The following is a 57,671-nucleotide window of genomic DNA, read 5'->3' as shown; positions in this document are numbered from 1 at the left end:
TGACTAGACAACATGTAATACACAATCATTGGGCCACCAATAGAAGCACTTGCTGTACCTGCACCCGCTGCCACACCAAAGCCGATTTTACTGCTGTTCTTCTCGGCATTAAAAGGCCTAAAATTAGAAAAAAGTAATACCGCTAATCCAAGGATGGCTAAACAGATAAGCAGTTTTAAGATTTCTGCTGGAATGAATAATAAAAAGCAATAGCCTATCGGTAGGCCTAAGATGGCACCGATAATAAGTTTTCGGAGAGTAGGGAAGTCTGCTTGTTTAACCGCTTGTTTCCATAGGTTAATACTACATAGCACATCCAGAGATAGTACAATTGCGACACTCTGTTGTGGTTCAAAAAGAAATTTAAACCGACCACTGCAATCACGGCAAAGCCAAAACCACTATAGCCTCGGACAATCGCAGCAAATATCACAATAGGCATTACATACCAAATCTGTTCCACTTATCTTCCTTAATATTAATTATTTTCGAGGCTACTATCCTTGTATTCGAAGCGTAAGAGTAGGGCCAGAAATGATTAATTGTAGAGCCATGTTTTTGGTTAAATTAGTCAATGCCTAAGGTAAAAATCTGGCACTATCGAAAAGCTTAGTTGGTGCTAAGGAAAGACTTTCATTCTGAGTTAATGTGAAATGGACGATATTTATACGGATTACCTTATCAAGTAGAGGGGTATGACATACTATTTCAAGGAGAAGGGTAGATGGAAGCACAAACACGCACATTAATCGAACGAGACCGTAACCATGTATGGCATCATTTAAGTCAACATAGCGTATTAAAAAACCAAGATCCATTGGTCATGGTAAAAGGCGAAGGATCTCGCGTTTGGGATGCTAAGGGAAACAGTTATCTTGATGCTTCTTCTGGTGGTGTATGGTGTGTAAACGTTGGCTACGGACGTACCGAAATCGCAGATGCGGTACGTGACCAAATTGCTAAACTTAATTTCTTTGCGAGTACTGCTGGAACTGAACCAGCGGCTGAATTTTCTGAAAAATTATTAGAAAAAATGCCTGGTTTAAGTCGTGTTTATTATGCAAGCTCAGGCTCTGAAGCGAATGAAAAAGCGTTTAAAATTGTACGTCAAATCTCTCAACAAAAATACGGTGGCAAGAAACATAAAATATTATATCGCGAACGTGATTATCATGGGTCGACGATTGGTGCCTTAAGTGCTACTGGACAAGAAGAGCGTCGCCAACATTATGGCCCATTTGCATCTGGGTTTGTTGAATTTCCGCACTGCTGCGAATACCGCAGTCAATTTGGTGACGTCGCTGATTATGGTGTTTTAGCGGCAAAAGAATTAGAAAAAGTGATTTTAAGAGAAGGGCCAGATACGGTTGGCGCTGTTATTTTTGAACCCATCACTGCGGGTGGAGGTGTGATCACACCTCCTGAGGGGTACTGGCCTGCAGTGATGGAAATTTGTAAAAAATATAACGTGTTAGTGCATATCGATGAAGTGGTATGTGGGATGGGTAGGACCGGTGAATGGTTTGGTTATCAGCACTACGGTATTAAACCTGACATAGTGACGTTAGCAAAAGGTGTAGCATCGAGTTATGCGGCTATTTCATGTCTAGTGACCACTGAAGCTATTTTTGAAGAGTTTTTATCTGATGGGCCAGACCGTGAAATGTACTTTCGAGATGTTAGTACTTATGCTGGTTGTACTGCTGGTCCAGCAGCAGCTTTAGCAAATTTAGAAATTTTAGAAAGAGAAAACCTCGTTGAAAATTGTGCAGTAATGGGCGACTACTTACTGGAAAAGTTTCATGGTTTAGCGGAAAAACATGCCATTATTGGTGATGTTCGCGGTAAAGGTTTGTTATTAGGTCTTGAATTAGTCAGTGATAGAGAACTTAAAACTCCTGTAGCAGAAGCGGTAACAGTTAAAATTGCAGGGGCATGCATGCAAAAGGATTAATTATTGGGCGCACTAACCGTTCATTTAAATACCTAAATAATACCCTGTGTTTTTGCCCGGTATTAACCTTAACGCATGAAGAAGCTGATTTTATTGTAGATACTTTAGATGCTGTATTTGCAGAGTTTACAGACCTTTAATTTTATTAATAACCCTATCTAGGCGGGATTAATAACAGTAAGGTAAAAGTTGTTATTTAACTTTGTCTTACTGGTCTCTATTATAGGTGTTCAGGTTTTATATTAAGCAACCGAACACCTTCTCATTTGTATTTTTAAGGAATTTCATATGACTGCATCACAACGTCCTGTAGTACTTATTACTGGCGCAACTGCTGGCTTTGGTTTAGCAACAGCGAAAAAATTTGCCCAGCAGGGTTATCCTCTTGTTATCACTGGCCGAAGAGAAGAGCGTCTAAAGGCATTAAGTGAAGAGTTATCACCTTTAACTAGTGTTTATTATGCGGTATTAGATGTACGTAGCAGTGAAGCGGTTGCTGAGTTTACTAACAACCTACCTGAAGCGTTCAAACAAGTGGCTATTTTAGTAAATAATGCTGGCCTTGCATTAGGTGCTGAGCCAGCTGACCAAGCAAAACTTTCTGATTGGCATACTATGATCGATACCAATGTCACTGGTTTAGTGAATGTAACTCATAGCTTCTTATCAACATTAAAAGCACAGCCTTCTTCGACAATTATTAATTTGGCAAGTATTGCAGGTAATTGGGCGTACCCCGGAAGCCATGTATACGGTGCAAGTAAAGCTTTTGTTGCACAGTTCTCGCGTAATTTACGTAGTGATTTTGCAGGCACAGGTATTCGTGTAACAAGCTTGGAGCCAGGTATGGCGGAAAGTGAGTTTAGTCTTGTTCGATTTAATGGTGACCAAGATAAATATGATCAAATCTATCAAGGTGCCAACGCGATTCAGCCAGAAGATATTGCAGATATTATTTTATGGATAGCGGAGCAGCCTGCGCACCTTAACATCAACAGTTTAGAAGTGATGCCAACATCACAGGCGTGGGATAACTTTAAAATTGTGAAAAAATAAAGACACCAAATGATTGATAGACCTTAATGGTTGAGGTCTATCAACTTAGTGCTGATCACTCCATTAATTGGGAATATTGATGGTAGTGAGGTATTTTACTTCTTCCATGACGACATAGGTTTTAGAGCTTTTAATATTAGGCAGTGATAATAATGTTTCGCTGAGTACCTTTCGATAAGCTGACATATCTGCAACTCGAGTTTTCAGGAGATAATCAAAATCCCCAGAAACAAGGTGGCATTCTAAAATTGAATCGAGTTGTTTTGCCGCTTCATTAAAGCGTTCAAATACATCAGGGCTAGAGCGTTTTAAAGTTAACTCGATGTAAACTAATAAAGAGGCGCCTAAATGCTCTGGGTCCAATAAGGCAGTATAGGACTGAATCACCTTTTGCTTTTCTAAACGTTTAACTCGCTCTAAACAAGGCGTTGGGCTTAACCCTACTTTTTGAGATAACTCTACATTCGAAATTCGGCCATTTTTTTGCAATTCTCGTAATATATTTCTGTCTATCCTATCTAGTGACATAAACTGCATCCTTTCAATATTGTAAAATTATTAACTGCCATAAAAACGATAAGTAACATTATAAACTATAGGGATATAAAAAAACAAAAAATAGAGTGAATAAAACTATTTATTAAACTTTATACTATCGATAACGCTTATTTATTAAACAATCAGTAATTATCATTCTAAGGAGCAGTAAATGATTATCGGTGTACCTAAAGAGATTAAAATTCACGAGTACCGTGTTGGTATGACACCCGCTAGTGTTAAAGAAGTTACATCAGCAGGGCATACGGTTTATATTCAACAATCAGCAGGTCAGGGTATTGCCTGTAGTGACCAAGAATATATTGATGCAGGTGCACAAATACTCGCAACGGCTGAAGAGGTCTTTGCTCAATCAGAGATGATTGTAAAAGTAAAAGAACCATTAGCTGTTGAGCGCGCTATGTTACGCCCTGATCAATTATTATTCACCTACCTACATTTAGCGCCTGATCCGACACAAACTCAAGATCTCATTGACAGTAAAGCCGTGTGTATCGCTTATGAAACGGTAACCAGTGATAACGGCAGTTTACCTTTATTAGCTCCAATGTCGGAAGTAGCTGGACGTATGTCTATTCAAGCTGGTGCCGCCTGTTTAGAAAAATCACATGGTGGTGTCGGTTTATTATTAGGTGGTGTGGCAGGTGTTGCACCTGCTAAAGTTGTAATTATTGGTGGTGGAGTTGTTGGTTGCAACGCGGCACAAATGGCTATCGGGTTAGGGGCTGATACCACTATCGTTGATAACAATATTGATACCTTACGTAAAGTAAATGCACAGTTTGGCTCAACTATTAAAACGGCTTATTCCAATAAATATAACCTTGAATCATTAGTGTTAGATGCTGATTTAGTGATTGGTGGAGTATTAATTCGGGTGCAGCAGCGCCTAAATTAGTCAGCGCAGAAATGATTAAAAAAATGCGTGCTGGCTCAGCAGTGGTGGATGTTGCCATTGACCAAGGTGGATGTTTTGCTACTTCTAAAGCAACTACGCATAGTGAGCCAACTTATATTGTTGACGAGGTTGTGCATTACTGCGTCGCCAATATGCCAGGAGCTGTTGCTCGAACCTCTGCATTTGCGCTTAATAATGCAACATTGCCGTATATATTGCGCTTTGCTAAGTTAGGTTATAAAGAGGCTTTATTAGCTGATAAACACTTAAAAAATGGTTTAAACGTGATGCATGGTAAAGTCACTAACCTGAGTGTATCTGAAAGCTTAAATATTCCTTATGTATCACCAGATGATGCACTCGCGACACCTTTTTCTGCTTAAAAAATATGCCCACGTAAAGTGGGCATATTTATCTTTTCTTATTAGTTTTAACGCTAGCCTGCGATATTCACAACCACACGTCCGCGAACTTTACCTTGAATAAGTTGTTCAGCAGTATCAATGGTCTCTTCTAAAGTGATCTCTTTAGCAATATAATCAAATACTGATGTATCTAATATATTTGCTAATCGTTCCCAAGCTTCAACTCTGTCTGCTGTTGGACGCATTACACTATCAATACCAGCTAAAGTAATACCTCGTAGAATAAATGGCATCACAGTGGTTGGTAAATCCATCCCCTGTGCTAAACCACAAGCGGCAACGACACCCCCATATTTAAGGCTTGCACAAACATTAGCAAGTGTATGGCTACCAGCTGCATCGATAGCTGCAGCCCAACGCTCTTTGGCTAGTGGGCGACCAGGCTCGCTTAATAATGCACGGTCAATCACTTCTGATGCACCTAGTTTAGTAAGGTACTCAGCTTGATCCATACGCCCCGTTGAAGCGACGACTTGATAACCTAATTTTGCTAAAATACTAATGGCAAAACTACCCACACCACCATTTGCACCTGTTACTAAAATCTCTCCGCTATCGGGGGTAATACCGTGTTTTTCTAATGCAATTACACATAACATCGCTGTGTAGCCAGCAGTACCAATAGACATAGCCTGACGAGCAGAAAATGCCTTAGGTAAAGGAATTAGCCAATCGCTTTTTAATCGCGCTTTTTCAGCTAAGCCACCGCAATGTACTTCGCCGACACCATAGCCGTTGAGTAGTACCTGATCACCCACTTTAAATTGTTCACTCTCGGTCTCTTCTACTGTACCAACCAGATCGATGCCAGGTACCATAGGGAAGTTGCGAACAACCGGCCCTTTACCGGTAATGGCCAATGCATCTTTATAGTTTAGCGTGCTATAAGCGACTTTGATGGTCACATCACCCTCTGGTAACACACTCTCTTCAATTTGTTGTAAAGCAGAACGGTATCCTTGTTCATCTTTTTCAATTAAAACGCCTTTGAACATATATTGCTCCTATTAGACCGATCGTCTATTAAGGTTGAAAATAAATTTTAGCGAGGTAGTCCCGCCATAAAATGATGAAAATAGTTATCTATTGGTGTTGCATCTTGTGTTAAACGTGTTCGGCTTACAGCACCTTCCCAACCAATCCAGAAGTATTCTGCTAGCTTTTGTGTGTCTGCACTTTGCGATAGATCATGGTTTGCTTTAGCAAGCTCTAAACACTCTGCTATGCGGTTTTGCCATGCCTGAAAAACATCACTTAAGACTGGTCTGAAGCTTTCAGGTAATAAATCAACTTCTTGTCCTAAATTACCAATCAAGCAACCGCGTTTAAACTGATGATGCGCTAACCCTGATTTAGCGTTCTCAACAAAGTTAGCGATACGAGTGAATGCTGGATAATTCTCGTCTAATAAGTACGTGTCTAACTTGTGAGCAAAGTAGTTTGCATAGCTTTCAATTACCGCTAAACCAAAGGCTTCTTTACTGGTGAAGTAATGGTAAAAAGATCCTTTAGGCACACCAACTTTCTTTAAAATAGGGTCAATCCCTGAGGCGGAAAATCCACTTTCAGTGAGTTGTTCGAGGCCACTACGTATTAATTCTGCACGTGTATCTCGGTTATCCGCTTGATTTTTTGGTGGTCTACCACGACGTGGTTTAGTGATTGATGTTGTCATAATTAATATAATAGACCGATCGTCTAGTTAATTCAAAATATTTATTAAAAATATTGATAATGAAAGGAGGGTACCCTCGGAAGAGGGATTAAGGCTCTAGTCGGTAGTTTTCTGTGTAGTCTAAAAACTTTTGACCGGGCATCGGTTTACTGAAGTAATAGCCTTGTACATAGTCACAGCCTAACTCATTTAAAATATTGAGTTGTTCACTGATCTCTACACCTTCGGCAACCACTTTTAAACCTAGGCTATGGGCAATGGCAATACTTGCTTTAACCAAGTCTCGGTCTTCTTTATTGATGGTAATACCGTTCACAAAGCTTCTATCAACTTTGAGTACATCAAAGTGATATTGGCGCAAATAACTGAGTGAAGAGTAACCAGTACCAAAGTCATCCATCGATAATTTCACACCTAGCTCTTGTAACCCTACTAACGCATCCGTGATATAGGACTGGCCAGTCATTAAGACACCTTCAGTGATTTCTAACTCTAAATTTTCAGGGTTAAGATTAGCGTTTTCTAAGGCGTCATTAATCACTTTAAGCAAGTTTTTATCTCGAAATTGACGAGGAGATAAGTTGACGGCCATTACAAAGTCACTTTTTTGTTGTGTTTGCCATCTATTTAAAAAGTTAAGTGACTCATTAATAACATATTGGCCAATGGGAACAATTAAGCCAGTTTGCTCTGCAATTGGAATAAACTCATCAGGAAATACATTACCTAAAGCAGAGTTATGCCAACGTAATAAGGCTTCTGCACCAATAACTTTTTGTGTTTTTGAGTCAAACTGAGGCTGGTAAAATACTTCGAATTCGTTGCGCTCAAGTGCATTACGCATCTGCTCTTCTACTTCAAACCTACGTATCATGGCGGTATTCATCTCTTTTGTGAAAAAAGAGTATGCATTTCGCCCTAAGGTTTTAGCTTGGTACATAGCGGTATCTGCATTACGTAATAGGTCTGAAACAGTTGTTCCATTATCAGGGGCAACGGCGACCCCTAGGCTTAAGGTAATGATTAATTCACGACCATCAATATGAAAGGGGGCTCGGAAGACTTCTAATAAACTTTGAGCGATTGTTTTAATGCTATTGTCATCGTGTAACGCTGAAGATAATAGAATAAATTCATCACCGCCTAATCGTCCCACCGTATCTGTTTTTCGTATCGCGTTGGTTAAGCGAGTGGCGGCTTCAATAAGTAACTTATCGCCCACTTCATGCCCTAAAGAGTCATTTACTTTTTTAAAATCATCTAGATCCAAAAAGAACACTGCGACTTTTTCTTCATTTCGCTCTGCATCGTGAAGCATCTGCGATAACCTATCTAGAGATAGAAAACGGTTTGGTAAGGAGGTCAGAGTGTCATAATAAGCATGTTGTTTAATCGCTTGTGAGGTTTGATGTTGTCTCTGTGATATCTCGCACTATGATCAATATTTGCTCGTAATCAGGCAAATAGTTAATACGTGCTTCAAAATAGGTTAAACCATGATCCAATATCAATTCATATTCAAAAGTCACAGAAGTAGATTCTTTGAGGACTTTATTAATGTGTATTTTAAATTTTTTGGCTACGTCTGCAGGTAATACATCTTTAATTTCAAGACCAATAAATTTCGCAGGTGGCTTGTATAAGTTTTTTCACTACCAGCGTAATAATCTATAATTTTGGTACTTTTTTCTACTAAGAAAAATAGATCTGGTGTGGCGTCGAAGATGGTTTGCAGCATATGTTCTTTAAAAGAAACTTGTGCCTGTGCATCCTTAGTTTCTGCCATATCAATATCAACGCAATACATTTGTTTTTTATCATGTTGATTTGTAAACATAACATGGCTAGAAAACACCTCTACATCAGCGCCATCTTTGTCATGAAGAGTTATTTCTGCTGCAGGAATTTCTATGCCTTTTTGGACCCAATCACGATGTGCGTTAATCACAAACTCACTCATATCCTTGGGGATAATTAGGTCTTCAATTTTTTGTCCGATCGCTTCTTCTTCGGTGTAACCATAAATTATTTCACTACCTCTATTCCAATAAATAACTCGACGATCTTCGTTATAACCCTGAACAGAAATAGCATCCACTGCATCGAATAACTGATGTAATGGATCATTCAGAATTGCTTTTTCTAGAAGTTCGTATTTATTGATTGATTTCATAGTTCTCGTAATAAAACTTAGAGCATAATAACACTATAGTTAATTGGTTATTATTTTTCAGATAAAAGTGAAAATTTATGAGCCAGGTTGCTATTACCAGACCCAAAATATGAAATTTTGATGATACTTACTTTTGGGTATAAGTAAACTAACCTTCTAATATTCTGATTGAAATCGCAGCAGCAGATGTTCGATTATCAACGCCTAATTTCTTATATATTTGTTCTAAATGCTTATTTACGGTGCGTGGGCTCATGGTTAATATTTGTGATATCTCCCAACTGGTCTTACCATAGGAAACCCAATACAAAACTTCTGACTCTCGTTTTGTAATAGGTAATTGTTGTTGTAAGTCGGTCGCTGATTTTTGTGTTTTATTTTGCACAATACGTAACAGGTGCATCTGTTGTTGTTGGCGTTCGTAGGCAATACTGATTTTGTTAGCAAAACAATTAACGATTAATTCAGTCTTTGTATCATTGCTTAGCCATTTTTCTATTAACGGGGCAAGTGTCGCCCAAGGGCTGGCATCATCTTTCGATACTTGATCAATTAATTCATGAACATGAGGTGTTGCCCAAGATAAACGTCCTACAGGGCTAACACAGAATACTGTCTTACCTGCATGATCTAATGCATCCTGTGCACTGAGTGCTAGTTTTGCCGTTTCAATATGGCGTTTGATACGAACGATAACTTCATCGGGAGAGATAGGTTTAGTCACATAGTCAACCCCGCCCGCTTCAATACCTTTCACAATATCTTCTACATCAGTTAAGCCAGTCATAAAAATAATCGGAGTATTGGGGAGTAACTCTTTTAAGCGGCGACATGTTTCAAAGCCATCCATTTCTGGCATCATTGCATCTAATAATACCACGTCAGGCGGTACTTTCTCTGCGATTGCTAATGCTTGTTGACCACTTAATGCAACTAGTGCCGTGTAGCCTTGGCTATTTAAAGCAACATTAAGCATACCTAATGACTCTGGTGAATCATCAACCACCAGCACCACATCACTACTATTATGATCCATCATTTAACTCATTTAAATATTCAATTATTTTCGGGAAATTACACACTTCAACATATTCAATAATTTGTGATTCGCTTCCAGCTGGATAACAATACTCATCTTTTATTTCATCAAACTTATGTTTAAATCCGGATAAATAACCAATTTCTGCCATTGCTATTAAGGCTTCATATTGCTCAGTCCCTAGATTAGGTTTGTGGTCTTGAGTTTGTTTATCTTCAAGTTGATTATCGGTTCGCTTGTATTGCCATTGTAAGTCTAACAATTGTGCTATTTTTCCTAATAATGCATCTAAATTAAGTGGTTTGGCAATATATCCATCATGGTAACCTTCTGCTTGTTGATTATATTCTGCATCTCGTGCATTAGCTGACAACATTAGTATTGGCATATGGAAATGCTGCTCACGTAGTGTTTTAACCATTTGCCAGCCATTGATATTAGGCATTTGTACATCCATTAAAATCAGGTCAACTTTTTGCTGCTGTAGTTGTTGGTATCCTTGCTCTGCATCTTCTGCTAATAATATGTTGAATCCAATCGGTGATAAAAGATCTGCCATTAATTCTCGTTGATTTAAGTTGTCATCAACAACCAGAATCGATTGTATTGGGCCATCATAGCCAATCGCTTCTGATTTGGTTAATTCAGGCTCTTTGGGATCTTTATGCAGTTTGAATAACATTAAACGGAAATTAAAGGTACTGCCTTTTCCGAGTTGACTATTAAGGGTTATCTCACCGCCCATTAATTCAGCCAGAGAACGTGAAATGGTTAGGCCTAACCCTGTTCCACCAGTTGATTGAGATTGTGAATGGCGAATTTGCTCAAAGGGCTTGAAAATAATCTCTTGATCATCAAGTGCAATTCCAGCACCAGTATCAATCACACTAAAACTTGCCACTTCACTGCGATAGGTGACTTTAAAGGTCACAGAACCCTGCTCGGTAAATTTAATTGCATTGGAGATTAAGTTAATGAGGATTTGTCTAAAGCGTTGTTTATCCGTTGCTACATAATCAGGTAAGTTTGGGCTACTGATATAGTTGAATTTAATGCCTTTTTTACTGGCTTGCATCTGAAACATATCTACTAATTGCTGCAAGATAGCTTTTAAATTAAATTCATCGCGCTGTAATGTAACGCGACCTGCTTCAATCTTAGATATCTCTAATAAGCTCTCAATTAAATCAGCTAAGTGTTGCCCATTACGACGAATAATGGCGATGGTTTCTTGTTGCTTTGGTGGAAGGGCTTGGTCACGTAACAGGAGTTGTGCATAACCTAGCAGTACATTTAAAGGGGTACGAAGTTCATGGCTTAATGCTGCTAAATAACGACTTTTAGCTTGGTTGGCTGATTCGGCAATCTCTTTTGCATTTTGCAGTGCAGATGAAGTCGTTTCATGCGCATCAACCTCTTTAGCCAGTGCCTTAGTTTGTGACCGAAGTTCTTTTAGCGCATTTTGATTACCGTCACGAGCCAGAATAAATAACCAACTAATAATGCCGATAATAATGATTAACAGAAAAAATGTTTTAATCAGGGTGTTAGCAAACACCTGTTTTACTTGCTCATCTTCAAGCGGAACTTGCAGGTACACCAGAAATAAAATAGTGGCACTGATCAAGCTTAATACTAAGGTTAACGCAATAAACTGGGTTAACGGTGTGGTTAGCATTTTTAAGACCTTTTCACTGACAAATCGAGTAAAGAAATCGTGTGCCTGTTGTGAAATCGTTGCATGAGGGCGACACTGGTCTGCACAACGTACGTCTAGGCTGCAACATAAAGAGCAGATAGCTTTACCGTAAGCAGGGCAGAAGGTCATATCTTCTTGGTCAAAGCTATTTTCACAGATATGGCATTCACAAAATTGTGTTATCTCTAACTCTTGATTATCAGTTAAATAGTACTTCCCTGCGTTAACCAGCCAATTAAGGGCACGGTAATAAAAGGCAAAAAACAGGCAATAAAAGAAGCTAATGCTTCTGCTGTTTCACCATATAAGCCCATATGTGCAGTGAAACCAGCAATCGACGCCAGCAACATAGAGCCAACACCCACTGGGTTAATATCAAATAGGTGAGAGCGTTTAAATTCAATATGTTTAGGGCTGATCCCTAAGGGTTTATTAATAATTAAATCAGCGACCACAGAGCTTAACCAAGCTAATACTAAAACCGAGTAAACCGATAACATGCTAGCAATGGTTTGGTAGATGCCTAACTCCATTAATAACAGAGCAATGGCCACATTAAACACCATCCATACTACTCGCCCTGGGTGGTTATGCGTGACACGAGAGAAAAAGTTAGACCAAGCTAATGAGCCGGCATAAGCATTGGCAACGTTAATCTTTAACTGCGATAAAATGACAAAACCGCAAGCTACCACTGCGATAACAGTGGTGTTATCAAAAACATAACTATAAGCCAGTTGATACATATGTGCTGGATCACTGGCTAAGTGAGCTGGCACACCTTGTTGTAATGCAAAATAAGCGAGAAAAGATCCTAAAAATAGCTTCAATGCACCAAATAACATCCAGCCTGGGCCACCTACCAATAACGCCATCCACCAGCGGCCAGAGCTTTTCGTTGGTTTTTCAGGTAAAAATCGTAAAAAATCGACCTGTTCGCCAATTTGTGCCACTAACGCTAATAACACTGCAGCTGCACCGCCAAAGAGTAATAGGTTAAACTCACTACCATTTTCGCCCGCATTACCGGTAAAGCTTACCCACTCATTGAATTGGCTATCGCTATGGGTAAAAACAAAAAACAAGGGTAATAGTTGCAAAGCCACCCAAATCGGGGATGTCCATACTTGAAAGCGGCTGATATAGGTAATGCCGTGAGTAACGAGGGGAATGATAATGATGGTGCTGAGGATATAACCAATGGGTAAGGGCACTGCAAAGAGAATTTTTAAGGCCATCGCCATGATCGCGGCTTCAAGGGCAAAAAAGATAAACGTGAAGGAGGCATAAATAAGCGAAGCGATACTGGAGCCAATATAACCAAAGCCAGCACCACGGCTGAGTAAATCAATATCAACACCATATTTAGCGGCGTAATAACTGATTGGAAGGCCGGTTAAAAAGACCACTAGGGTGACCGCAAGAATAGCCCAAGCCGCATTGGTAAAACCAAACTCTAAAGTTATTGCGCCACCAATCGCTTCTAATACTAAAAATGACACAATGCCCAAGGCAGTCATAGACACACGGTTCAAAGACCATTTTCTTGCGCGTTTAGAAGTAAAGCGCAAGGCAAAGTCTTCCATCATCTCATTAGCGACGAGTTTGTTATAGGTACGACGGGCTTTTAGTATTTTTTGGTTTGATTCCATAGTGATTGATTATTCCTTTAACCATCCTAGTGCCATCCTAACGCATCTTAACCTCTTTGCCACTCTTGTTATCAAGCCTTGTTACTAGCCTAAGCTCGCGCGTATTATATTTGACCTTAAATTATTTCTATATGCGCATAATTACGTAGTCTATTGCGCGCTTCTGCGCATTCTTTCCTTGCCTTAATTCCTAGATACTTACCTCACTTGGAAAAGGGCGTGATTGATACATTTGCCAAGTACAAACACTAATCACTAGAGACTAAAAAGGAAAGGAACTACCTATGAAACTGAAGAAGCTAATAGTTGCAAGTTCGATTGTTGCAACAGGTTTAATGACTAACTTTGCGTATGCAGCAGACACGATTAAAGTCGGTGTTTTACACTCTTTATCAGGCACCATGGCAATCAGTGAAACAACGCTGAAAGATACGGTACTGATGATGATTGAAGATCAAAATGCGAATGGTGGTCTATTGGGTAAGCAGATTGAACCTGTGGTGGTTGATCCAGCTTCAAACTGGCCATTATTTGCTGAAAAAGGCCGAGAGTTACTAGCAAAAGATAAGGTCGATGTTATCTTTGGTAGCTGGACTTCAGTTTCTCGTAAATCTGTATTACCGGTATTAGAAGAGCTAAATGGCTTAATGTTTTATCCGGTACAGTATGAAGGTGAAGAGTCATCTAAAAACGTATTTTATACTGGCGCTGCGCCTAACCAACAGGCCATTCCTGCGGTTGACTACTTAATGAATGATATTGGTGCGGAACGTTTTGTATTACTTGGAACTGACTATGTTTACCCTCGAACTACGAATAAAATCCTAGAAGCTTATTTAATGGCAAATGGCGTTAAAGCTGAGGACATTATGATTAACTACACGCCATTTGGTCATTCAGATTGGCAAAGCATTGTTTCTGATGTGAAGCGTTTTGGATCTGAAGGCAAACAAACTGCAGTAATCTCTACCGTCAACGGTGACGCTAATATCCCATTCTACAAAGAGTTAGGTAATCAAGGTATCTCAGCGGAAGATATTCCAGTTATCGCATTCTCTGTGGGTGAAGAAGAGTTATCGGGTTTTGATACTAAACCGCTTGTGGGTCACTTAGCGGCATGGAACTACTTCCAAAGCGTTGATACTGAAGAAAATGCTGAATTTATCGCAAAATGGAAAAAATACATTGGTGATGATAAGCGTGTAACAAATGACCCAATGGAAGCAACTTACATTGGCTTTAAAATGTGGGTTAAAGCTGTTGAGAAAGCCGGTACAACTGACGTTGATGCGGTAGAGCAAGCAATGATCGGTATCGCTGTTCCTAACTTAACCGGTGGTACGGCTGTTATGAACTCTAATCATCATCTATCTAAGCCTGTATTAATTGGTGAAATTCAAGAAGATGGCCAATTTGAAGTGGTTTGGGAAACGCCTGATACAGTGATTGGTGATGCATGGTCAGACTTTCTACCAAGCTCTAAAAACTTAGTTGCTGATTGGACTTCACCAATCAAGTGCGGCAACTTTGATATCACTACTGCAAAATGTTCTGGTCAACAATTCTAAATATAACCTTGTAATAGCAAAGAGAATTAACGTTTAAGCGTTGTTCCTTTGCTAATCATTAAGCACCCAATGGGAGACCTTCCTCCCATTTAATGAACTGAATATATTATTCTAAGGAACAGTCCATGTTGCGCCTATTCCCCTTTCTCTTTTTCTTTGTTTTATCGCTTCCTGTATTTTCTGCAGAGAACGACGCGCAAGGTGAATCTGAACTAACAACTTTAGTTGGGCAGTTGCCTTCGACTAAATTAAATAAAATGTCGACGCTCATTGAAAAGATTGCCGATACTTCAGCACCACAGGTGCGTGCTATTTTAGAGCCGTTAATAGCTGGTGATTTATACTACTTAAAAAGCAATAAACAAGTGGTGTCAGTGTTTAAAAATAGTGACAACCAATACCAATTAACCGATGTGTTGAATGCCCAAGCATTACCTGCTGTGAGCAAGTCAGCTATCAAAAAAGTAAGAACCAATAATCGCCTACGTGGCCAGATTCGCGACCTATTAGCGAATTTAGATTTAAGCAGTGAACAAGCTGAAGTACGTATTTCAGCGTTAAAATTACTGTTAGATAAACCTAATCAAGCCGGTATTACAGCGGTCAATAAACTTATTAAAACCGAGCAAGATAGTGAAGCTAGAGACTTAATGTCTGCAATTATGTTGGTAGAGCAATTAGAAAACGGAAACGATGCTGAAAAACTTTCAGCAGCTAAACAACTTTCAAGCCGTTTAGAGCCAAGTGTTAAAAATGCGTTAGTAAGTGAGTTACAAAAAATACCAGCATCACAGCAAGGTGGTCCGTTAAAAACAGAATTAACCAATGCTGTTGAAGATATTGAGCAACAAATCAGTGTGTTTAAGCTAGCAGAAAATCTGTTCTTTGGATTAAGCCTTGGCTCAGTTTTGTTATTAGCGGCGATAGGTTTAGCTATCACCTTTGGAGTGATGGGCGTTATTAATATGGCGCACGGTGAAATGATGATGTTAGGCGCTTATACCACCTATGTGATCCAACAAACTTTCCCGAGTTTAATTGAGTATTCATTATTAATGGCGGTACCTGCAGCATTTTTAGTATCTGGTTTTGTGGGCATCTTAATTGAACGCGGTGTTATTCGCTTTCTTAAAGGCCGTCCATTGGAGACTTTACTAGCGACCTTTGGTATTAGCCTTATATTACAACAGCTTGTTAGAACGGTTTTCTCACCATTAAATCGTCAGGTAGAAGCGCCTTTATGGATGAGTGGCTCTTTAGAGATCAACCCAGTGTTATCACTAACCTATAATCGCTTATACATTATTATTTTTTCGCTCATGGTGTTCTTTTCATTATTGATGATTTTAAAACGCTCTTCATTAGGTTTACACGTTCGTGCCGTTTCACAAAACCGAGATATGGCTAGAGCATTAAGTGTTAAAAGCTCATGGGTTGATGCAATTACCTTTGGTTTAGGCTCTGGGATTGCTGGTGTGGCAGGTGTAGCGCTAAGTCAGTTAACTAACGTTGGTCCAAATTTAGGGCAAGCTTATATTATCGATTCTTTCCTAGTTGTTGTATTTGGTGGAGTAGGTAATTTATGGGGCACCCTAGTGGCAGCGATGACAATGGGGACCTTTAATAAAGTGTTGGAACCGTCAATGGGACCAGTATTAGCCAATATTATTGTGTTAGTCAGTCTAGTCTTGTTTATTCAAAAACGACCTAAAGGACTGTTTCCACAAAAAGGGAGAGCGGCAGAATAATGGATACTTTACTTAAATCACCAATGATAAAAAAATGAGCAGTTTGCACTTTGTGATTGCAATACTGTTTATCTCAACCCTTTATGTGACTGTGTGTAATCTCTTTTTTGCTGAAGGCTCAGCCATGCATGTGAGTAATTATACGGTCAGTTTATTAGGTAAATACTTATGTTACGCCCTATTAGCTTTAGCGGTTGATTTGGTCTGGGGATACTGCGGCATATTAAGTTTAGGGCACGGCGCTTTCTTTGCACTAGGTGGTTATGCCATGGGCATGTACCTGATGCGTCAAATCGGCGATCGCGGTGTCTATGGTAACCCTGAATTACCTGATTTTATGGTGTTTTTAAACTGGACTGAACTGCCATGGTATTGGTCAGGGTCAGACAATGCATTAGTGATGATATTACTGGTGTTTGCTGGACCGGGTCTATTAGCTTATATCTTCGGTACGTTAGCCTTTCGTTCTCGAGTGAGTGGTGTGTATTTATCGATTATGACGCAGGCCATGACCTATGCTTTATTATTGTCATTCTTCCGTAACGAGATGGGGTTTGGTGGTAATAACGGACTAACTGACTTTAAAGAGTTATTTGGATTCTCACTACAATCGCCAACCACAAAACTTGCCTTATTTGTAGCAACCGCGGTTGTATTAGCAATAGGTTATGGCATTAGTCATTTTATTGTTAACTCTAAAATGGGGCGGGTAGTAACGGCAATTCGAGATGCAGAAAGCAGAGTTCGCTTTGTGGGCTACAAACCTGAACATTATAAGGTTTGGATCTTTGTTGTCTCAGCTATGTTAGCCGGTGTCGCTGGTGCCTTGTATGTGCCACAAGTAGGCATTATTAATCCTGGTGAGTTTTCCCCCTTAACTCCATTGAAATAGTTATCTGGGTAGCAATTGGTGGACGTGGCACTTTGTACGGTGCATTAGTTGGGGCAATCGTGGTGAGTTATGCCAAAACACGTTTTACAGCGATTATGCCAGAAGCTTGGTTATTTGGATTGGGTGGTTTGTTTGTGCTGGTTACCTTGTTATTACCAAAAGGGTTAGCAGGTTTAGTGACTAATTTAATGGATAAACTAGACCCTCCTAGCAAAAATAAACAGAGTGAGTCTGACGCTTCAGTGAAAAACCCAGTTGCGGAGAATAAATAATGATAGTTGATAAACATGGTTCACCGCTGCACTCCACGGATAACCTTAATCCCGACACACGCCATGGCATGATTTTATATGTCGAAGATGTCAGTGTGAGTTTTGATGGCTTTAAAGCACTTAATGACCTTAATCTATATATAGGCGATGGAGAATTACGTTGTTTAATTGGTGCAAATGGGGCTGGTAAAACAACCTTGATGGATGTGATCACCGGAAAAACACGACCTGATACGGGTAAGGTGAGTTTTGGTCAGCAAATTGACCTGCTGGAATTAGATGAATCTGAAATTGCCCGCGCAGGCATTGGTCGTAAATTCCAAAAGCCAACGGTATTTGAAGCCTTAACAGTCTTTGAAAACTTAGAGCTAAGTTTATCGGGTGATAAAGGTATTTTAACCTCTCTATTTCATAAGCTCAGTGGCGAGCAAAAAGACAAAATCGATGAAGTGTTACAAACTATTGGTTTAACTGCAGAACAATATTACCCAGCAGGGCGTTTATCCCATGGTCAAAAGCAATGGTTAGAAATAGGCATGTTATTAGCCGCTGAACCAAGGTTGTTATTGGTGGATGAGCCTGTAACCGGTATGACTACACAAGAAACTGAACGTACTGCGGAGCTATTAACCTCATTAGCAGGTAAACACTCTGTGGTCGTAGTAGAGCATGATATGGCCTTTGTACGTTCCATTGCGCGTAAGGTAACGGTATTACATCAAGGCACTGTATTAGCGGAAGGTTCAATGGACGAAGTACAAGCTAATAAACAAGTGAGAGAAGTGTACCTAGGTGAGGAGCAAGATTAAGATGATTGAATTAACTTCAGTAAATCAAAAGTATGGCGGTACACAAATCCTCTGGGATCTGGATCTTAAAATAAAGAAAGGATCTCGTACCTGTATTATGGGACGTAATGGCGTAGGTAAAACCACTTTATTAAAAACCATCATGGGGTTATTACCTATCTCTTCAGGGAGTTTGATTATTAATGATCAGGACATGAGTAAAAGCAGTGTCGAAAAGCGTCCGGAAATCGGCGTAGGTTATGTACCGCAAGGGCGTCATATTTTTCCACAATTGACAGTTGAAGAAAATTTAAAAATCAGCTTAAATTGTAGCCGTCAGGAAAGTAAAACCATTCCAAATCATATATATAAGCTTTTTCCTGTATTAAAAGAGATGCTACATCGCCGTGGCGGTGATTTATCGGGGGGCAACAACAGCAATTAGCGATAGGCCGTGCTTTGGTGTTAAACCCAGATATATTGATTCTTGATGAGCCCAATGAAGGTATTCAGCCGAATATCGTACAGCTGATTCGAGATGTATTATTAAAGCTTAACAAAGAACAAGGAATGACCATTATTTTGGTCGAGCAGAAGTTACCTTTTGCCCGCGCCGTTGGAGAGAATTTCCATATCATGGAAAAAGGTCAAGTGATTGCCTCTGGGGAAATGAGCGCGTTGGATGACCAACTGGTCAGCCAGTACTTAGCGGTATAGACTGACCCAACTATCAATTAAAGGATTTAATAGATAATAATGACCGACACAGTTGTTGATGTAATCAAACCGACTATTAGCAAGCCATTGAAAAATCAGTGGCTTGCTCATTTATCTTTGCAGTTTAGCCATACTTCAATTGGTACGCAATTAACTGCGACACAACGTAAAGGGCCATTATCAGTACAAAAAGCGTTTTATCCAGAAGGGCGTGATTGTGCGCATATCTACTTATTACACCCACCTGCAGGTATCGTTTCTGGTGATGAACTGCGTATTAATGTCTCCATTCAACAACAAGCTCATCTTTTATTTACGACGCCTGGAGCAGGGCGCTTTTATCGCGCGCGTACTAATTTAGAGATTGGAGATACCAAGCAAGCACAGTTAACAAAATTTACCATTGAAGCCGATGCTAAGTGTGAAAACTTCCCACAAGAAACCATTGTTTACGAAGGTGCTGATGGCTTTAATACCGTGGATATTGAATTAACGAGCAGCAGCGCTTATTTAGGGTGGGATATTACTTGCCTTGGATTGCCTGATTCGGACCAGCCATTTATTGAAGGTAAATACTGTCAGCTCAACCGCTTATTTTGCGATGGCAAGTTGATTTATCATGATCGTATTGCGCTGTCACCCGCTAATCAATTATTAACTCACCCTGCTGGTTTAGCTAGCCATAGTGTATTTGCGACTTTTCTCGCTTATGCGCCAACTCAATTAATCAATAAGCAACAACGTAGTGAGTTAGTTGATAAGTTACGCTTGAAAATGATTCAGGAAAACGCGCAAAGCATGATCAGTATTACTGATATTGAAGGGTTATTGGTGATTCGATATCTCGGGTCTCACGCACAACAATGTAAACAGCTTTTTATCCATTTATGGGCAATCTTACGTCCTGTATTAATAGATAAAGCGGCAACTCAACCAAGAGTTTGGCATACCTAAAAAGAGATTATTATGGATTTATTACCAAGAGAAAAAGATAAGTTATTGCTTTTTACTGCTGCGTTATTAGCAGAGCGTCGTTTAAAGCGAGGTGTAAAACTTAATTATCCAGAAGCAATGGCCTATATCTCGATGGAGATCATGGAAGGTGCTCGTGATGGTAAAACGGTGGCTGAAATGATGGATTACGGCCGTACGTTATTAACGCGAGAGCAAGTGATGGATGGCATTGCAGAGATGATTCCTGAAGTGCAAGTAGAAGCAACTTTCCCCGATGGTACCAAGCTGGTGACGGTACACAACCCAATTATTTAATGGAGTAATAGCATGATTCCAGGTGAAATTATAACGGATAGTGGTGAACGTGAGTTAAATGTTGGTTGTGAAAAAATTACCGTGAGCGTTGCAAATTCTGGGGACCGTCCGATCCAAGTTGGCTCTCATTATCATTTTTACGAAGTTAATAAAGCTTTAGTTTTCGAGCGTGAAATAACTAAAGGCTATCGTTTAGATATTACGTCCAGTACCGCAGTTCGTTTTGAGCCAGGTCAGAAAAGACAGGTCACACTGATTGCATATCGTGGTAAACGACGCGTCTTTGGGTTTAGAGGTGATGTTCAGGGTCGTGTAGAGGGAGATAAATAATCATGGCAACGATTGATAAACATGCTTATGCGCATATGTTTGGTCCTACGGTCGGTGACCGTGTTCGTCTAGCTGATACAGACTTATGGATTGAAGTCGAAAAGGATTTTACTGAGTATGGTGAAGAGGTCACCTTTGGTGGCGGTAAAGTAATTCGAGATGGCATGGGACAAAGCCAAGCATCTTGCGCTGAAACCGTTGACCTTGTCATTACTAATGCCCTCATTTTAGATCATTGGGGCATAGTAAAAGCCGATGTGGGTGTGAAAGATGGACGCATTGCTATTATCGGTAAAGCGGGTAACCCAGATATTCAAGACAATATTGATATCGAAATAGGAGCGGGTACTGAAGTTATTGCTGGAGAAGGTCAAATTCTTACGGCTGGTGGAATCGATGCACATATTCACTTTATTTGCCCGCAACAGATTGAAGAAGCACAAATGTCAGGTGTGACCACCATGATTGGTGGTGGCACTGGACCTGCAACAGGTACTAAAGCAACAACCTGTACGCCAGGACCTTGGAATATCCATAAAATGCTACAAGCAACCAATGACTTTGCAATGAATTTTGGTTTTCTAGGTAAAGGAAACGTCAGTTTACCAAAAGCCATCGAAGAACAAATTGAAGCAGGTGTATGTGGTTTAAAACTACATGAGGATTGGGGCACAACACCTGCAGCTATTGATAATTGTTTATCAGTTGCTGAAAAATACGACGTACAAGTCGCTATTCATACTGATACCTTGAATGAGTCAGGTTTTTTAGAAGATACACTGGGGGCATTTAAAGGTCGTACTATTCACACTTACCATACAGAAGGGGCTGGTGGCGGTCATTCGCCAGACATTATCCGCGCTTGTGGTGAGCCTAATGTATTACCTTCGTCAACCAATCCAACAAGACCTTATACGGTGAATACCATTGATGAGCATTTAGATATGTTGATGGTTTGTCATCACTTAAACCCTTCTATTCCAGAAGATATTGCTTTTGCTGATTCTCGTATTCGTAAAGAAAGTATCGCAGCAGAAGATATCATGCATGATTTAGGGGCGATTAGTATGATCTCCTCTGACTCTCAAGCGATGGGACGTGTGGGTGAGATGATTACGCGGACCTGGCAAACTGCGCATAAAATGAAGCAACAACGTGGTCCATTAGCCCTGGATACAGAACGAAATGATAACTTTCGTGCTAAACGATACATCGCTAAATACACGATTAATCCAGCTATTAGTCATGGTGTTAGCCATGAAGTTGGGTCAATTGAAGTAGGTAAAATGGCTGATTTAGTATTGTGGAAGCCAGCATTCTTTGGGATTAAGCCTTCAATGATCATCAAGTCAGGTTTTATTGCTGCCGCGCCAATGGGCGATGCAAACGCTTCAATTCCAACACCTCAGCCGGTTTATTACCGTCCAATGTTTGGGTCATTTGGTAGCGCAGCAGCTAAAACATCAATGACTTTTTTATCGCAAGCAGCCGTTGACAAGAATGTTCCGGAGGCCGCGGGTATGACGCGTTTAGTGGGTGTATGTAAAAATACGAGAAATGTTGGCAAAAAAGACATGATCCATAATGATTGGATGCCGCATATCGAAGTTGACTCGCAAACTTATGAAGTACGAGCAAACGGAGAGTTATTAACCTGTGAGCCTGCGACTGAGTTGCCATTAGCACAGCGTTACACTCTGTTCTAATTTGTGCTGCTTAGATGAACTTTATACGGCATTGTCTGCACTTTTATTTTGAATCACATATGGGACATATGCTCATCAAATAAAAGTTTGACGGCTTTGTCTAAAGCCCATCTACTTTGCACAAATAATGGGTTATTTGAAAGGCTAGTGAGTTTCATGAGATAGATGAACTTTATACGGCATTGTCTGCACTTTTATTTTAAATCACATATGGGACATATGCTCATCAAATAAAAGTTTGACGGCTTTGCCTAAAGCTCTCCTACTGTGTAAATAGAGTAAGCAGAATAAAAGTTATTTCATTGGTTTTAGCGAAATAGAAAAAGAGATACATAATGTTACAAGTATTTGAAAGATTGGATCATACTCATGATCCAATAAATGATTCGATTACATTGGATCATGACACGCGTAAAAAGTCGCGCATTAAAGGGGTCACAGATAAAGGCGCTGATATCGGTATTTTTGTAGAGCGTGGTCATCCTTTGTTAGTCGGTGAAATTTTAAAAACAGAGTGTGGTTTATTGATTGAAGTAAAAGGGCAAGCAGAGGCCGTTTCAACTGCTATTGCTAAAGATTGGTTAACCTTTAGTAAAGTCTGTTATCACTTGGGCAATCGCCATACTACCTTGCAAGTTGGAGAGTTGTGGGTACGTTTTAAACCAGATCACGTATTAGAGGAGCTTGCTGAACAATATGGTCTAAGTATAGATAAAGCACCTGCTGTTTTTTCTCCTGAAAATGGTGCTTATGGTAAGCGAAGTGGTCATACGCATAGCCATTCTCATGAACATGCTGGGCATCATCATGAACATTAATATGGCAAACCCGATTAAACTGAATCGATTATTACAATTATGCAGTGCTAATTTACCTGTGGGAGGCTTTTCATTTTCACAAGGGTTGGAATACGCTATTGAGATGCAATGGGTAAACAATCAAAAAACGACTTTTGAATGGATTGAGTTAAACCTCAATGAATCTATTGCTCGTACTGATCTCGCGCTGTTTAAACGACTTTACCAAGCCTTAGCAAACAATGATTTTGTCAGCTTTGAGCGATATAACCAACACTTAATTGCTTGTCGTGAAAGCAGTGAGTTACGCCTAGCCGATCTGGCAATGGGTAAAGCATTGATACGTTTATTAAAGCAACTTGATACTGTTGATAGTGAACCTTACAACCCACTATTCAAGCAATCAGAGCATAGTTTTGTGAGCGTATTTGCGATTGCGGCTTATCTTTTCCAGCTAGATTTAATTTCTGCGCAAAGTGGCTATTGTTGGACATACCTAGATAATCAAGTCGCTGCAGCGACTAAATTAGTGCCTTTAGGACAGACTCAAGCACAAAATTTACTGTTTGAATTAAGCGATAAAGTGGCAGGGGCTATCAGTATCGCCAATCAAATTGATGAGGCCGATATTGGTGCAAGTTTGCCACGATTAGCGATGGCCAGTGCGTGGCATGAAACGCAATATACACGCTTATTTCGTTCCTAACATCAGATAACAATTTAAGTTTATACACATTATTTTCAAAAATATGAGAGACATAGAATGAGAAAAAAACAGTTATTACGTATCGGTGTGGGCGGCCCAGTTGGCTCAGGGAAAACGGCTTTATTGAGCCAATTATGTTTAGCACTGCGTGATAAATATGAAATGGCCGTCGTGACAAACGATATTTATACTCATGAAGATGCACAATTTTTAACGCGAAATGATGCGCTAACGGCAGATCGTATCATGGGAGTTGAAACGGGTGGTTGTCCGCATACAGCTATTCGAGAAGATGCTTCGATGAATCTCGCGGCCATTGATGAACTTCATGCGCGTCATCCTGATTTAGACTTTGTCTTAGTAGAAAGCGGTGGCGATAATTTGAGTGCCACTTTTAGCCCTGAGTTATCAGACTTAACCTTATACGTTATTGATGTGTCTGCGGGTGATAAAATTCCACGTAAAGGTGGCCCAGGTATTACTAAGTCGGATCTATTAATTATTAATAAAATAGATGTAGCAGAGTTAGTAGGTGCTTCATTGGAAGTGATGGATCGCGATGCGAAGAAAATGCGCGGTGATAAGCCTTTTATTTTTAGTAATATGAAAACACAGCAAGGTTTAAATGATATTATCGACTTTATTGAAACACAGGGCATGCTGAAATAGCCTGCTTTTTAAATCTAACAAGGAAAAAACATGAAATTTTTAACGTTTATCTTCAGCTTATTACTGACTTCTCAAGCCTTTGCACACGCAGATCATGCGTTAGGTGATGGGGCATTACATATGCTTTACCATGCTGTTTTTTGGTTATTATTTGCTGTTGTTATCGTGAAAGCGATAAGCTACTTTAAGAACAAAAAAAGCAAAACGATAAAATTTAAGAGAAAAAATAGTGACTGTTAGCGTTAAGCTAGCAGTTTCACTGTTTCTGCTACTTCTTCATCGATTATGGATGTTTTTAACGTAATTAAACTAATCATTTGTTGACTTAACGCAGGGTTCAGATACTATGAAGGTCAGCAGAAATAAAGCCTATTGTTTACATTCTCCATTTCGTTGTTTTAGTTATAATACCTCGTTTGCAGTTTTTAAGTTCCAGCCTAATTTACGCTACGCAAGCCTATTAAAGGCAGTTTTCAAATATACAAACAGGATAATTATTATGTCTAAAGTTCAAGGTACAGTTAAATGGTTCAACGAATCTAAAGGTTTTGGTTTCATCGAGCAAGCTGCTGGTCCAGACGTATTCGCACACTTCAGTGCAATCGTAAGCGAAGGTTTCAAAACTTTAGCTGAAGGCCAAAAAGTAGAATTCACAGTAAGCCAAGGTCCTAAAGGTCCTCAAGCTGAAGGTATCGTAGCACTTTAAGTTGCTGAGATATTTTAGCCGCTAAAATTAGCTGCTAACTGTTATAAAAAAAATGGTAAATCCGCAAGGGTTTACCATTTTTTTTGCCTTTTAAAAAAGGCAGCACAAGGTGAATCACTGTCGGTGCGACGAAATTAGTTTATGCGCGTGTTTATGGATGATAATAAAACGTGTACATAAGTTATACCAATCATAGTAAGTAACTGATCTATTTTACTTGTTAAAACAACTTATTTTTTCGTTGTAAGTTTCGTATAGGGAACAACCATTTACATCAACTTACGCCTCAAACTAAGCCATTTTTCCGGCGCAAAATTTAGATCAGTTATTTAATACAATTGGTATTAGATAGCGCTTTTCATAGAAACTAGATAATAGATGTGGTGTGTTTTAACAATAAAGTTGTTTACGTTATGAAGCGGTGTTTTTAACTTTTTAAGGGAGGTCTTATTGTGCTACTTCAGATAAAAGCAGCACATTAATTTTTGCACCTTATGAGTGGTGCGAGTCTTATTAAGTAATAACTTGATAAGTGCTTTTGAGAAAGCTGATAAGGTTAGAGGCACCTTATACTATTTGCATGTTTAAACTATTGCTTCAACTGATATTCTTTAATCAGTTTGATGTTAACCGAGCGGGGCTAATCTGCTCTTGTTAAGTCTTTATTATATTGCTTAATTTTGTGCTGCTACTTCTTTCTCTTTTATTACTTGTTGGTTTTCATCTTTGTTAAGTTGGAACCAAAATCTTTTTCTACCTGTAGAACGAGCCATATATTTTCCTTATGGTGTTAATACCAATTACTTTATTGATAAGTCATTGGGCTAAAAATCGTTACTGTACTTAATTTATTAGCGTACAAACGAAAAGTTAATTGCAAAATTGCATGCACTGAATTTGGGATTATTGAATGGTTTTTATCAAGCTGAGGGAAATACTAAGGACAACGAGAACGATGTAGCAGAGGATATCTTGGACTTTATTGTGACATTAATAACGCTTTAATTTCAGAGCGAACGTCATCATAAGTGATCTAAATATATAATACTAGTAATATTTGCATTTTATTTAAACAAATCATGCTGTAAATTTATCCCTTTCATAAGAAGCGATAATTTTTGGTTATGACTTGTTGATTGATATGATTAATACCAATCATAGTAAGTAACTGATCTATTTTACTTGTTAAAACAACTTATTTTTTCGTTGTAAGTTTCGTATAGGGAACAACCATTTACATCAACTTACGCCTCAAACTAAGCCATTTTTCCGGCGCAAAATTTAGATCAGTTATTTAATACAATTGGTATAACATGATGCTCTTTTAAGAGCATCATAAAGATCAAACACTACCTTTATATCTCATCTAAGGGTAACCAATCGACGGCAACACCTGATTGATTAAACATATCTTCGCTGAGTTTAATTTTATCACCCCAGCGTGATAAAAAGTCTTCACTTTGTGCTGGGCAATGTACGGCCTTAATACCTGTTTGGATTATTTTAGCGGCACAATTAGGGCAGGGAAAATGAGTCACCCAGATTTCACAGCCATTTAAGTCGCGTTTAGCATAGAGAATTGCATTTTCTTCAGCGTGTAGGGTTTTAAGTAGTTTAATTTCACGTTGGTCTGTTCCTGCACTATCAGAAATACCTTGAGGGTAACCATTAAAGCCTAATGACACGATGCGATTTCGTTCGGTGATCACTGCGCCAACTTGTGTGGAAGGATCTTTACTCCAAGATGCGACTAATTCTGCCATCTGTATGAATCGAGGTGCCCATTTAGAAATCATATTCAAGTTAATCCTTATACCGGTAGGTTATTGTCTTCGTTCAATTTTTATTAACCTTTGATTAAATTCTTTCGAATATACTTAATCATGGTGTTTTTATATTATCTGCCATTCACATTAGGAGGTAATAATGATTAGTGATATTAGCAAAATACAATGTAATAAACATATTATTCTCTTTGCTGTTGTTGGGGCATTATGCCTGTCTCCTATTATCTCCTCTCCGATCGCTTTAGTATTGGGTTTCACCCTAGCGACACTAGGTTTAGTGCCTACGCAAATCAATATAGCTCAACTGACTAAAAAACTATTAGCTATCTCAATTGTTGGCTTAGGTTTTGGTATTAATGTTGACCAAGCAGTACAAGCGAGCTCTGGTAATATCGGTTTAATTGTAGGCTCTATTTTCTGTACCCTGTTGATTGGTACCCTGTTAACAAAAGCCTTTAAGATGGATGCCAAAACAGGACATTTAGTCTCTTCAGGCACGGCAATTTGTGGTGGTAGCGCGATTGCTGCTGTTGCGCCTGCTATTCAAGCAAATAGCGAGCAAACCTCTCACGCATTAGCGACTGTGTTCATTTTAAATAGTATTGCGTTATTTGTATTTCCACTGGTGGGTCATGCTTTAGGAATGAGCCAATACAACTTTGGCTTGTGGAGTGCTATTGCCATACATGATACATCATCTGTAGTGGGCGCGGCTTCTGCCTATGGTGATGAAGCCTTAGAAATAGCTACAACGGTGAAGTTAGCACGTGCTTTATGGATAGTACCTGTTGCTTTTATCAGTGCTTTTATCTTTAAAGGTGATAGCAAGAAGGTGTCAGTGCCTATGTTTATTGTGTATTACTGTATTGCTATCGCCATTGCGCACTTTTTACCGCAATTTCATGGGGCATACCAAGAGGTGTTTTTTATCAGTAAACGTTTATTGGTGGTTTGTTTATTCTTAATTGGTTGTGGTATCACGGTAAACACTATTAAAAATGCGGGTTATAAACCTATGCTATTAGGTGTTTTATTATGGGTGGCGGTGGCATCTGTTGTGTTAGCGTATATTCAATTTATCATGGCATAATATGCCTAGACTCTTTATCTGATTCCTTTTATGCTAGCCCTAATTATTTTTTAGGGCTTAACTCATGACAAATATCGATCAAAACCATTCTAGCAAACCCGAATTAAGTGGTTTAGAGCGCCGCTTTTATGAAATCCGTAACAACAAAGTTTTTGAGTTGTTTGTGATTGCTATCATCATCTTTTCTGCATTGATGATTGGCGCAAATAGCTATCAAGTCTCTGCAACTACCTTGCAAGTTTTATCGGTATTAGATGTAGCGATTACCGTTATCTTTTTAGCTGAAATCATTATTCGTTTTATTGGTGAGCCGAATAAAAAACGCTTCTTTTTTAATGCCTGGAATGTCTTTGATACCTTTATCGTACTGGTCAGTTTAATCCCTATCGAAGACAGTGAATTAGCAGTCTTAGGGCGCTTGGTTCGTATCTTCCGTGTATTACGTATGGTGTCTATCATTCCTGAGTTACGTATCCTGATTAACTCATTAATTAAAGCATTACCGCAGTTAGGTTATGTGATGTTACTGATGTTTATTATCTTCTATATTTATGCGGCTATTGGTACTACTTTCTTTGCCACTATTAACCCAACCTTATGGGGTGATATCGCGGTGAGCTTGTTAACTTTATTCCGGGTGATGACCTTTGAGGATTGGACGGATGTGATGTATGAAACCATGGCTGTCTACCCGTTATCATGGAGCTTTTATTTAACCTTTATCTTCTTTACTGCTTTTGCTTTTTTAAACATGGTAATTGGTATTGTGGTGAATGTGTTAGAGCAAGAAAGACAGTTAGAAGCAGACTTAGAAAGTGATAAAGCGAATCAACCAACTATAGCTGATTTACAGCAGGAACTGGCGGAAATTAAGGCGTTATTGAAACAGAAAACCTAGCCTGTGATTATTCTTGTGGTGGCTTAGCAGTAGGTTGTTGCGTCGCCACAAAATAAAATAGCAGGGCAAAAGCTAATAATGAAAAAGCAGCGGCAATGATGCCATGAGTTAATACTGCTATGATCAAGGATAACATAACCAAACTAATCATAATGGGTGCTTTCACTTGTATCTCCTATCAGTGAGAATGAAAAAGCCTATTATTCACAACTGCCGTTAAAAGCGATAATAAATAAATCTTCTAACTAATAGCGATTTGCCTTTAACTGCCAACAAGTAAGAGTTTCAAATGAAGAAAAGTGATAAAAAAATAGAGAACCAATTACGTAAAACTTTAACTGAAGTCTGTGAGTTTGCATTGGAAGATATCAATGGATATCAATGGGTAACGCATACGGTTAAGTTCGATAGCTTCCCAAAGTCTTTAGTGGTGACCTGTGCTTTCGCTACCCAAAAACATATTGATGAACTGATTGAGTCTGGTCAAGGTACTTTATTGAAAAAGTTGATTGTTAAAAAACTAGGCGACGTAAATATTAAAATTGAAGATCAAAATAAACAGATTAAATGGATGGTAGAAGCATAAAAAAATAGCCCAATAGAGTGTAAATCTATTGGGCTATTTAAGCGTTTTTTGTACTAATATCTAACGCGATTAACCTTTGTAAACTTTCGGATTAAACACATCACGTAGCCAGTCCCCTAGTAAGTTGATGACTAGCACTAAGCTGATTAATACAATGCCTGGGAAGATAGTGATCCACCACGCACCGGAGAAGATGTATTTAAAACCAATGCTGATCAGGGCTCCTAATGAAGGTTGATCAACCGGTAAACCTAATCCTAAGAAAGATAACGCCGCTTCAGACATAATCGCATTGGCCACTTGTACTGTTGAAATCACTAAGATAGGTGATAGACAGTTTGGCAGAATGTGACGGAACATAATGCGCATCGACTTAAAGCCCATTACCTGTGCTGCTTCTACATACTCTTTCTTTTTCTCAGCTAATACAGAGGCGCGAATAGTACGTGCATATTGCGGCCATTCCGCGACACCGATAATCACCACCAACATAACCACGGCGTATTCCGCAAAGAATTCAGCACCAAAGCTAGCTTTAAAAATTGCGGTGATAATGATCGCCACCATCATGGTAGAAAAAGATAGTTGTATATCCGCAACTCGCATCAATAAGCTATCGACACGACCACCAAAATAACCCGCTGACAAACCAATCACGATACCAAACACTAACTGTACAGCCACCGCTAGGAAGCCAATTGTTAATGATAATCGCGAACCATAAAGAATGGTGGATAGAATATCTCGACCTTGGTCATCAGTCCCTAATAAAAAACGTGCTTCACCCTCTTCTAACCATGAAGGTGGTAACTCAGAGTCCATTAAATCGATAGAAGTTAAATCATAAGGGTTAGTGGGAGAAATAATTGGCGCAAATAACGCGGCAATAAAAAAGCTAAAAATACTGCAAAGCTAAACATCGCTACTTTATCGCGTTTAAAGTGATAGATAAAATCAGAATCTTTAAAACGTTGTAAACGAGATGGAGCTTGGATCTCTTCAATGATGTTAGACATATTATGCGCCTTTCCCTGTAATGTTAACGGTTGGGTTCACTACACCGTATAACAGATCAACAATAGTATTGGTCACCACAAAAATAAGCCCAACAAAGATAACGTAAGCGGTAATTAGTGGCGTATCAACACGGTTAATTGCTTCTAAAAATAGGAAACCTGTGCCCGGCCATTGAAAAACTGTTTCCGTTAATATGGTGTAAGCGACCATAGTACCAATTTGTACACCACCTACAGTTAACACCGGTAACATGGTATTTTTAAGCGCATGTTGGTAATAGATTTTGTTCATCGCTAGACCCTTAGCCGTCGCAAATTTCACATATTCAGAACTCAATGCTTCAAGCATTTCAGAGCGAACTAAACGAATAAACAAAGGCAACATAATAGAGGCAAGTGAGATACAAGGTAATACGAGATGCAATAACCCATCTTTGGTTAAATAACCGGTTTCCCAGCCTAATACATTAAGCGTTTCACCTCGACCATAGGAGGGTAACCATTGCAGCTCAATGGCAAACACATACATTAAAATAATCGCGGTTAAAAACACTGGAATAGAGATACCAATGCTACTAAATGCCATGATCGCCTTAGTCCATAGGCTTTTGGGGTTGATGGCGGAATAAACGCCGAGTGGAATTGAGACTAATACAATAATAATAGAAGCGCCGAACACTAATTCTAGTGTGGCTTCTAATTTATCTAATATGACTTCAACAGCAGGGCGCTTAAAGAAATAAGAGTCGCCTAAATCGCCTTGTACTGCATTGCTAATAAAACGAGAGTACTTAGTGATGTAAGGGTCGTTTAATCCCAAGTCATCACGTAACACTTGTCGTTCTGCTTCAGATACGGATTGGCCTACCATTTCTCGAAGTGGATCGCCTAAGTTATCTTGGATTGCAAATGCGACTAGGCTGATCACAAACATTACGATTAATGCCTGAAAAATTCGCTGGACCAAAAAGGTAAACATGGAGTTGTTTCCTATAAAGTTAATAACGACCCAAGGGCTGGGTCGTTTTATTATGATGATAAAAGTTGTTTATTTAACAACAAGATCCCCAAGGTATGGGAAGTTCATTGCATTCACAACAGGTGAAAGGTTTAAGTTAGATTTTGCACCCCAAGCTAAGTTCTGCCAATGTAGCGGCACGAATGCAGCTTCGTTATACAAGATATCTTCAACTTCTTTTAACATCTCAGCACGTTTAGCTGGGTCTGTTTCAGCGTTAGATTGGTTCACTAGCTGATCAACTTTTGGATTTGAGTAATGGCCGCAGTTGTAAGCGCCTTTACCCGTTTCTGCATCACGCGTCATAGTTAAGAACTCAGAGAAGTTAGCTGAATCTTCGGTATCTGAATGCCAACCGATCATCATCATATCTGCTGAACACTTATCAAATTCAGGCCAGTATTGTGCTTTAGGCATGGTTTTTAGGTCAACAGTGATACCAATTTTAGCGAGCATAGAAGCAGCAGCTTGCGCGATTTGAGCATCGTTCACGTAACGGTTGTTTGGCGCCATCATTGAAAGTTTAAAGCCATCTTCATAGCCAGCTTCTTTCATTAATGCTTTGGCTTTTTTCAAGTCGTAACGTGGTACTAAGTCAGCGTCGTAACCGGCATAACCTTCAGGACCTTGTTGGCCAGCTGTTGTGGCAAAACCTTTCATGATTTTTTTAACAATTGCTTCATTGTTAATCGCGTACACAATTGCTTGACGAACACGTACATCTTTTAATGCTTCGTTAGAGTTTTGGTTCATTTGAAGGGTAATGATACGCGTACCAGCAACTGTCGTTAAATCAATGTTTTTAGTGTCAATTACACGTTTTTGATCATTAGGTGCAACTGGGTAGATCATATCAACATCACCAGAAAGTAATGCAGCAACACGTGTTGCATTCTCTTTGATTGGCACTAATGTTAATTTATCTACGTTACCTGGAGATTGTTTATCCCAGTAGTCATCAAAACGATCAAAGACAATTTTCACGCCTTGTTCACGTGACTCAATCGTAAATGGACCTGTACCTGATACGTGCGTAGAAGCAAACGAGTTACCGTGTTTAACGATTTCAGATTTGTCTTTACCATCCATGTCACCCGAGTAGAACTTGCTGTCCATTGGGAATAGGTAAGTAGCTGTTTGTAAAACTAATGGGTAAGGTTCATAAGAGACTAGTTCAACTGTGTAATCATCAACTTTAACCAGTTTCTCGTAAGGAGAGAATACAGCTTTAAAATCTTGTGATTCTTTTAAACGATTGAAGGTCCACACCACGTCATCGGCAGTCATGGTATTGCCTGAATGAAACTTCACACCTTGACGTAGTGTGAAACGGAAAGTTGTATCATCAACTCGTTCCCATTTCTCTGCTAAACGAGGCTCAAAATCATAGCTTTTAGTGAAGCGCACAAGTGGATCAAACAGCATGTGCGACATCTGTAACACACCACCAGACAGTTGCTCATGTGGATCCAATGTGACTGGGTCTGAGTCGTAAGCGACAGTGATATCTGCGGCTGATGCTGCAAAGCTTAAACCGGTAGCAAGTAAAGCAACGGCTAATTTTGTTTTTAGAAACTTCATTTAAAACTCCTTGTATGAAAAATACTTATGTAACGTTTATGTTCTAATCGTGAAACGGCATTAGAGACTGTTCCGTAACCCTTTAAATTCAGGCATTAAAGAAATTAAATGCTTGCTGTAAGCATGTTGAGGGTGAGTAAATAATTGCTCACTCTCATTCACTTCTAATAATTGCCCTTGTTGCATTACCCCAATACGGTCGCAAACTTGGCGTATTACTGGTAAATCATGGCTAATAAATAACATGGTTAAATTTAGCTCATCCTGTAAATCTTTTAACAGATTTAGAATTTGTGCTTGAACTGATACGTCCAATGCTGATGTTGGTTCATCGCAAATTAATAAGCGAGGTCGAGTTGCTAGTGCGCGAGCAATAGAGATACGTTGGCGTTGACCGCCAGAAAACTCATGCGGATATTTAACACCAGCCATTTTGCCCAAACCAACATGGTCTAGAAGATCGAATACAATTTGTTGAATTTGCGATTCAGAGGAAGCTAGTTTATGAAAGCGAATTGGCTCGGCAATAATGTCATAAATTTTCATACGTGGGTTCATAGAGGTATACGGATTTTGGAATACCATCTGCATTTGTCGGCGAAAAGGGCGTCGCTCACGTTCTGATTTTATCGCTGTTAAGTCAATGCCTTCAAAGGTGATTTTACCTTCATTGGGCGGATATAAACCGGTAATAACACGAGCAATCGTTGACTTACCTGAGCCTGATTCACCTACTAAACCAAAAGTTTCACCTTCATTTATGCTAAAGCTAACATTTTTGTTGGCTTGCACATATTCACGTTTACTTTCAAAAAATGAATCTTTAGTGACAAAACGTAAACTAACGTTTTCAACATTTAATAGTGGGCCTTGATAGTCGCGCTGTTGCTCACTTTGTCCTAACCAATGATTTTTGATGTCTAAGGTTTGTAGCTCATGTGCTTCTTCGATGTAACTTACTAGCGGGAATCTATCTAGCTTTCTATCTGAGCGTGGTACTGCTGAAATAAGACTGCGTGTGTATTCGTGGTCTGGATTGCTAAGTACTTTACTCGTTTCACCAAACTCAACAAGGTCACCGCGATACATAACTGCCACTTTGTCAGTGACGTTTGAAACCACACCCATATCGTGTGTCACTAGCATACAACCGACATTCTTCTCGACACATAAATTACGAATCAAGGTTAATATCTGATCCTGAATCGATACATCTAAGGCAGTGGTTGGCTCATCGGCAATGATTAAATCAGGTTCACCTGCAAGGGCAATAGCAATAACCACACGTTGACGCATGCCGCCAGAGAATTGATGAGGGTATTGTTTAATACGTACTTCTGGCTCGGGAATGCCGACTTGCTGCATGAGATTAACCGCTCGTGCTAATGCGTCACTTTGTGAAACATCAAGGTTGGCATGAATGGTTTCTAAAAGTTGTTGCTCAACAGTAAATAGTGGATTTAATGAGGTCATTGGATCTTGGAAGATAAAGCCGATTTTATTACCTCGTACTTTACGCATCTCATCCAATGTTAAACCTGAGATCTTTTGACCATCTAAAAACACATCACCGGCTGCGATCACTCCAGGAGGACTAAGCAAATCGATAATCGCATTCCCTACGGTAGATTTACCTGCGCCAGACTCACCTACCACACCGACTATCTCTCCGCGGTTAATTGAGAATGACAGTGACTTTACGGCTGCATGTACGCCAAATCGAGATGGGTACTCAATACGTAGGTTGCTAACTTCTAATAATGACATTTAATAATCCCTTATAGTTTTTAAGGATTTAGGCTTTAAAAACGATTGAGTAAATTGATTTTTTTGTGACATAACTCGCATCTCTTGCTTCCTTCGGGCGACTTACTGTCATAAATACTTAATGGATCACATTAATTTATGTGACCTATGTCCACAATTGTTAAATACAATTTGTGTCGTATACTTCAAAATAACAGCATTTTTATTGAATATTAAGTAACCAAAAGTAACTTATTTAAGCAATCTTAATCATTATCAGCCTTGATATAGATTAAAAACTGGTGCAACTTTGCTTAAGTTAATGAACGCAAAGGCGACTATAATTAGCACAAAGCTGATTAAATGGTCAACTTGTTGATGTACAATGTTGACTATTACAGCTAGTTTTTTGATGCCATAGTCATAAATCTAATAGAAGTGTCAGTAGGAATAACGATGCCTTTATTTTTTGAACATATAACAGGGTTAGTTTTTGCCTAATACTTCGATCCATTATTAATCAATGTTATATTAGCGCTTCTATTTTTGATGTCAGGCTGATTATGAAACACCAACAAGCAGTTTTTTTACAGGAGATGGGAATTACTCATTGGCAAGTAAGAAAACCTGCGTTATTTAAAGCTGAAGAAGTCCATAAACAGTTAAATCTATCGCAATGCGAATTATTGGTGGTGTGTACCAAAGAAGATAAGCAGCATCCATTGATGCAAGCTATTCTCAATGCCTTTGAAATTGATAAAGATAAAGTGACTTACTGCTCTTTAGCGCAATTTGAAAATCAGCAGGGAGAGTTACCTACTTTGATATGGTCGACCATTGGTCAACTTGAGGTCGCTCCTGCTCATCAGCTATTACATTCACCTGCCTTGGCAATTCTTGCTGAGCAACATCATGCAAAACAAACACTTTGGAAGCAGTTCTGTGCCTACCAACAATAATCAAGAAAAACTGTCCATTATCAGTATGGCGATTAATGATTTACCTAATGTATTAACGATTGAATCAGCTGCGCACAGCCACCCTTGGTCTGAAAAATTGTTTATGAGCAATTTTGGAAAGCGTTATATTAACCATATTTTACTCTTAAATGGTCAAATAGTAGGTTACTTTATCGCTAGTTATGTGGCTGGTGAAGTGACGTTATTGAATATTGCCATTGCTCCTGAACAGCAAGGCAAAGGGTTAGGTCAACATTTGTTAACTTATTTGCAAGGCTTTGCGACAGATCTTGCACAGCAAGAAATTTGGCTAGAAGTGAGAGCCTCTAATCAAGCTGCTATTAAGCTCTATCAAAGATTAGGGTTTGTAGACGTTGATATTCGTCCTGCTTATTATCCTACAGATAATGGTCGAGAAGATGCGATTATTATGTGTTGTTATTTATAATTGGAAAAATCATGATTTCTAAAAATCAGTTAAAACTTATTCACTCTTTAGAGCTTAAAAAACAGCGTAAAAAATTAGGCTTATTTCTTGTTCAAGGTGAAAAAATGTGGGTGAACTATTTCAATCGGATTTTGAAATCGTTAATTTATTTGCAACAACCGAGTACATTAACAAACAAGCTAAACAGCTCACTGAACATCAATTAATTGCAAAAACGATTGAAAGTAGTGAAGCAGAGTTACAAAAGGCGGGTACCTTAAAAACCAATAACAGTGTGATTGCTGTCGTTAAATGCAAAGTGTTTAGCACACCTGAACAGCAACAAGCAGGATTAGTACTGGTATTAGACCAAGTAGGAGATCCAGGTAATTTAGGCACAATCATTCGTGTTGCTGATTGGTATGGCATTAAACATGTTGTATGCAGCCCAGACTGCGCTGACCTTTACAATCCAAAGGTGATTGCTGCCACCATGGGCTCTTTTGCTCGTGTGCAAGTGAGTCACGCGGATCTTACTGAATATTTAAGTTCGCAAGACAAACCTATTTTTGGTGCTTTTTTAGAAGGCGAAAATATTCACAAATGTAAATTACCGAGTAGTGCATTAATTGTTATGGGAAGCGAATCGCATGGTATTTCAGATGCGGTGGGTAAATTAATTACCGATAAAATTACTATTCCTAATTTTGGGCTGGCAGAATCTCTGAATGTAGCGATGGCAACAGGTATTATTTTGGATAACTTCAAAAGATAGTGAGCTAGTTAACAATTTTTACTTTTCTAAAATCCGATCTTTGTATCGGATTTTTTATGCTTAATGTTAATTTATTAACTCAATTCAAACACCTCTAATAAAGCTTTCTGAATAAAAACCAAACAAAACAATAAGATACTGATTATCTATTTTGCTAATTAAATCTCTTTAATACCTACACTAAGAATAGTTAATAACTCGCTCTCACCTTAGGCTATAGGCCTTTTTATTTTATTTTAAAAATTATTGATTTTACTGGTTGACAGATAATAATGATATCTATTATCATTTGGTTGTTAGCAGAGATAGCGGCTATTAATTTGATTGAATTTATGAACTAGTTTTCCCGTCCAGAAAATGAAACATAAAATGGAGTAAGTCATTAATAGGTGGTAAACCCGTTGTTTCTGTCGAGAGTATAAGAATCGTCCTATTCTTTATGCTTTCTATAACGCTGACTTATGCTGATAACGCACAATATTGGTATAGGTTGTAAATAAGTCGTGTATCGCACAATACAAGGCTTAGTAAGATAGATAAGCTTTTCCATGAAAGTTTATCTACACCATGGGATAAGCCACCCATCGGTGAATTGGTAAAATTAATATTGCAGCCTATAAAGGCGGGGGTTGAGTAGTCTGCAATATTAATCCCACATTGAGCACTATCTTATATTTTATACACTGCTTTAACTATTCACTTCTACGAACACTAATGCTGATTTACATTGTCGACATAAATAGGTGGTGCCTTTTTTAATTTTATTATGCCGACGAATAGTCAGTTGATGCTCAGAACAATCACAACGATAGGTAAATAACTTACCCTCGACATCGGAGACATCTAATTGATGAGTTGTCGAAGCTGGTACTTTAAATACCTGTGTCATAATCGCTTGCCACTCTTTACCATGAGGCCTTACTTTGCCAAACATTTGATAAGTGAGTAGGTGCGCTATTTCATGGGCAACCACTTGTTCAATGAATATCTGTTTATTTTGTGAATAGAGTATTGGATTAAACTTTATGATGTTCTTTTGTAGATGAGCAGTACCTGCACTTCGTCCCCGTTGATTAAAGTAATAGGTAGGTCGAGGGAAGTGGCGATCAAAAAAGCACTCGGCTAGGATGAAACAGTCTTCACCTTTTGCTGCGAGTGCTTTTTTATCTTCAAACGTAAGCATTAGTCTAGAGTATTTAAACTGAGATTAAAATGCCGCTGCTTTTAATGCTTCTACTTTATCTAGAGATTCCCAAGGGAATTGCTCGCGACCAAAGTGACCATAAGCAGCCGTCTCTTGGTAGATAGGTTTAATTAGGTCTAACATCTCGATTAAACCGTAAGGGCGTAGGTCAAAGTGTTCGCTTACTAGGCTAACGATTAAACCTTTTGCTACTTTTTCAGTACCGAATGTTTCAACGCTGATTGATGTTGGTTCAGCAACACCGATTGCATAAGATACTTGGATTTCGCAACGGTCAGCTAGACCGGCAGCAACAATGTTTTTTGCTACATAACGTGCTGCGTATGCTGCACTACGGTCAACTTTTGATGGATCTTTACCAGAGAATGCACCACCACCGTGACGTGCTGTACCACCGTATGTATCAACAATGATTTTACGGCCAGTTAAACCACAATCACCTACTGGACCACCGATAACAAAACGGCCAGTTGGGTTGATATGGAATTTAGTACGTTCAGATAATAGTTCTGCAGGTAACACTGGCTTGATGATCTCTTCCATTACTGCTTCAACTAAGTCAGATTGTTTAATATCTTCACGGTGTTGTGTTGATAAAACAACAGCATCGATACCTACAATCTTACCTTGGTCATAAGCAAAAGTGACTTGGCTTTTTGCATCTGGACGTAACCAGTCTAATTGACCGCTTTTACGTACTTCAGCTTGTTTTTTAACAAGGCGGTGTGCGTAAGTTACTGGAGCAGGCATGTAAACTTCAGTTTCGTTAGTTGCATAACCAAACATTAAACCTTGGTCACCGGCACCTTGTTCACGTGGATCAGAACGGTCAACACCTTGGTTGATGTCTGGAGATTGTTTACCTACTACGTTTAGTACTGCACAAGAGTCAGCATCAAAACCCATTTCTGAGCTAGTGTAACCAATGTCACGTACTGTTTTACGTGTGATCTCTTCGATGTCTACCCATGCATCAGTAGTGATTTCACCACCAACCATAACCATGCCTGTTTTTACATAGGTTTCACAAGCAACACGTGCTTTAGTATCTTGTTCTAAAATGGCATCAAGTACCGCATCAGAAATTTGATCGGCGATTTTATCTGGATGACCTTCAGAAACTGATTCTGAAGTAAATAAGTCACGTGACATGTGAACTCCTATTCGGCTATTTAAATTAAAATAATTTGGATGTTTTTACATCTAGACGTCTATAATACATTTTTTTGTGACGGATAACACCCTATTATTTTTAATTTACTGAGAACTGTTTTCTTACTTTAATAGTCGTAGGACAATAAAATTGCTGTTTATTTGTCTTAAACATAGCTTTTCTATGGGTTATACTCGCAACCATTTAAATTTTGCGGTTATGTTTTTTCCTGTCTAATCGAGATCGTTTATGCCTTTATTGCTTCAATGTAAAATCATGTTTAAAAAGCGCTTTTCTTCATTAATAACTTGCCTCGTCTGCATTTTTGGATAGTTATTTCGCTATTTCTTTTCTTACTTATCATCAGTTTAATTCCCGCTCATGGGGATAAAAATAAAAAAATTAAGCGTGAGTTAGTCTTGCCAACCAGTGAAACTACTAAAGCGGACCTTGCCCTTGCAGAGCCTCTTGATACGGTTACTCCTGCTGCTGATAAGTTATTTCCTGAGTTCTCTGGTAACCGAGAAGTTCAAAAAACCATTTCAGCAGGTGACACACTGAGTGAGATTTTTTCCGATGAGGGGATATCTGCGGCTGTGTTGCAAGAGTTGCTAGAAGCCGATACGGAATATCTTCGTTTAGCGAATTTATTACCAGGCCAAGAAGTACAACTATTAATTAGCCCTGATAATCAGTTATTAGCGTTAAAGGTTATTATTGATCGCGCAAATACTTTGAGTTTTGTATTAAAGGATGGTGCTTATGCATCAAAGTTAGATATAAAAAGGGCGAATGGCGTAATAGCTTCTACCAGGGCAGTGTGACTGGCAGCTTTTACGTTAGTGCAAAAAAAGTGGATTATCGGCTAGCCAAATTCAGCAAATTTCCGGTGCGTTACAGGACCAATTTGATTTCAACCGTCAATTACGTGCGGGTGATACCTTTCATGTGTTAGTCGCTAAACAATATATTGAAGGCGCTTATAGTTTTGATAGTGAGGTGTTGGCGGTCATCATTAAAACAAAGTCGCGTAACTACACCGCCTTCTTAAATGAAGACGGTCGTTATTACGATAAAGATGGAAAAGGTTTAACTAAAGCTTACCGTCGTTACCCAGTTAATGGGCACCCAAGAATTAGTTCTCGCTTCAACCCGCGTCGATTACACCCAATTACTAAGCGTATTAGCCCACATAACGGAACTGACTTTGCAGTCCCTGTTGGGACTAATGTTTATGCAACGGGTGATGGTGTTGTAGTTCGAGCTGGTTACCACCCTGCAGCTGGTAACTACATTGTGATTAAACATGGCCGTAAATACACCACACGTTTCTTACACCTAAGTAAAATATTAGTGCGTAAAGGGCAGCGTGTAGAGATGGGTAAACTGATTGCTAAATCTGGTAATACAGGCCGTTCAACGGGTGCACATCTGCATTATGAGTTCCATGTTTACAATAAACCTGTTGATGCAATGAAGGTGAATTTACCGCTATCACAAAAGGTACCTGAAAAAGAGCGTAAAGCCTTTAATAAACGTCGTGATTTATCGTTACGTGAAATGGGTGAGCTGTAATTAAATTTATATCATGCTTAATAGGTGAATGCCTTATTAAGCATGATAAGTATCAACTAGAGAACAGAAGTTATGTTATTAAAAAGTGATGCCTATGATGCATGCATCGGTTATTTTGCTGATAATTTAAGTATATTTGAAGATAGCGCTAAACCAGCCAGTGGTGAGGTAATTGCAGATATTGTCTTAGACCAAGCTTCACAATTGCTGATGACTTTTTGCCAGCAACAATCGCAATTAAGCAATGAAACCCGTTTAATGGTGGTGGCAGAAGGAGATAAGCTAGTTGAAGATATCGAGCAAATACTAGGGAAGTGTTGGGAGCATAGAGCAACTCAGGAGCAAATAGAGTTTATTAAAGAATATTTTCTGTTAGTTAAAAACAGTTTGGATTCTCAAGTACCTTATTTATAAAAAATATAAGACAGTTAAGTTGATAATCAATCAAGCTAAAACGAGGCTTTTAGCTTAATTGATACTTAATAGAATAGATAATCTTGAACAGTACTATCATGCAAAGGTGTGGTGTAAGTGTACAACCTCTAATAGCTTATCTTCACGTTCAAACCGACTTTCCATCACTTGCCCTAACTCTGAAAGGTCATGATCAAAGTTCAATAAAGTCTGATCCGAAGCATTTTCTGCATAGGTATCATTAAAGTTGAGAGCAGTATCCGTTGTACTGTTTATTTTAGCGTAAAGCTCTTGCGCTATTTTTAGATTCTCTTCACCATCCAACTTGGATTTTTCAATGATTTGCTCATAAATTTCAAAATGACCAGTGGAAGCATAGTCTAATAATACTTGGCAAAACTCAGTAATAACCGCTTGTTCTGGTAAGCAGCGTTTCTCTTGTTGGTAAGGAGGTAAGCCTGCTAGTTTACAATATAAAATAACCAGTATCTGTCGTTCATCCAACCAGTTATCTAAGATAGACAGTGTGCCACCCCATTCTTCTTTTGCTTGTTTTAGTTTGTTAAGCATAAAACCTCCTGTAAGCGAATCGTCATCAATGACTTAGGTTAATAAACAACTGAATATTAATCGCCATTCAGTTTACACAACCCACTGACTAATTACTGTGAACTTCTGCCCAATGTAAAAGGGCAAAAAATATTTATTTATAGGTGCTTCTATCATTGCCTATATTGAGAGTGATGGCTACATTTATTTGATGTTTTTTGCTAACAAATTGGTATTGCGCAGACTTGTTTAATGACTATGCTATGTTGCATTATGTTGATGGATTTTAACAAGAGTAGATTTATGGCAGAAGTGAATACAAAAGAAGATGAGAGCGCATGGTGGTTTATCTTATCGCAAGGTAAGTTAGTTGCCCTAGATAAAGGTGATTTCATCCCTTTGGGTGCGTCAGTGAATTACCTTTTCCCGATGGTATAACTGAAAATAAACGATTATTAGGTCAGTACAAAGAGCAGCCTTGTTATCTTGTCGATTTACCAGAACCCCTTGATGTTGGGATCGGAGAATATGTCGGTCTACGTTCTTTATTAGGCCGTGTTGAGGATCTGTTTTTTGATATGGCAGGGCGTGCCTTCCAAATTAGCCTGTTTTATAAAACCCATCAATTTTGTGGGCAATGTGGGCAAAAAATGAATCCCATTGATTGGGAAATTGCAATGAAGTGTTATCACTGTCAACATCGTGCTTACCCTCGAGTATCGCCTTGTATCATTGTCGCTATTCGTCATAAGAAAAAAATATTATTAGCATTACATAGTCGTCACCATAAAGATAATTACCCTGTTTATACCACTTTGGCTGGGTTTACTGAAGCAGGGGAAAGCCTAGAGGCTTGTGTAGAGCGAGAGGTCTTTGAAGAAGTTGGATTAAAGGTGAAAAACATTCAATATGTAAGCAGTCAACCTTGGCCATTTCCTCATTCATTAATGATGGGCTTTATCGCTGATTATGCTTCTGGCGAGATAGTAGTTGATCCACATGAGTTAGTAGAAGCCAATTGGTATGATATTGATAACTTACCAATCGTTCCAAAGCATGGCACAATTGCGCGAAAATTAATTGAGAAAACAATAAAGCGATGTCGTTAAGCTAGGGCTTAGGTATCGAAGTGATAGGTAATACCAAATTCATTTTTGAAATGTAAAAAGGTATATTCTATCAATAATTAATAATTGCCGTGTAAAAGCTATCAATAGCTAAAATAGAAAAGGTTACTAATGACAGATTTAAAAAACGATCGCTATCTTCGTGCTTTATTAAAGAAACAAGTAGATAAAACGCCTGTCTGGATGATGCGTCAAGCTGGACGCTATCTACCTGAATATAAAGCGACTCGTGCGCAAGCTGGTGACTTTATGTCGCTATGTCGTAGTGCTGATCTCGCCTGTGAAGTAACGTTACAACCGCTCCGTCGTTTTGACCTTGATGCCGCTATTTTGTTTTCCGATATTTTAACTATCCCAGATGCTATGGGCTTAGGTTTATATTTCTCGGAAGGAGAAGGGCCTAAATTTGAGCGTCCTATTCGCTGTAAAAAAGATGTTGATAACTTAATCATGCCGGATCCTGAAGGTGAGCTTCAATATGTAATGAATGCAGTTCGTACCATTCGTCGCGACTTAAAAGGTGAAGTGCCATTAATTGGTTTCTCAGGTAGCCCTTGGACATTAGCGACTTATATGATTGAAGGCAGCGGTTCAAAATTCTTCACTAAAATTAAAAAGATGGCTTTTGCTGAGCCACAAATATTACATACTTTATTAGATAAGTTAGCAGATTCAGTGGTCAGCTACCTTAATGCACAAATTAAAGCGGGCGCACAGTCGGTTATGGTGTTTGATACTTGGGGTGGTATTTTATCGCCACGTGATTACCAAGATTTCTCATTACAATATATGCATAAAATTGTTGATGGTTTAATCCGTAACCATGAAGGACAGAAAGTACCTGTTACTCTATTTACTAAGAATGGTGGTCAATGGATCGAGAAGATCGCTGATACAGGCTGTGATGGTATAGGTTTAGATTGGACTATCGATATTAAAGAAGCAAGAGCACGTGTCGGCTCACGTGTTGCGCTTCAAGGTAATATGGATCCATCCATGTTATATGCATCACCTGAGCGTATTCGTGAAGAGGTGGCGACCATCTTGGAAGGTTACGGTAAAGGGACTGGACATGTGTTTAATTTAGGTCACGGTATTCATTTAGATGTACCGCCAGAAAATGCCAAAGTGTTTGTTGATGCGGTACATGAGTTAAGCGCACCTTACCATCAGTAAGCATAAACGCTGTGTAGATTGACCTTATAAAACATGCTTCGGCATGTTTTTTATTTTGTATTGATCTCTCATTTTTAACCCACTAGCGTTAGCTGTTTATTTTTTGAACGATATGATGAAGTCTCATTTGTTATCGATGAGGTTAATATGTCTTTGTTTATTGAACATCAGCAACTCAGCGTTCGTCCTTTTACCGCCGAAGACAAACAAGACTTTGTACAATTGGTACAGCATCCATTGTGTATGAAATACAGTATCACTGGCGTGTTATCTGAACAACAAGCCAGTGATTGTTTTGATACATTACTTAATAATAAAAAGCATAAAATGTATGCAATACAATGTGTTAAAAGTGGGCTTGTGATTGGTTGCACTGGTTTACAGGACTGCTTTGTTGATCAACAAATTGAACCCTCTTTATTCTGCGTTTATTACCTGACTTTCATGAACATCAAGATCTACTGCCTACTTTAACTTTGTTGGTTGAACAATTAATCTCCTTATATCAATTACCTGGCTTACAAACCGTCATATCGCAAAAAAACCATCCAAATATGCAATTAATGAGTGCATTAAACTTTCAAAAAACTAAAGAAGTAACCTGTCGTGGTATCGCTAGCTACCTCTATACGATTGGATCCTAATCTACTTTTATGGTTACTCGAGACAATTCCGATATTTTTTTCTTTTTATTTAACAAAGTGAATAAAATGCTTCTGATTCGGGTAGAATGCGCGCAAGTTCAACTTTTTGGAAAAACCAATCAATTGAATGTTTCACCGATGAAAACATTAACCGAGGAATGTGAAAGATAATGGAAAATAGCCGAACGATTAAACGAGCACTGATCAGTGTTTCTGATAAAACTGGTATTGTAGGATTTGCACGTGAATTAGCCGACAAAGGGGTTGATATTTTATCAACGGGCGGTACCTGTAAATTACTTGCAGAAAATAATATTAAAGTGACAGAAGTTTCTGATTACACTGGTTTTCCAGAAATGATGGACGGACGTGTTAAAACTTTACATCCTAAAATTCACGGTGGCATTCTTGCTCGTCGCGGTATCGATGAAGATATTATGGCAAGCAATGACATTCAAGCGATTGATATGGTAGTAGTTAACTTATACCCATTCGCAGCAACAGTAGCAAACCCAGACTGTAAGTTAGAAGACGCAATCGAAAACATCGATATCGGCGGACCAACTATGGTACGTGCTGCTGCAAAAAATCATAAAGATGTTGCTATTGTTGTAAACGCTTCTGACTACGGTCGCATTCTATCTGAAATGAATGAAAATGATGGAAGCTTAGTTTACAAAACACGTTTTGATTTAGCGATTGCTGCTTATGAGCACACTGCGCAATACGACGGTATGATTGCTAACTACTTCGGTACTATGGTTCCAACTTACGGCGAGAATAATGAAGGCGATGAGGAATCTAAATTCCCACGTACGTTCAACGCTCAATTCCAGAAAAAACAAGATATGCGCTACGGTGAAAACTCTCATCAAGCAGCAGCTTTCTATGTTGAAAATAACATTCAAGAAGCCTCTGTTTCAACGGCGACACAGTTACAAGGTAAAGCATTATCTTACAACAACATTGCAGATACTGATGCTGCGTTAGAATGTGTTAAAGAATTCTCTGAGCCAGCTTGTGTGATCGTTAAACATGCAAACCCATGTGGTGTTGCTGTTGCAGGCACTATTCTTGATGCTTATGAAGGTGCTTACAAAACAGACCCTACATCAGCATTTGGTGGCATTATCGCGTTTAACCGCGAGCTAGATGCAGTAACAGCTGAAGCAATTACTTCTCGTCAATTTGTTGAGGTGATTATCGCACCTTCTGTTAGCAAAGAAGCTGCAGAAATCGTTGCGACGAAAAAGAATCTACGTTTATTAGAGTGTGGTGAATGGGCTACGCAAACGACTGAGTTTGACATCAAACGTGTTAACGGTGGTTTATTAGTACAAGATCGCGACCAAGGCATGGTAGGTATAGACGACCTGAAAGTGGTATCTAAACGTCAACCAACAGAATCAGAAATGAGTGATTTACTGTTTAGCTGGAAAGTAGCTAAATTTGTTAAATCAAACGCTATTGTATACGTTAAAAACAGTACAACAGTAGGTGTAGGCGCAGGTCAAATGAGCCGTGTTTACAGTGCTAAAATTGCAGGTATTAAAGCAGCAGATGAAAATTTAGTTGTAGAAGGTTCTGTAATGGCCTCTGATGCATTCTTCCCATTCCGTGACGGTATTGATGCCGCTGCTGAAGCGGGTATTAGCTGTGTGATTCAACCTGGTGGTTCTATGCGTGATGACGAAGTGATCGCGGCTGCTGATGAGCACAACATGGCAATGGTATTCACAGGAATGCGTCACTTCCGCCATTAATCTTTATATCTTAGTTTGTAGATTCGTCTCTGCGTCAAAGGTGCTCACTTGCAGTTGCAAGCTCCGCGCCTTTTCCTTGACTTCGAACTAACAGATGTTGATATAACAAATTAATGAGTTAACTGTTCTTATGTTTTAAAATCTTTTAAAACATAATTAACTTTTAGTCTTTTGAATAATTGCAGTGAGTCAGAACTAAGCAATTTAGTGTTAGTTCAGGAAAAAGCACGGAGTTTAGCGCGCTAAATGAGTACTTTTGACGCTGAAATAGCATTAAATAGCGACGGACTGTCTTACGTGAGGAAAACGAATGAATGTACTGATTATTGGTAATGGAGGTCGTGAGCATGCATTAGCATGGAAAGCGGCACAAAACCCTGAAGTTAAAAATGTGTTTGTTGCTCCTGGTAATGCAGGTAGCGCACTGGAAGATAAAGTCTCTAACGTTGATATTGGCGTAGAAGATATCGATGCATTGGTGGCTTTTGCTCAAGAAAATAATGTCGAGCTAACTATTGTTGGCCCTGAAGCACCTTTAGTCATTGGTGTGGTTGATGCTTTCCGTGAAGCAAAATTAGCATGTTTCGGCCCTACTAAAGGCGCAGCACAGTTAGAAGGCTCTAAAGCCTTCACTAAAGACTTTTTAGCGCGTCATGATATTCCAACGGCTTGGTACGAAAACTTTACTGAAATTGAGCCTGCTTTGGCTTATGTTCGTGAAAAGGGCGCGCCTATTGTTATTAAAGCCGATGGTCTTGCTGCTGGTAAAGGCGTAATTGTAGCGATGACGTTACAAGAAGCGGAAGATGCGATTCAAGATATGTTAGCGGGTAATGCCTTTGGTGAAGCTGGACACCGTGTGGTGATCGAAGAGTTTCTTGATGGTGAAGAAGCGTCGTTTATTGTTATGGTAGACGGTGAAAACATTGTACCAATGGCAACCAGTCAAGATCACAAACGTGTTGGTGACGGTGATACAGGTCCAAATACAGGTGGGATGGGCGCTTACTCTCCTGCTCCTGTGGTAACCCAAGAGATGCATGATCGTATTATGGATTTAGTTATCCGTCCGACGGTAAAAGGCATGGCATTAGAAGGTAATACTTACACTGGTTTCCTTTATGCGGGTCTGATGATCATGGCAGATGGCACACCTAAAGTGATTGAATACAACTGTCGTTTTGGAGACCCAGAAACACAACCTATTATGCTACGTATGAAGTCGGATATCGTAACGCTATGTTTAGCCGGTGTGAACGGTGAACTAGATGGTATGGTTGCTGAGTTTGATACACGTGCAGCTATTGGTGTGGTATTGGCAGCAGGCGGTTATCCGGCCGATTACACTAAAGGTCATGTTATCTCTGGTATTCCAGCAGCAACGGAAGGCTTGAAAGTGTTCCATGCAGGTACTGCAGAAAAAGACGGGAAAGTGGTAACAAGCGGTGGACGTGTACTATGTGCTACAGCACTAGGTAATACGGTGACAGAAGCGCAACAGAAGGCTTATGAGCTAACTAAACAGATTAATTGGGATGGTATGTTCCATCGTAACGACATCGCTTACCGTGCCATTGCACGTGAGAATGAGAAGTAATCATTTAATAACGCTGATATTAAAAGCCCCGTTATCTAACCAGATAACGGGGCTTTTTTATGAATCGTATAAACTGATTAAGAAACGATTAAGAAGCAATACGAATCGGTGAAAGTACGTATCTATTTGCCCAGTGCAGCAATCACATCTGCAGCATATTCGGCATCTTCTTTTCTGGTTAACAAGTGATCGGCTTTATCTAAGCTCACAAAGCTTTTAGGTGCAATGCTGCTTGGTAGATTTTTTCCGCTTCTTTGATGCTCACTGTATTATCAATAGGCGAGTGCATCACTAATAAAGCACGTTTTAGTTTGCTGATATGGCTATTACCGTAACTGTTAATATCATCTAAAAACTGTTTTTGTATAGTGAAGTCACGTCCAGCTAAATTTACTTTTGCAGCCCCTTTGGTATTGATTTCATCAATATGGTCAGAAAAGTTATGTGCAACGTGCGCAGCGTCCGATGGCGCACCAATAGTTACTACCGCTACGGTTTCTGGTAGTTTATTGGCAACGCCTAATACAGCCGCTCCACCTAAGCTATGACCGATAAGTAATTTAGGGGCATTGTACTCTTTACGTAAGAAATCCGCTGCCGCAACGAGATCACGTACATTAGAAGAAAAGTTAGTGTTTGAGAAATCCCCAGCACTGCTACCTAACCCGGTAAAGTCAAAACGGAAAACAGCAATCCCTTTTGCTGTTAATGCCTTGCTAATTCGAGATGCTGCAGCAACGTCTTTGCTACAGGTAAAACAGTGAGCAAATAGCGCGTAAAATTTAATGTCAGATGTTGGTGTTTCTAAAACACCGCTAAGCATGTTACTTCCATTAGTAAATTCTACCTTTTGGCGCATGCCGGACTCCTTAGTGAGTAATAAATTGTGTTGGTAAATAGAAACGCCTATTAGATCACATTTTTAGGAAAATTAACATGAATATTGACATTATTTAACATTTTTGAAACAAATAAATGGGAGAGGAAAAAAGCGCTGGGGGATATACAAAAAACCCTCTAAGAAGAGGGTTTAGTATAATTCAACATTAACAATGAGTCATTGTATGTTTGACACAAATAATGATTATTTGTTTACAGATTCTTTAAGCGCCTTACCAGCAACAAAAGCAGGAACGTTAGCTGCTTTAATTTCAATGTCTGCACCAGTTTGTGGGTTACGACCTGTACGTGCTGCACGGTGATTTACTTTGAATGTACCAAAGCCGATTAGTTGAACTGGTTCGCCATCTTTTAGACTGTCAGTTACACTAGCTAAAATTTGTTCTAAAGCTGCTTTAGCTTGTACTTTAGTTAGGTCTGCTTTTTCTGCGATGTCTGCTACAAGTTGAGTTTTGTTCATTATTTGACTTCCGTTAGTATAAAAATATGCGTAAGAATTTAAACACTTATTTAATGTATTGCATTCATTCCTTGCAAGTAAAGCATAATCACTTTAAAAACCAAGAAACTAGCAATTTATTTACCTTAATGTGTTAAAAATCACAAAATTATAATGATTTAGCGCGATTCTACAGCGTTGAGATACCAATGCTAGTACTTTCCAACGCTTTGATATGGACTCTTATTGATTTAATAAGTTCAGGGCTGCGCTCATTTTCTAACATGTCCAGTAAGGTTTCTTGCAGTGTTAGTTGCTCAATAAATAACGGCTCTTGTAGCAACTCTGCTTCATCAATCTCTTGATCTGTTTGTAATTCAATAAAGCTAGCAATAGTCGCAAAACTGGTTTGACTTGCATTTAATGCTTCTTCTTTAGATTTAGTGGTAAAAGAGTTGAAGATACATTGCGCAATAACACAGTAATCAACCGCCAGGTAAACACCATAAAAATCGTAATCAATGCTTTCAGGGATGATCGCATTAAAATTTTCTTCTTGAATAGTGAAGTTGATTTTTGCACCTTTTACAGTCATTTTTTCCCAAAATAACTGCAAAATATTTTCTGCTATCGTGGCATTTTCACTTTCAATGGCTTGGCTAAACATGATGAAGTGAGTGATATTTTGCTCTGCTAAAGCCATACAAAATACACTTTGTTGCCAAGCTTGTAGGTTAGTCAGGCGGTCATTAATGGAAAGCGATAACATAGTTGTCCTATTGAAACTTTAAATAACTTAAGATTATAGGCAAATGAGCATTCTGTCTTTACATATTTGATGGTTTTAATGAATATCTAAATTGCGTTAGAGTTTTTATCTATAGAAGAGATGAGCGGATGGAAAGGCAGGTATAAAAAAAGCGACTATGAAAGTCGCTTTTTAGGATTAAAATAAGTGAGGCTTAGCCCATGCCGTATTTTTTAAGCTTTTTGCGTAAAGTACCGCGGTTAATACCTAGCATAGTTGCTGCACGTGTTTGGTTACCACGAGTGTATTGCATGATGATATCTAACATTGGCGCTTCAACTTCTGCCAATACTAATTCATATAATTCAGTCGTATCTTGACCGTTCAATTTTGCCACGTAACCTGAAACAGCTTGACGTACTGAGTCACGCAATGGACGTTGAGTTATTTGCCCTGTAGCAGGAATATTAGTTGTTGTAGTCAGTGCTTCTTGAGAAATATTTTGTTCAAACATGGGTGTTAACTCTTTTAATTACAATTGATTTAAATAAGTTTCTAATGCAGTTAGCTGCTCGGTGGCGTTGTCTATTGCATTAAATTTTCGCTTAAAATAACCTAACCTGTCTTGCTCTTTTAAATACCACCCGACGTGCTTCCTAGCGATTCGAGGCCCCATCACATCACCATAAAAAGCATGTAAAGCTTGTACATGATTTATAAGTATTTCTGTAACGTCCATTTGCGCTAAACGTTGAGCATGCTGCCCAGTGTTTAAATAGTGGTTAATTTCATTGAATATCCAAGGTGCACCTTGTGCGCCTCGTCCAATCATAATGGCATCAGCTCCGGTATGGTCCAGCACGTATTTGGCCTTTTCTACAGAAGTAATGTCACCATTTGCAATCACAGGGATTGTTATACTTTCTTTAATCGTTTTTATAGTGTCGTATTCAGCTTCACCTTTAAAAAGGCATTGGCGTGTACGACCATGCACTGATAGTGCTTGGATACCTGCTTGTTCAGCGATCTGTGCAATCTCTAATCCATTTCTATTTTCTGGATCCCAACCGGTGCGAATCTTCAAAGTTACAGGTACATCCACGGCATCAACAACACTTTCTAAAATAGCTTTCACTAATTCAGGTGTGGCAACAAAGCGGAACCTGCTTTTTTCTTATTCACTTTTTTAGCTGGGCAACCCATATTAATATCAACGATCTGAGCACCTTGCTGAACAGTTAACTGTGCAGCGTTAGCCATCGCTAGCGGTTCAGAGCCAGCGATTTGTACAGAGCGGATACCTGATTCATCATGGTAGTCCATTCGTAACTTAGATTTAGTGCTATTCCAAACACGAGGGTTGGATGACAACATTTCCGATACGGCTAATCCAGCACCTTGCTTTCGGCAAAGCTCTCTGAAAGGGCGATCAGTGACGCCAGCCATCGGGGCTAAAATAAGATTATTGTCTAATTGATACTTTCCAATGCGCATATTCTAAGCGTTCTCTAAGTTAAGGCGGCGTAGTCTACGCATTTTTTCTTCCAGAATAAAGGTTAATTATTAACCATTTTGAAATTATTTTGCTTGCAAATTGAGCAACACTTTGTTCTCAGTAATTTAAGCGTGTTTTATACCCGATAATCGAGCCCATTCTTCTTTGATTTTTGCATCATCCATGGTGAACCATTGGCTATAAACTGACAGTAATTCTTCAGCTTGTTGCTCTAGAATGCCCGATAACGCTAATTTACCCTGTGGCTTCACTAAGCATTCGATGCTGCTTGAAAGCTCACGCAGTGGGCCTGCCAGAATATTTGCTACTACAACATCAGCAGTGATGCCCTGTGGTGCGTCTTCTGGTAAGTACAGCTCTAGTTGGTCTGATACTTGGTTACGTTGTGCATTATCACGACTTGCGGTAATCGCTTGTGGGTCGATATCAATACCAATCACTCTTTTAGCACCTAGTTTTAATGCGGCAATCGCTAAAATACCTGATCCACAACCAAAATCGATCACTACTTTGCCCTGTAGGTCTTGTGCATCTAACCAAGCTAAACATAAAGCAGTGGTTGGGTGCGTCCCAGTACCAAAAGCAAGGCCTGGGTCTAGCATTACGTTTACGGCGTTTTCGTCTGGTACTGGTTTCCAACTTGGACAAATCCATAAACGTTGGCCAAATTGCATCGGGTGGAAGTTGTCCATCCACTCGCGTACCCAATCTTTATCTTCTAATTGCTCAATTTTAAATGCAAAATCATCATCTAATAAGTCACTGGCTTTTAATAAAGCAACAACAGGTAACATATCTGTTTCAGCATCATATAAGCCTGTTACATCGGTATCACCCCATAAGCGAGTTTCACCAGGCATTGGTTCAAAAATAGGTGTGTCTTGAGAGTCTGTAAAAGTTGCTGACAGCGCTCCATTATCCATTAGTAGTTCACCAATTGCTTCTGCATTTTTGTTGCTTGCATTTAATTTAAGCTGAATCCAAGGCATGTTTTTCTCTTTATTTATGACGGTAGATAGTTAGGGGGCAAGAATACAGGGAATTAGAGGATTAATATAGCACTGACAGCGGATTAGAATACTTTACAATAATCCCGCAACAGAGAATGCTATTTATCAAAAAGATCTTTTAATTCAGTTGGCTAAAGGCAAAAAAATTTCATATTTACCTATTCTAAGGTATCTTTGTCTAGGGTTGTTTTAGGTATAATAATGTCTTTAGATATTGAAATTTATAGTGTTTTATAGCTCGAATTTATAGAAAATGGTATTTTGTTGACCTCTTTTTAATCTTTAATGTGTTTAAAGCCAGTATACTAATTGATTCCTGAGCGAGGGCGAGTGATTTCATTGGAAATGAGAGATTCACATAGGAAAGGTATTTCAATGAATAAAATAGTGATTATTGATGATCACCAATTGTTTTTATACGGTCTAAAATTGACCTTAGAAAATGAGAATAATACGGTGATGACCTTCGACAGCCCAATTCAAGCGCTGCCGGAAATAAAAAGAATCCAACCAGATCTGATTCTAATGGATCTGTACATGCCCGATATGAGTGGGCTAACATTGATAGAAGCGTTATCCGCACAAGAGGTGATATCACCAGTCGTTGTGTTATCCGCATGTGAAGAGTATCAAGATGTTTATCATGCCTTACAAAAAGGCGCAGCAGGTTTTATTCCTAAATCTTATTCTCCAGAGGCGATGCTGAGTGCATTACAGAGTATTTTCGCTGGTGATATTTTCGTGCCCGATGAAGTGGCAAGTGAAATCGCTGAAATGGAGCAGTTAGCCGAGCGCAATAAAGAGATCTATCATCTTTCTGATAGGCAAATTCAGATTTTAAAATTGCTTCACGAAGGCAAAAAGAACAGAGAAATAGCGGATATCCTATGTATCTCTCAGGATACGGTTAAGTTTCATCAAAAGGGGCTATACACTGCCTTAGACGTTTCTGGCTCTTCTAGTCGTATTCAAGCCGTTGATAAAGCATTAAAACTTGGTTTAATTTAATACTCAGGCTTATCAATATGGCTGCTCAATAACGATATAAGCAGCGCATCACATGAAATTTACTCAGATTATTTTAATAACTGTCTTAATAAGAACCTCAAAGAGGCTGGTTTCACTGGCTTATTAAGTACCTTATAATTAATTAAATCCCCTGTACTTTGTACCTCTTTTAATTTTCCTGGATCGGCTTCACCGGTTAATAAAATAGATGGAATATTATGGGTCTTTTTAACTTCTCTGATTATATCTAACCCAGTTTTATGGTCTGGAAGTCGATAGTCAGTAATAATTAGATCATATGTATTAGCATAAAATTTTTGCAGTCCCGCTTCTGCAGTTTCTTCACAATCAACGATATAGTTCCAGCTTTCTAATAACATGCTTAAAGCATTTAAAATGCCTAGATCATCATCAATCAATAAGATTCTATAGCGTATCGACTGGTTACTTAGCGTGCCGATATTAATTGCTTTTGGTATATGCTCTGCGGTTTCTAAAAGCAGACCAAAACGACTACCATTTCGATAAGTAATGGCATTAATTTTAGTGCCACACAATAGTGCTTTACGTTGCGCTACAGCCAAGCCTAACCCCACCCCTTTAGTTTTATTGTGTAAGAGGTTTTCTGCCAATTTTACTTCATCAAATAAACACTCAACAATGGATGGTTCAATTTCTGGGCCTTGATTCCACACTTGCAACAGTGCTTTATTTTTATAATGTCGAACACTGATTAACACTTTAGCATTTGGGCCCTGTTTACCATGTATTAGTGCATTGCTGAGTAATACTTCTACTATCTCAACCAATAATCTTTTATCACTTTTTACATTGAGCTCTGTTAGTCGACTGGTTAGTTTAATACCCTGTGTTGAGGCTTGCAGTTGGTATTTTTTTATCGACGGCAAAAGTGCAGAAGCTAAACTAAAATCGTTTATCTTTGGGGTGATGGTTTCACTATCAAGCCTTGCGATATCTAATAAACTAGCCATCCACCTATCTAATTCTTCAGATGCTAATTTAATGTTTTTTGCTAGTTTCTCTTGTGCGGTGCCTGCGAGTTTGCTCTCTAGTAGGTGCCCATATAGTGATAAACTACTCAAAGGTTGTCTAATATCGTGGACAATACGCTTTAAATAACGCGCACTTTTCTGGCTAAGTAAGCTTGCCTTTTCTTGCTTTACTTCTGTAATCACCTGCTCACTAGTGTTACTACGGTGTGGCGTAAAAATAGTGAGGTAGCATAAGCTAATTAAGAAGGTACTGTTAAATAGAAAAACCGAGGTGCTAGTTTCACCAAGAATAGATGAGAAAACATAACAAAGTACGATAAAAATATTATTGAATAATAGCTGTGGTTTACTGTATGCAAATAAATATGAGTAGAAAATAGGCAGTAATAATACTAAGTATAGAAAGTTGTTTTGATACGTTTGCTCTTGGAAGTGACTGTTAATGGAGACAAAAAGAGTAATTGAGAAGCAAGTGATGGGCAGCAAAAAATGTGTCCAAGCATCTTTTTTATTCACTAAGCCGAACAGGGTTAATACAGCAAAAAATAAAATAGTAACAGGGATATAAAAGGGGTGATAAAGGTAGGGTTAGTACCAAAAGCACCGTAGCTTTGCCCTGAACCAACTAGGAAAAAGAAAATAAAAGAAAGTAGTATAACAATATTAAAGTGACGCAATGATTGCCATCTTGTTTGGTCTTGATTAGGGTTTTCTTGGTGCATCACGCTCTCTATTTGCTGAAATAAACTTGTTTGTATACTGAGGTTAGCTCAGATTGCCAATTATTGGATCGTTAATCTGTAGTAAAGGGAGTTAACGCAACAAATATAGTATAAACGTAAGGCAAAAAAAGCCTAACAAAGTTAGGCTCGCCTGTAATATGTCTTTTTATTACGAAGTGTATCAAAAATCCATTTAATCGGCATCAAAGTGGGTGTACTACTATGCCTCAATTCCTTAAGACAACTATACAATGCCTTAACCTCATTCAGAAAGTAACTACCCGAGCGGGTAGTTTTTTGATTTAAGGTGCTTTATTACTTTTGAGTGAGGAAAAATTGAGCTGCGCTTTGCAAAGCAAATGAATAACCTTGTGCGCCCATTCCACAAATCACTGCAGATGCGATATCTGAAAAATAAGAGTGATGTCTAAACTTTTCACGTTTATGGATATTAGATAAATGTACTTCTACAAAAGGAATGGCTACCCCTAATAAAGCATCTCTGATGGCTACGCTAGTATGAGTAAAGGCAGCAGGGTTAATGATAATAAAGTCTATTTTACCAGCACTGTCATGGATTTTTTCGATGAGCTCGTATTCACGATTACTCTGTAAATGCGACAGCGTAATATTTAATGGTTTTGCCTCTTCATGTAGTGCATTAATAATATCATTCAGTGTTTGGCTGCCGTAAACCTCTGGCTCACGTGTTCCTAATAAATTTAGATTTGGTCCATTTAATACTAATACGTTCACTACTTGCTCCTTTGTTTGCCCCAATAAAAAAACACCTCGATAACGGGTAGGCTATCGAGGAGTTTAGCGGTAAAGATTATGCTTGGCTATCAGTAAGCGTAATGCTTATTGGATCTCTTGATTTTCTTTAATCAATTGATCGACCACACTTGGATCCGCTAGTGTTGATGTATCACCTAGTTGATCACTCTCTCCAGTGGCGATTTTACGTAAGATTCGACGCATAATTTTACCAGAACGCGTTTTAGGTAGTCCTTCTGCCCAATGTAAAATATCTGGTGTGGCAATAGCGCCAATCTCTTTACGCACCCATTGTTTCACTTCTGCATATAACTCTGGCGAAGAGTATTCACCTGAGTTTAGGGTTACGTAAGCATAAATGCCTTGGCCTTTGATTTCATGAGGAACACCCACTACGGCAGCTTCAGCAATTTTCGGGTGCGATACTAATGCACTTTCTATTTCAGCTGTTCCCATGCGATGTCCTGAAACATTTAATACATCATCTACACGGCCTGTGATCCAATAATAACCATCTTCATCTCGGCGTGCACCATCACCGGTAAAATACATATTATCGAAGGTTGAAAAGTACGTTTGTTCAAAACGTTCATGGTTACCGTACAAGGTACGCATTTGCCCTGGCCAGCTGTCTAACATCACTAGGTTACCTTCTACTGCACCCTCTAGAATATTACCTTCGTTATCTACAAGAGCTGGTTTAACGCCAAAGAAAGGGCGCGTTGCTGAGCCGAGGTTTAAGGTCGGTTGCACCTGGTAATGGGGTAATTAAGATCCCCCTGTTTCAGTTTGCCACCAAGTATCGACAATAGGGCAACGCTTATCACCAATTTTGTCGTAATACCATTGCCATGCTTCAGGGTTAATAGGCTCACCAACTGAACCGAGAATACGTAATGAGCTACGTGTTGTGCCAACAATCGCATCATCACCTTTTGCCATTAACGCACGAATCGCGGTAGGCGCGGTATAAAGTAGTGTGACATTATGTTTGTCGACGACTTCACTCATACGCGCTGTGGTTGGGTAGTTAGGCACACCTTCGAATAACAGTGTTGTTGCGCCATTGGCAAGTGGTCCATACACTAAATAACTGTGTCCTGTTATCCAACCTACATCCGCGGTACACCAATAGATATCACCCTCTTGATAGTCA

Annotated in this window: 52 protein-coding genes and 9 pseudogenes (2 of these 61 only partly in view); 34 read left to right on the top strand and 27 right to left on the bottom strand. The window is 39.0% G+C overall.

Features of this window, described 5'->3' with window-relative positions; genetic code table 11:
- Positions 1-347: pseudogene (locus ACLKL2_RS09715) on the bottom strand (sulfite exporter TauE/SafE family protein); its annotated part reaches 274 nt to the left of the window's first position; the annotation flags it as partial.
- A gap of 377 nt (positions 348-724) precedes the next feature.
- Here ACLKL2_RS09715 and ACLKL2_RS09710 point away from each other — a divergent pair.
- From ACLKL2_RS09710 to ACLKL2_RS09700, 3 genes are all read left to right on the top strand, one after another.
- A complete protein-coding gene (locus ACLKL2_RS09710) occupies positions 725-1,954 on the top strand; it encodes an aspartate aminotransferase family protein (RefSeq protein ID WP_413691432.1) in 1,230 nt (409 codons plus the stop codon).
- A complete protein-coding gene (locus ACLKL2_RS09705; protein WP_413691431.1) occupies positions 1,936-2,094 on the top strand; it encodes a hypothetical protein in 159 nt (52 codons plus the stop codon). Before ACLKL2_RS09710 ends, ACLKL2_RS09705 begins: the two co-directional genes overlap by 19 nt.
- 148 nt (positions 2,095-2,242) lie before the next feature.
- A complete protein-coding gene (locus ACLKL2_RS09700) occupies positions 2,243-3,010 on the top strand; it encodes an SDR family NAD(P)-dependent oxidoreductase (RefSeq protein WP_113817791.1) in 768 nt (255 codons plus the stop codon).
- Between the two features lie 63 nt (positions 3,011-3,073).
- Here the strand turns inward: ACLKL2_RS09700 and lrp are convergent, their stop codons facing one another.
- A complete protein-coding gene (gene lrp / locus ACLKL2_RS09695) occupies positions 3,074-3,538 on the bottom strand; it encodes a leucine-responsive transcriptional regulator Lrp (protein ID WP_113817792.1) in 465 nt (154 codons plus the stop codon).
- 181 nt (positions 3,539-3,719) lie between these two features.
- On the opposite strand from lrp, the pseudogene ald reads away from it, so the two are divergent.
- Positions 3,720-4,849: pseudogene (gene ald, locus ACLKL2_RS09690) on the top strand (alanine dehydrogenase).
- A 53-nt stretch (positions 4,850-4,902) separates the two neighbouring features.
- Here the strand turns inward: ald and ACLKL2_RS09685 are convergent.
- From ACLKL2_RS09685 to ACLKL2_RS09660, 6 genes and pseudogenes are all read right to left on the bottom strand, one after another.
- Entirely contained in the window at positions 4,903-5,886 is a 984-nt protein-coding gene (locus tag ACLKL2_RS09685; RefSeq protein WP_413691429.1) for an MDR family oxidoreductase, read from the bottom strand.
- A 47-nt stretch (positions 5,887-5,933) separates the two neighbouring features.
- On the bottom strand, positions 5,934-6,566 hold the full coding sequence (locus ACLKL2_RS09680) for a TetR/AcrR family transcriptional regulator (RefSeq protein WP_413691428.1): 633 nt from the start codon (positions 6,564-6,566) through the stop codon (positions 5,934-5,936).
- 88 nt (positions 6,567-6,654) lie between these two features.
- Positions 6,655-8,739, bottom strand: a pseudogene (locus ACLKL2_RS09675) (EAL domain-containing protein).
- A 148-nt stretch (positions 8,740-8,887) separates the two neighbouring features.
- The gene (locus tag ACLKL2_RS09670; protein WP_309472376.1) at positions 8,888-9,778 is read right to left on the bottom strand and encodes a response regulator transcription factor; all 891 of its coding nucleotides are present in this window, start codon (positions 9,776-9,778) and stop codon (positions 8,888-8,890) included.
- Positions 9,765-11,606, bottom strand: coding sequence for an ATP-binding response regulator (locus tag ACLKL2_RS09665; RefSeq protein WP_413691426.1), 1,842 nt, complete (start codon positions 11,604-11,606; stop codon positions 9,765-9,767). The genes ACLKL2_RS09670 and ACLKL2_RS09665 overlap by 14 nt, the downstream gene beginning before the upstream one ends.
- Positions 11,607-11,680: 74 nt before the next feature.
- Positions 11,681-13,129 (bottom strand): purine-cytosine permease family protein, encoded by a 1,449-nt coding sequence (locus ACLKL2_RS09660; RefSeq protein ID WP_413691424.1) that lies wholly within the window; start codon positions 13,127-13,129, stop codon positions 11,681-11,683.
- A 284-nt stretch (positions 13,130-13,413) separates the two neighbouring features.
- On the opposite strand from ACLKL2_RS09660, the gene urtA reads away from it, so the two are divergent.
- From urtA to ACLKL2_RS09590, 14 genes and pseudogenes are all read left to right on the top strand, one after another.
- Entirely contained in the window at positions 13,414-14,697 is a 1,284-nt protein-coding gene (gene urtA / locus ACLKL2_RS09655) for an urea ABC transporter substrate-binding protein (protein WP_113817798.1), read from the top strand.
- A gap of 125 nt (positions 14,698-14,822) precedes the next feature.
- The gene (urtB, locus tag ACLKL2_RS09650; protein WP_413691423.1) at positions 14,823-16,445 is read left to right on the top strand and encodes an urea ABC transporter permease subunit UrtB; all 1,623 of its coding nucleotides are present in this window, start codon (positions 14,823-14,825) and stop codon (positions 16,443-16,445) included.
- A gap of 34 nt (positions 16,446-16,479) precedes the next feature.
- Positions 16,480-17,609 (top strand): annotated as a pseudogene (gene urtC, locus ACLKL2_RS09645) (urea ABC transporter permease subunit UrtC).
- Positions 17,609-18,418, top strand: coding sequence for an urea ABC transporter ATP-binding protein UrtD (urtD, locus tag ACLKL2_RS09640; RefSeq protein ID WP_413694218.1), 810 nt, complete (start codon positions 17,609-17,611; stop codon positions 18,416-18,418). The pseudogene urtC and the gene urtD overlap by 1 nt, the downstream one beginning before the upstream one ends.
- A 1-nt stretch (position 18,419) precedes the next feature.
- A pseudogene (gene urtE, locus ACLKL2_RS09635) lies at positions 18,420-19,114 on the top strand (urea ABC transporter ATP-binding subunit UrtE).
- Between the two features lie 39 nt (positions 19,115-19,153).
- Entirely contained in the window at positions 19,154-20,068 is a 915-nt protein-coding gene (locus ACLKL2_RS09630; RefSeq protein WP_413694217.1) for an urease accessory protein UreD, read from the top strand.
- A gap of 12 nt (positions 20,069-20,080) precedes the next feature.
- Positions 20,081-20,383: an urease subunit gamma gene (gene ureA, locus ACLKL2_RS09625; protein WP_413694216.1), complete on the top strand. Its 303-nt coding sequence runs from the start codon at positions 20,081-20,083 to the stop codon at positions 20,381-20,383.
- Between the two features lie 12 nt (positions 20,384-20,395).
- The gene (locus ACLKL2_RS09620; RefSeq protein WP_413694215.1) at positions 20,396-20,713 is read left to right on the top strand and encodes an urease subunit beta; all 318 of its coding nucleotides are present in this window, start codon (positions 20,396-20,398) and stop codon (positions 20,711-20,713) included.
- A 2-nt stretch (positions 20,714-20,715) separates the two neighbouring features.
- A complete protein-coding gene (ureC, locus tag ACLKL2_RS09615; RefSeq protein ID WP_413694214.1) occupies positions 20,716-22,419 on the top strand; it encodes an urease subunit alpha in 1,704 nt (567 codons plus the stop codon).
- 335 nt (positions 22,420-22,754) lie between these two features.
- Positions 22,755-23,237, top strand: coding sequence for an urease accessory protein UreE (ureE, locus tag ACLKL2_RS09610; RefSeq protein WP_413694213.1), 483 nt, complete (start codon positions 22,755-22,757; stop codon positions 23,235-23,237).
- Positions 23,227-23,922 carry an urease accessory protein UreF gene (locus tag ACLKL2_RS09605; protein ID WP_413694212.1) on the top strand — a complete coding sequence of 232 codons (696 nt, stop codon included), beginning with the start codon at positions 23,227-23,229 and terminating at the stop codon, positions 23,920-23,922. Before ureE ends, ACLKL2_RS09605 begins: the two co-directional genes overlap by 11 nt.
- Positions 23,923-23,979: 57 nt before the next feature.
- Positions 23,980-24,591, top strand: coding sequence for an urease accessory protein UreG (gene ureG, locus ACLKL2_RS09600; protein WP_113817808.1), 612 nt, complete (start codon positions 23,980-23,982; stop codon positions 24,589-24,591).
- Between the two features lie 30 nt (positions 24,592-24,621).
- A complete protein-coding gene (locus ACLKL2_RS09595) occupies positions 24,622-24,831 on the top strand; it encodes a hypothetical protein (protein WP_413694211.1) in 210 nt (69 codons plus the stop codon).
- Positions 24,832-25,090: 259 nt separating this feature from the next.
- Positions 25,091-25,297: a cold-shock protein gene (locus ACLKL2_RS09590; protein WP_113817810.1), complete on the top strand. Its 207-nt coding sequence runs from the start codon at positions 25,091-25,093 to the stop codon at positions 25,295-25,297.
- A gap of 1,355 nt (positions 25,298-26,652) precedes the next feature.
- Here ACLKL2_RS09590 and ACLKL2_RS09585 read toward each other — a convergent pair.
- Positions 26,653-27,093 carry a dCMP deaminase family protein gene (locus ACLKL2_RS09585; RefSeq protein ID WP_113820061.1) on the bottom strand — a complete coding sequence of 147 codons (441 nt, stop codon included), beginning with the start codon at positions 27,091-27,093 and terminating at the stop codon, positions 26,653-26,655.
- 130 nt (positions 27,094-27,223) lie between these two features.
- Between ACLKL2_RS09585 and ACLKL2_RS09580 the strand changes: the two genes are divergently transcribed.
- On the top strand, positions 27,224-28,174 hold the full coding sequence (locus tag ACLKL2_RS09580) for a YeiH family protein (RefSeq protein ID WP_413694210.1): 951 nt from the start codon (positions 27,224-27,226) through the stop codon (positions 28,172-28,174).
- A 64-nt stretch (positions 28,175-28,238) separates the two neighbouring features.
- Positions 28,239-29,072, top strand: a complete 834-nt coding sequence (locus ACLKL2_RS09575) for an ion transporter (protein ID WP_413694209.1) — start codon at positions 28,239-28,241, stop codon at positions 29,070-29,072.
- Positions 29,073-29,079: 7 nt separating this feature from the next.
- Here ACLKL2_RS09575 and ACLKL2_RS09570 read toward each other — a convergent pair whose 3' ends face one another.
- On the bottom strand, positions 29,080-29,238 hold the full coding sequence (locus ACLKL2_RS09570) for a hypothetical protein (protein ID WP_181817772.1): 159 nt from the start codon (positions 29,236-29,238) through the stop codon (positions 29,080-29,082).
- Positions 29,239-29,361: 123 nt separating this feature from the next.
- Here ACLKL2_RS09570 and ACLKL2_RS09565 point away from each other — a divergent pair, with 123 nt between their 5' ends.
- Positions 29,362-29,658, top strand: coding sequence for a Fis family transcriptional regulator (locus tag ACLKL2_RS09565; RefSeq protein WP_113820058.1), 297 nt, complete (start codon positions 29,362-29,364; stop codon positions 29,656-29,658).
- Between the two features lie 69 nt (positions 29,659-29,727).
- Here ACLKL2_RS09565 and ACLKL2_RS09560 read toward each other — a convergent pair whose 3' ends face one another.
- The 5 genes from ACLKL2_RS09560 to ACLKL2_RS09540 all read right to left on the bottom strand — a co-directional run bounded on the left by ACLKL2_RS09560 (position 29,728) and on the right by ACLKL2_RS09540 (position 35,040).
- Entirely contained in the window at positions 29,728-30,480 is a 753-nt protein-coding gene (locus ACLKL2_RS09560) for an ABC transporter permease (RefSeq protein WP_413694208.1), read from the bottom strand.
- 14 nt (positions 30,481-30,494) lie between these two features.
- Positions 30,495-30,674, bottom strand: a complete 180-nt coding sequence (locus ACLKL2_RS09555) for a hypothetical protein (protein ID WP_413694207.1) — start codon at positions 30,672-30,674, stop codon at positions 30,495-30,497.
- A 1-nt stretch (position 30,675) separates the two neighbouring features.
- On the bottom strand, positions 30,676-31,653 hold the full coding sequence (locus ACLKL2_RS09550; protein WP_113820056.1) for an ABC transporter permease: 978 nt from the start codon (positions 31,651-31,653) through the stop codon (positions 30,676-30,678).
- 69 nt (positions 31,654-31,722) lie between these two features.
- Entirely contained in the window at positions 31,723-33,273 is a 1,551-nt protein-coding gene (locus tag ACLKL2_RS09545) for an ABC transporter substrate-binding protein (RefSeq protein WP_413694206.1), read from the bottom strand.
- Positions 33,274-33,333: 60 nt separating this feature from the next.
- On the bottom strand, positions 33,334-35,040 hold the full coding sequence (locus ACLKL2_RS09540; RefSeq protein WP_113820054.1) for a dipeptide ABC transporter ATP-binding protein: 1,707 nt from the start codon (positions 35,038-35,040) through the stop codon (positions 33,334-33,336).
- A 542-nt stretch (positions 35,041-35,582) separates the two neighbouring features.
- On the opposite strand from ACLKL2_RS09540, the gene ACLKL2_RS09535 reads away from it, so the two are divergent.
- The 3 genes and pseudogenes from ACLKL2_RS09535 (at position 35,583) to ACLKL2_RS09525 (ending at position 37,180) form a co-directional block, all read left to right on the top strand.
- Positions 35,583-35,978, top strand: coding sequence for a DNA polymerase III subunit psi (locus tag ACLKL2_RS09535; RefSeq protein ID WP_413694205.1), 396 nt, complete (start codon positions 35,583-35,585; stop codon positions 35,976-35,978).
- Positions 35,962-36,426 carry a ribosomal protein S18-alanine N-acetyltransferase gene (rimI, locus tag ACLKL2_RS09530; RefSeq protein ID WP_413694204.1) on the top strand — a complete coding sequence of 155 codons (465 nt, stop codon included), beginning with the start codon at positions 35,962-35,964 and terminating at the stop codon, positions 36,424-36,426. Before ACLKL2_RS09535 ends, rimI begins: the two co-directional genes overlap by 17 nt.
- A gap of 11 nt (positions 36,427-36,437) precedes the next feature.
- A pseudogene (locus tag ACLKL2_RS09525) lies at positions 36,438-37,180 on the top strand (RNA methyltransferase).
- Between the two features lie 688 nt (positions 37,181-37,868).
- Here the strand turns inward: ACLKL2_RS09525 and ACLKL2_RS09520 are convergent.
- Together ACLKL2_RS09520 and metK are read right to left on the bottom strand one after the other, a co-directional pair.
- The gene (locus tag ACLKL2_RS09520; RefSeq protein WP_413694203.1) at positions 37,869-38,363 is read right to left on the bottom strand and encodes a SprT family zinc-dependent metalloprotease; all 495 of its coding nucleotides are present in this window, start codon (positions 38,361-38,363) and stop codon (positions 37,869-37,871) included.
- A gap of 24 nt (positions 38,364-38,387) precedes the next feature.
- Entirely contained in the window at positions 38,388-39,536 is a 1,149-nt protein-coding gene (gene metK / locus ACLKL2_RS09515; RefSeq protein WP_113820049.1) for a methionine adenosyltransferase, read from the bottom strand.
- A 420-nt stretch (positions 39,537-39,956) separates the two neighbouring features.
- On the opposite strand from metK, the gene ACLKL2_RS09510 reads away from it, so the two are divergent.
- The 3 genes from ACLKL2_RS09510 (at position 39,957) to ACLKL2_RS09500 (ending at position 41,526) form a co-directional block, all read left to right on the top strand.
- Positions 39,957-40,361 carry a LysM-like peptidoglycan-binding domain-containing protein gene (locus ACLKL2_RS09510; RefSeq protein ID WP_413694202.1) on the top strand — a complete coding sequence of 135 codons (405 nt, stop codon included), beginning with the start codon at positions 39,957-39,959 and terminating at the stop codon, positions 40,359-40,361.
- Between the two features lie 49 nt (positions 40,362-40,410).
- Positions 40,411-41,112 carry a peptidoglycan DD-metalloendopeptidase family protein gene (locus ACLKL2_RS09505; RefSeq protein ID WP_413694293.1) on the top strand — a complete coding sequence of 234 codons (702 nt, stop codon included), beginning with the start codon at positions 40,411-40,413 and terminating at the stop codon, positions 41,110-41,112.
- A gap of 72 nt (positions 41,113-41,184) precedes the next feature.
- The gene (locus ACLKL2_RS09500) at positions 41,185-41,526 is read left to right on the top strand and encodes a DUF3802 family protein (RefSeq protein WP_113820047.1); all 342 of its coding nucleotides are present in this window, start codon (positions 41,185-41,187) and stop codon (positions 41,524-41,526) included.
- Positions 41,527-41,622: 96 nt separating this feature from the next.
- On the opposite strand, the gene rsd is transcribed toward ACLKL2_RS09500, so the two are convergent.
- Entirely contained in the window at positions 41,623-42,096 is a 474-nt protein-coding gene (rsd, locus tag ACLKL2_RS09495; RefSeq protein WP_113820046.1) for a sigma D regulator, read from the bottom strand.
- Between the two features lie 282 nt (positions 42,097-42,378).
- On the opposite strand from rsd, the gene ACLKL2_RS09490 reads away from it, so the two are divergent.
- The 6 genes from ACLKL2_RS09490 to purD all read left to right on the top strand — a co-directional run bounded on the left by ACLKL2_RS09490 (position 42,379) and on the right by purD (position 48,382).
- Complete coding sequence (locus ACLKL2_RS09490; RefSeq protein ID WP_413694201.1) at positions 42,379-42,513, top strand: hypothetical protein; 135 nt, start codon at positions 42,379-42,381, stop codon at positions 42,511-42,513.
- The gene (gene nudC / locus ACLKL2_RS09485; protein ID WP_413694292.1) at positions 42,510-43,184 is read left to right on the top strand and encodes an NAD(+) diphosphatase; all 675 of its coding nucleotides are present in this window, start codon (positions 42,510-42,512) and stop codon (positions 43,182-43,184) included. The genes ACLKL2_RS09490 and nudC overlap by 4 nt, the downstream gene beginning before the upstream one ends.
- Before the next feature lie 129 nt (positions 43,185-43,313).
- Entirely contained in the window at positions 43,314-44,378 is a 1,065-nt protein-coding gene (hemE, locus tag ACLKL2_RS09480; RefSeq protein ID WP_113820044.1) for a uroporphyrinogen decarboxylase, read from the top strand.
- A gap of 147 nt (positions 44,379-44,525) precedes the next feature.
- Positions 44,526-44,852 carry a GNAT family N-acetyltransferase gene (locus ACLKL2_RS09475; protein ID WP_413694200.1) on the top strand — a complete coding sequence of 109 codons (327 nt, stop codon included), beginning with the start codon at positions 44,526-44,528 and terminating at the stop codon, positions 44,850-44,852.
- Between the two features lie 340 nt (positions 44,853-45,192).
- Positions 45,193-46,785 carry a bifunctional phosphoribosylaminoimidazolecarboxamide formyltransferase/IMP cyclohydrolase gene (gene purH, locus ACLKL2_RS09470; RefSeq protein WP_413694199.1) on the top strand — a complete coding sequence of 531 codons (1,593 nt, stop codon included), beginning with the start codon at positions 45,193-45,195 and terminating at the stop codon, positions 46,783-46,785.
- A 310-nt stretch (positions 46,786-47,095) separates the two neighbouring features.
- A complete protein-coding gene (gene purD, locus ACLKL2_RS09465) occupies positions 47,096-48,382 on the top strand; it encodes a phosphoribosylamine--glycine ligase (protein ID WP_413694198.1) in 1,287 nt (428 codons plus the stop codon).
- Positions 48,383-48,497: 115 nt separating this feature from the next.
- Here purD and ACLKL2_RS09460 read toward each other — a convergent pair.
- The 6 genes and pseudogenes from ACLKL2_RS09460 to prmA form a co-directional block, all read right to left on the bottom strand.
- Positions 48,498-49,241: pseudogene (locus tag ACLKL2_RS09460) on the bottom strand (alpha/beta hydrolase family protein); the annotation flags it as partial.
- Between the two features lie 225 nt (positions 49,242-49,466).
- On the bottom strand, positions 49,467-49,742 hold the full coding sequence (locus ACLKL2_RS09455) for an HU family DNA-binding protein (RefSeq protein WP_113820039.1): 276 nt from the start codon (positions 49,740-49,742) through the stop codon (positions 49,467-49,469).
- 169 nt (positions 49,743-49,911) lie between these two features.
- Positions 49,912-50,490: a YjaG family protein gene (locus tag ACLKL2_RS09450; RefSeq protein WP_413694197.1), complete on the bottom strand. Its 579-nt coding sequence runs from the start codon at positions 50,488-50,490 to the stop codon at positions 49,912-49,914.
- Positions 50,491-50,683: 193 nt separating this feature from the next.
- Positions 50,684-50,983, bottom strand: a complete 300-nt coding sequence (gene fis, locus ACLKL2_RS09445; protein WP_113820037.1) for a DNA-binding transcriptional regulator Fis — start codon at positions 50,981-50,983, stop codon at positions 50,684-50,686.
- A gap of 18 nt (positions 50,984-51,001) precedes the next feature.
- Positions 51,002-51,963: pseudogene (gene dusB, locus ACLKL2_RS09440) on the bottom strand (tRNA dihydrouridine synthase DusB).
- A gap of 126 nt (positions 51,964-52,089) precedes the next feature.
- Positions 52,090-52,974 (bottom strand): 50S ribosomal protein L11 methyltransferase, encoded by an 885-nt coding sequence (gene prmA / locus ACLKL2_RS09435; RefSeq protein WP_413694196.1) that lies wholly within the window; start codon positions 52,972-52,974, stop codon positions 52,090-52,092.
- 396 nt (positions 52,975-53,370) lie between these two features.
- On the opposite strand from prmA, the gene ACLKL2_RS09430 reads away from it, so the two are divergent.
- The gene (locus ACLKL2_RS09430; protein WP_413694195.1) at positions 53,371-54,003 is read left to right on the top strand and encodes a response regulator transcription factor; all 633 of its coding nucleotides are present in this window, start codon (positions 53,371-53,373) and stop codon (positions 54,001-54,003) included.
- A 68-nt stretch (positions 54,004-54,071) separates the two neighbouring features.
- On the opposite strand, the gene ACLKL2_RS09425 is transcribed toward ACLKL2_RS09430, so the two are convergent.
- The 3 genes and pseudogenes from ACLKL2_RS09425 to acs form a co-directional block, all read right to left on the bottom strand.
- Positions 54,072-55,532 (bottom strand): hybrid sensor histidine kinase/response regulator, encoded by a 1,461-nt coding sequence (locus ACLKL2_RS09425; RefSeq protein WP_413694194.1) that lies wholly within the window; start codon positions 55,530-55,532, stop codon positions 54,072-54,074.
- Between the two features lie 521 nt (positions 55,533-56,053).
- Positions 56,054-56,494 (bottom strand): type II 3-dehydroquinate dehydratase, encoded by a 441-nt coding sequence (gene aroQ, locus ACLKL2_RS09420; RefSeq protein ID WP_413694193.1) that lies wholly within the window; start codon positions 56,492-56,494, stop codon positions 56,054-56,056.
- 105 nt (positions 56,495-56,599) lie between these two features.
- Positions 56,600-57,671 (bottom strand): annotated as a pseudogene (acs, locus tag ACLKL2_RS09415) (acetate--CoA ligase) (it continues 878 nt past the right edge of the window).

Origin of the sequence: Psychromonas sp. KJ10-2 (assembly GCF_047323255.1) — a bacterium.
GTDB lineage: Bacteria > Pseudomonadota > Gammaproteobacteria > Enterobacterales > Psychromonadaceae > Psychromonas.
This window is presented reverse-complemented; position numbering and strand designations above follow the sequence as displayed.

Bases quoted from the DNA above. Each gene is read 5' to 3' on its own strand.
- ACLKL2_RS09700 (WP_113817791.1), top strand. From the start codon at position 2,243: ATGACTGCATCACAACGTCCTGTAGTACTTATTACTGGCGCAACTGCT.
- ACLKL2_RS09490 (WP_413694201.1), top strand. From the start codon at position 42,379: ATGGCAGAAGTGAATACAAAAGAAGATGAGAGCGCATGGTGGTTTATC.
- ACLKL2_RS09575 (WP_413694209.1), top strand. From the start codon at position 28,239: ATGACAAATATCGATCAAAACCATTCTAGCAAACCCGAATTAAGTGGT.
- ACLKL2_RS09540 (WP_113820054.1), bottom strand. From the start codon at position 35,040: ATGTCATTATTAGAAGTTAGCAACCTACGTATTGAGTACCCATCTCGA.
- ACLKL2_RS09585 (WP_113820061.1), bottom strand. From the start codon at position 27,093: ATGATTTCTAAATGGGCACCTCGATTCATACAGATGGCAGAATTAGTC.
- ACLKL2_RS09520 (WP_413694203.1), bottom strand. From the start codon at position 38,363: ATGCTTACGTTTGAAGATAAAAAAGCACTCGCAGCAAAAGGTGAAGAC.
- ACLKL2_RS09560 (WP_413694208.1), bottom strand. From the start codon at position 30,480: ATGGACTCTGAGTTACCACCTTCATGGTTAGAAGAGGGTGAAGCACGT.
- purD (WP_413694198.1), top strand. From the start codon at position 47,096: ATGAATGTACTGATTATTGGTAATGGAGGTCGTGAGCATGCATTAGCA.
- ACLKL2_RS09665 (WP_413691426.1), bottom strand. From the start codon at position 11,606: ATGACCTTCTGCCCTGCTTACGGTAAAGCTATCTGCTCTTTATGTTGC.
- ureA (WP_413694216.1), top strand. From the start codon at position 20,081: ATGGATTTATTACCAAGAGAAAAAGATAAGTTATTGCTTTTTACTGCT.
- ACLKL2_RS09595 (WP_413694211.1), top strand. From the start codon at position 24,622: ATGAAATTTTTAACGTTTATCTTCAGCTTATTACTGACTTCTCAAGCC.
- urtB (WP_413691423.1), top strand. From the start codon at position 14,823: ATGTTGCGCCTATTCCCCTTTCTCTTTTTCTTTGTTTTATCGCTTCCT.
- ACLKL2_RS09685 (WP_413691429.1), bottom strand. From the start codon at position 5,886: ATGTTCAAAGGCGTTTTAATTGAAAAAGATGAACAAGGATACCGTTCT.
- ACLKL2_RS09545 (WP_413694206.1), bottom strand. From the start codon at position 33,273: ATGAAGTTTCTAAAAACAAAATTAGCCGTTGCTTTACTTGCTACCGGT.
- ureE (WP_413694213.1), top strand. From the start codon at position 22,755: ATGTTACAAGTATTTGAAAGATTGGATCATACTCATGATCCAATAAAT.
- ACLKL2_RS09550 (WP_113820056.1), bottom strand. From the start codon at position 31,653: ATGTTTACCTTTTTGGTCCAGCGAATTTTTCAGGCATTAATCGTAATG.
- prmA (WP_413694196.1), bottom strand. From the start codon at position 52,974: ATGCCTTGGATTCAGCTTAAATTAAATGCAAGCAACAAAAATGCAGAA.
- ACLKL2_RS09450 (WP_413694197.1), bottom strand. From the start codon at position 50,490: ATGTTATCGCTTTCCATTAATGACCGCCTGACTAACCTACAAGCTTGG.
- ACLKL2_RS09620 (WP_413694215.1), top strand. From the start codon at position 20,396: ATGATTCCAGGTGAAATTATAACGGATAGTGGTGAACGTGAGTTAAAT.
- metK (WP_113820049.1), bottom strand. From the start codon at position 39,536: ATGTCACGTGACTTATTTACTTCAGAATCAGTTTCTGAAGGTCATCCA.
- ACLKL2_RS09710 (WP_413691432.1), top strand. From the start codon at position 725: ATGGAAGCACAAACACGCACATTAATCGAACGAGACCGTAACCATGTA.
- rsd (WP_113820046.1), bottom strand. From the start codon at position 42,096: ATGCTTAACAAACTAAAACAAGCAAAAGAAGAATGGGGTGGCACACTG.
- ACLKL2_RS09475 (WP_413694200.1), top strand. From the start codon at position 44,526: ATGTCTTTGTTTATTGAACATCAGCAACTCAGCGTTCGTCCTTTTACC.
- fis (WP_113820037.1), bottom strand. From the start codon at position 50,983: ATGTTTGAACAAAATATTTCTCAAGAAGCACTGACTACAACAACTAAT.
- purH (WP_413694199.1), top strand. From the start codon at position 45,193: ATGGAAAATAGCCGAACGATTAAACGAGCACTGATCAGTGTTTCTGAT.
- ACLKL2_RS09590 (WP_113817810.1), top strand. From the start codon at position 25,091: ATGTCTAAAGTTCAAGGTACAGTTAAATGGTTCAACGAATCTAAAGGT.
- ACLKL2_RS09455 (WP_113820039.1), bottom strand. From the start codon at position 49,742: ATGAACAAAACTCAACTTGTAGCAGACATCGCAGAAAAAGCAGACCTA.
- ACLKL2_RS09670 (WP_309472376.1), bottom strand. From the start codon at position 9,778: ATGATGGATCATAATAGTAGTGATGTGGTGCTGGTGGTTGATGATTCA.
- ureG (WP_113817808.1), top strand. From the start codon at position 23,980: ATGAGAAAAAAACAGTTATTACGTATCGGTGTGGGCGGCCCAGTTGGC.
- ACLKL2_RS09555 (WP_413694207.1), bottom strand. From the start codon at position 30,674: ATGTCTAACATCATTGAAGAGATCCAAGCTCCATCTCGTTTACAACGT.
- ACLKL2_RS09565 (WP_113820058.1), top strand. From the start codon at position 29,362: ATGAAGAAAAGTGATAAAAAAATAGAGAACCAATTACGTAAAACTTTA.
- lrp (WP_113817792.1), bottom strand. From the start codon at position 3,538: ATGTCACTAGATAGGATAGACAGAAATATATTACGAGAATTGCAAAAA.
- ACLKL2_RS09605 (WP_413694212.1), top strand. From the start codon at position 23,227: ATGAACATTAATATGGCAAACCCGATTAAACTGAATCGATTATTACAA.
- urtD (WP_413694218.1), top strand. From the start codon at position 17,609: ATGATAGTTGATAAACATGGTTCACCGCTGCACTCCACGGATAACCTT.
- ACLKL2_RS09705 (WP_413691431.1), top strand. From the start codon at position 1,936: ATGCATGCAAAAGGATTAATTATTGGGCGCACTAACCGTTCATTTAAA.
- ureC (WP_413694214.1), top strand. From the start codon at position 20,716: ATGGCAACGATTGATAAACATGCTTATGCGCATATGTTTGGTCCTACG.
- ACLKL2_RS09660 (WP_413691424.1), bottom strand. From the start codon at position 13,129: ATGGAATCAAACCAAAAAATACTAAAAGCCCGTCGTACCTATAACAAA.
- ACLKL2_RS09500 (WP_113820047.1), top strand. From the start codon at position 41,185: ATGTTATTAAAAAGTGATGCCTATGATGCATGCATCGGTTATTTTGCT.
- ACLKL2_RS09430 (WP_413694195.1), top strand. From the start codon at position 53,371: ATGAATAAAATAGTGATTATTGATGATCACCAATTGTTTTTATACGGT.
- ACLKL2_RS09580 (WP_413694210.1), top strand. From the start codon at position 27,224: ATGATTAGTGATATTAGCAAAATACAATGTAATAAACATATTATTCTC.
- hemE (WP_113820044.1), top strand. From the start codon at position 43,314: ATGACAGATTTAAAAAACGATCGCTATCTTCGTGCTTTATTAAAGAAA.
- ACLKL2_RS09630 (WP_413694217.1), top strand. From the start codon at position 19,154: ATGACCGACACAGTTGTTGATGTAATCAAACCGACTATTAGCAAGCCA.
- ACLKL2_RS09680 (WP_413691428.1), bottom strand. From the start codon at position 6,566: ATGACAACATCAATCACTAAACCACGTCGTGGTAGACCACCAAAAAAT.
- urtA (WP_113817798.1), top strand. From the start codon at position 13,414: ATGAAACTGAAGAAGCTAATAGTTGCAAGTTCGATTGTTGCAACAGGT.
- ACLKL2_RS09535 (WP_413694205.1), top strand. From the start codon at position 35,583: ATGAAACACCAACAAGCAGTTTTTTTACAGGAGATGGGAATTACTCAT.